The organism is Amycolatopsis sp. NPDC045836 (genome assembly GCF_056431745.1).
In genome coordinates, this window is record NZ_JBWKKF010000010.1 from 204,243 (window position 1) to 255,745 (window position 51,503).

The 51,503-nt window shown below is 73.2% G+C and carries 44 protein-coding genes and 1 pseudogene (1 of these 45 only partly in view); 24 read left to right on the plus strand and 21 right to left on the minus strand.

What is annotated here, in order from left to right:
- The 13 genes from AC07EG_RS21120 to AC07EG_RS21180 form a co-directional block, all read right to left on the minus strand.
- Positions 1-2,054: the 5' portion of a non-ribosomal peptide synthetase gene (locus AC07EG_RS21120; protein ID WP_478254835.1), read on the minus strand. It extends 1,768 nt beyond the left edge of the window; the window shows 2,054 of its 3,822 coding nt (coding positions 1-2,054); it begins with the start codon at positions 2,052-2,054; its stop codon lies beyond the left edge, outside the window.
- On the minus strand, positions 2,054-2,245 hold the full coding sequence (locus AC07EG_RS21125) for an MbtH family protein (RefSeq protein WP_478254836.1): 192 nt from the start codon (positions 2,243-2,245) through the stop codon (positions 2,054-2,056). The genes AC07EG_RS21120 and AC07EG_RS21125 overlap by 1 nt, the downstream gene beginning before the upstream one ends.
- Positions 2,246-2,266: 21 nt before the next feature.
- Positions 2,267-3,286 carry a MupA/Atu3671 family FMN-dependent luciferase-like monooxygenase gene (locus tag AC07EG_RS21130; protein ID WP_478254837.1) on the minus strand — a complete coding sequence of 340 codons (1,020 nt, stop codon included), beginning with the start codon at positions 3,284-3,286 and terminating at the stop codon, positions 2,267-2,269.
- Positions 3,287-3,299: 13 nt separating this feature from the next.
- The gene (locus AC07EG_RS21135; protein WP_478254838.1) at positions 3,300-8,099 is read right to left on the minus strand and encodes an amino acid adenylation domain-containing protein; all 4,800 of its coding nucleotides are present in this window, start codon (positions 8,097-8,099) and stop codon (positions 3,300-3,302) included.
- Positions 8,096-10,960 carry a type I polyketide synthase gene (locus AC07EG_RS21140; RefSeq protein ID WP_478254839.1) on the minus strand — a complete coding sequence of 955 codons (2,865 nt, stop codon included), beginning with the start codon at positions 10,958-10,960 and terminating at the stop codon, positions 8,096-8,098. The genes AC07EG_RS21135 and AC07EG_RS21140 overlap by 4 nt, the downstream gene beginning before the upstream one ends.
- Positions 10,957-12,192, minus strand: a complete 1,236-nt coding sequence (locus AC07EG_RS21145; RefSeq protein ID WP_478254840.1) for an MFS transporter — start codon at positions 12,190-12,192, stop codon at positions 10,957-10,959. Before AC07EG_RS21145 ends, AC07EG_RS21140 begins: the two co-directional genes overlap by 4 nt.
- 193 nt (positions 12,193-12,385) lie before the next feature.
- On the minus strand, positions 12,386-12,646 hold the full coding sequence (locus AC07EG_RS21150; protein ID WP_478254841.1) for a YciI family protein: 261 nt from the start codon (positions 12,644-12,646) through the stop codon (positions 12,386-12,388).
- Positions 12,647-12,655: 9 nt separating this feature from the next.
- Positions 12,656-13,975 carry an ATP-grasp domain-containing protein gene (locus AC07EG_RS21155; protein ID WP_478254842.1) on the minus strand — a complete coding sequence of 440 codons (1,320 nt, stop codon included), beginning with the start codon at positions 13,973-13,975 and terminating at the stop codon, positions 12,656-12,658.
- Positions 13,972-14,937, minus strand: a complete 966-nt coding sequence (locus AC07EG_RS21160) for a sulfotransferase family protein (RefSeq protein ID WP_478254843.1) — start codon at positions 14,935-14,937, stop codon at positions 13,972-13,974. The genes AC07EG_RS21155 and AC07EG_RS21160 overlap by 4 nt, the downstream gene beginning before the upstream one ends.
- Positions 14,938-14,961: 24 nt before the next feature.
- Positions 14,962-16,080, minus strand: a complete 1,119-nt coding sequence (locus tag AC07EG_RS21165) for a GNAT family N-acetyltransferase (protein ID WP_478254844.1) — start codon at positions 16,078-16,080, stop codon at positions 14,962-14,964.
- Positions 16,077-17,354: an MFS transporter gene (locus AC07EG_RS21170; RefSeq protein ID WP_478254845.1), complete on the minus strand. Its 1,278-nt coding sequence runs from the start codon at positions 17,352-17,354 to the stop codon at positions 16,077-16,079. The genes AC07EG_RS21165 and AC07EG_RS21170 overlap by 4 nt, the downstream gene beginning before the upstream one ends.
- Positions 17,355-17,433: 79 nt before the next feature.
- Positions 17,434-19,155, minus strand: a complete 1,722-nt coding sequence (locus AC07EG_RS21175; protein ID WP_478254846.1) for a carbamoyltransferase N-terminal domain-containing protein — start codon at positions 19,153-19,155, stop codon at positions 17,434-17,436.
- Positions 19,152-21,347 carry a CarB family protein gene (locus AC07EG_RS21180; RefSeq protein ID WP_478254847.1) on the minus strand — a complete coding sequence of 732 codons (2,196 nt, stop codon included), beginning with the start codon at positions 21,345-21,347 and terminating at the stop codon, positions 19,152-19,154. The genes AC07EG_RS21175 and AC07EG_RS21180 overlap by 4 nt, the downstream gene beginning before the upstream one ends.
- Positions 21,348-22,011: 664 nt before the next feature.
- Between AC07EG_RS21180 and AC07EG_RS21185 the strand changes: the two genes are divergently transcribed.
- From AC07EG_RS21185 to AC07EG_RS21205, 5 genes are read left to right on the plus strand one after another with little or no spacing between them, the layout of a single operon-like run.
- Positions 22,012-22,839 carry a 3'(2'),5'-bisphosphate nucleotidase CysQ gene (locus AC07EG_RS21185; protein ID WP_478254848.1) on the plus strand — a complete coding sequence of 276 codons (828 nt, stop codon included), beginning with the start codon at positions 22,012-22,014 and terminating at the stop codon, positions 22,837-22,839.
- Complete coding sequence (gene cysD / locus AC07EG_RS21190) at positions 22,836-23,735, plus strand: sulfate adenylyltransferase subunit CysD (protein ID WP_478254849.1); 900 nt, start codon at positions 22,836-22,838, stop codon at positions 23,733-23,735. The genes AC07EG_RS21185 and cysD overlap by 4 nt, the downstream gene beginning before the upstream one ends.
- Before the next feature lie 8 nt (positions 23,736-23,743).
- Positions 23,744-24,970 carry a sulfate adenylyltransferase subunit 1 gene (locus AC07EG_RS21195; protein WP_478254850.1) on the plus strand — a complete coding sequence of 409 codons (1,227 nt, stop codon included), beginning with the start codon at positions 23,744-23,746 and terminating at the stop codon, positions 24,968-24,970.
- On the plus strand, positions 24,960-26,324 hold the full coding sequence (locus tag AC07EG_RS21200) for an adenylyl-sulfate kinase (protein ID WP_478254851.1): 1,365 nt from the start codon (positions 24,960-24,962) through the stop codon (positions 26,322-26,324). Before AC07EG_RS21195 ends, AC07EG_RS21200 begins: the two co-directional genes overlap by 11 nt.
- 4 nt (positions 26,325-26,328) lie before the next feature.
- On the plus strand, positions 26,329-27,207 hold the full coding sequence (locus tag AC07EG_RS21205; RefSeq protein WP_478254852.1) for a sulfite exporter TauE/SafE family protein: 879 nt from the start codon (positions 26,329-26,331) through the stop codon (positions 27,205-27,207).
- A gap of 316 nt (positions 27,208-27,523) precedes the next feature.
- On the opposite strand, the gene AC07EG_RS21210 is transcribed toward AC07EG_RS21205, so the two are convergent.
- Positions 27,524-30,124 carry an ATP-binding protein gene (locus AC07EG_RS21210; RefSeq protein WP_478254853.1) on the minus strand — a complete coding sequence of 867 codons (2,601 nt, stop codon included), beginning with the start codon at positions 30,122-30,124 and terminating at the stop codon, positions 27,524-27,526.
- 115 nt (positions 30,125-30,239) lie between these two features.
- Here AC07EG_RS21210 and AC07EG_RS21215 point away from each other — a divergent pair, with 115 nt between their 5' ends.
- From AC07EG_RS21215 to AC07EG_RS21235, 5 genes and pseudogenes are all read left to right on the plus strand, one after another.
- On the plus strand, positions 30,240-30,464 hold the full coding sequence (locus AC07EG_RS21215) for a cupin domain-containing protein (RefSeq protein WP_478254854.1): 225 nt from the start codon (positions 30,240-30,242) through the stop codon (positions 30,462-30,464).
- A gap of 25 nt (positions 30,465-30,489) precedes the next feature.
- Positions 30,490-30,612 (plus strand): annotated as a pseudogene (locus AC07EG_RS21220) (cupin domain-containing protein); the annotation flags it as partial.
- Between the two features lie 27 nt (positions 30,613-30,639).
- Complete coding sequence (locus AC07EG_RS21225) at positions 30,640-31,182, plus strand: dihydrofolate reductase family protein (protein ID WP_478254855.1); 543 nt, start codon at positions 30,640-30,642, stop codon at positions 31,180-31,182.
- Between the two features lie 230 nt (positions 31,183-31,412).
- Positions 31,413-33,878, plus strand: coding sequence for a glycoside hydrolase family 2 protein (locus AC07EG_RS21230; RefSeq protein WP_478254856.1), 2,466 nt, complete (start codon positions 31,413-31,415; stop codon positions 33,876-33,878).
- Positions 33,875-34,246, plus strand: coding sequence for a LacI family DNA-binding transcriptional regulator (locus AC07EG_RS21235; protein WP_478254857.1), 372 nt, complete (start codon positions 33,875-33,877; stop codon positions 34,244-34,246). The genes AC07EG_RS21230 and AC07EG_RS21235 overlap by 4 nt, the downstream gene beginning before the upstream one ends.
- 161 nt (positions 34,247-34,407) lie before the next feature.
- Here AC07EG_RS21235 and AC07EG_RS21240 read toward each other — a convergent pair whose 3' ends face one another.
- The 3 genes from AC07EG_RS21240 to AC07EG_RS21250 all read right to left on the minus strand — a co-directional run bounded on the left by AC07EG_RS21240 (position 34,408) and on the right by AC07EG_RS21250 (position 36,204).
- Positions 34,408-35,070 (minus strand): hypothetical protein, encoded by a 663-nt coding sequence (locus tag AC07EG_RS21240; RefSeq protein WP_478254858.1) that lies wholly within the window; start codon positions 35,068-35,070, stop codon positions 34,408-34,410.
- 201 nt (positions 35,071-35,271) lie between these two features.
- The gene (locus AC07EG_RS21245; protein WP_478254859.1) at positions 35,272-35,868 is read right to left on the minus strand and encodes a class I SAM-dependent methyltransferase; all 597 of its coding nucleotides are present in this window, start codon (positions 35,866-35,868) and stop codon (positions 35,272-35,274) included.
- A 15-nt stretch (positions 35,869-35,883) separates the two neighbouring features.
- A complete protein-coding gene (locus tag AC07EG_RS21250; protein WP_478254860.1) occupies positions 35,884-36,204 on the minus strand; it encodes a hypothetical protein in 321 nt (106 codons plus the stop codon).
- 60 nt (positions 36,205-36,264) lie between these two features.
- On the opposite strand from AC07EG_RS21250, the gene AC07EG_RS21255 reads away from it, so the two are divergent.
- The 8 genes from AC07EG_RS21255 (at position 36,265) to fadD11 (ending at position 43,019) form a co-directional block, all read left to right on the plus strand.
- Positions 36,265-36,480, plus strand: coding sequence for a hypothetical protein (locus tag AC07EG_RS21255; RefSeq protein WP_478254861.1), 216 nt, complete (start codon positions 36,265-36,267; stop codon positions 36,478-36,480).
- A 58-nt stretch (positions 36,481-36,538) separates the two neighbouring features.
- Entirely contained in the window at positions 36,539-37,111 is a 573-nt protein-coding gene (locus tag AC07EG_RS21260) for a dihydrofolate reductase family protein (protein WP_478254862.1), read from the plus strand.
- Between the two features lie 12 nt (positions 37,112-37,123).
- Positions 37,124-37,780, plus strand: a complete 657-nt coding sequence (locus AC07EG_RS21265; RefSeq protein ID WP_478254863.1) for a TetR/AcrR family transcriptional regulator — start codon at positions 37,124-37,126, stop codon at positions 37,778-37,780.
- Positions 37,781-37,853: 73 nt separating this feature from the next.
- A complete protein-coding gene (locus AC07EG_RS21270; RefSeq protein WP_478254864.1) occupies positions 37,854-38,768 on the plus strand; it encodes a metal-dependent hydrolase in 915 nt (304 codons plus the stop codon).
- Positions 38,765-39,811, plus strand: coding sequence for a PDR/VanB family oxidoreductase (locus tag AC07EG_RS21275; RefSeq protein ID WP_478254865.1), 1,047 nt, complete (start codon positions 38,765-38,767; stop codon positions 39,809-39,811). The genes AC07EG_RS21270 and AC07EG_RS21275 overlap by 4 nt, the downstream gene beginning before the upstream one ends.
- Before the next feature lie 24 nt (positions 39,812-39,835).
- Positions 39,836-40,333 (plus strand): SRPBCC family protein, encoded by a 498-nt coding sequence (locus AC07EG_RS21280; protein WP_478254866.1) that lies wholly within the window; start codon positions 39,836-39,838, stop codon positions 40,331-40,333.
- Positions 40,330-41,229 (plus strand): short-chain dehydrogenase/reductase, encoded by a 900-nt coding sequence (locus AC07EG_RS21285; protein ID WP_478254867.1) that lies wholly within the window; start codon positions 40,330-40,332, stop codon positions 41,227-41,229. Before AC07EG_RS21280 ends, AC07EG_RS21285 begins: the two co-directional genes overlap by 4 nt.
- Complete coding sequence (gene fadD11 / locus AC07EG_RS21290; RefSeq protein WP_478254868.1) at positions 41,226-43,019, plus strand: fatty acid--CoA ligase FadD11; 1,794 nt, start codon at positions 41,226-41,228, stop codon at positions 43,017-43,019. Before AC07EG_RS21285 ends, fadD11 begins: the two co-directional genes overlap by 4 nt.
- 3 nt (positions 43,020-43,022) lie before the next feature.
- Here the strand turns inward: fadD11 and AC07EG_RS21295 are convergent, their stop codons facing one another.
- A complete protein-coding gene (locus AC07EG_RS21295) occupies positions 43,023-44,264 on the minus strand; it encodes a GDSL-type esterase/lipase family protein (protein WP_478254869.1) in 1,242 nt (413 codons plus the stop codon).
- 49 nt (positions 44,265-44,313) lie between these two features.
- Positions 44,314-45,171 (minus strand): LysR family transcriptional regulator, encoded by an 858-nt coding sequence (locus tag AC07EG_RS21300; RefSeq protein ID WP_478254870.1) that lies wholly within the window; start codon positions 45,169-45,171, stop codon positions 44,314-44,316.
- Between the two features lie 104 nt (positions 45,172-45,275).
- Between AC07EG_RS21300 and AC07EG_RS21305 the strand changes: the two genes are divergently transcribed.
- Positions 45,276-46,133 carry an aldo/keto reductase gene (locus AC07EG_RS21305; RefSeq protein WP_478254871.1) on the plus strand — a complete coding sequence of 286 codons (858 nt, stop codon included), beginning with the start codon at positions 45,276-45,278 and terminating at the stop codon, positions 46,131-46,133.
- Between the two features lie 5 nt (positions 46,134-46,138).
- Here AC07EG_RS21305 and AC07EG_RS21310 read toward each other — a convergent pair whose 3' ends face one another.
- The gene (locus AC07EG_RS21310) at positions 46,139-46,660 is read right to left on the minus strand and encodes an OsmC family protein (protein ID WP_478254872.1); all 522 of its coding nucleotides are present in this window, start codon (positions 46,658-46,660) and stop codon (positions 46,139-46,141) included.
- A gap of 165 nt (positions 46,661-46,825) precedes the next feature.
- Between AC07EG_RS21310 and AC07EG_RS21315 the strand changes: the two genes are divergently transcribed.
- The 4 genes from AC07EG_RS21315 to AC07EG_RS21330 are packed head-to-tail and all read left to right on the plus strand — an operon-like array spanning position 46,826 to position 49,229.
- Positions 46,826-47,395, plus strand: a complete 570-nt coding sequence (locus AC07EG_RS21315) for a TetR/AcrR family transcriptional regulator (RefSeq protein WP_478254873.1) — start codon at positions 46,826-46,828, stop codon at positions 47,393-47,395.
- 5 nt (positions 47,396-47,400) lie between these two features.
- On the plus strand, positions 47,401-47,820 hold the full coding sequence (locus AC07EG_RS21320; protein WP_478254874.1) for a DUF3237 domain-containing protein: 420 nt from the start codon (positions 47,401-47,403) through the stop codon (positions 47,818-47,820).
- Between the two features lie 9 nt (positions 47,821-47,829).
- Positions 47,830-48,720, plus strand: coding sequence for an alpha/beta hydrolase fold domain-containing protein (locus AC07EG_RS21325; RefSeq protein ID WP_478254875.1), 891 nt, complete (start codon positions 47,830-47,832; stop codon positions 48,718-48,720).
- Positions 48,720-49,229, plus strand: a complete 510-nt coding sequence (locus AC07EG_RS21330; RefSeq protein WP_478254876.1) for a hypothetical protein — start codon at positions 48,720-48,722, stop codon at positions 49,227-49,229. Before AC07EG_RS21325 ends, AC07EG_RS21330 begins: the two co-directional genes overlap by 1 nt.
- Here AC07EG_RS21330 and AC07EG_RS21335 read toward each other — a convergent pair.
- Positions 49,216-50,178, minus strand: a complete 963-nt coding sequence (locus tag AC07EG_RS21335; RefSeq protein WP_478254877.1) for a helix-turn-helix transcriptional regulator — start codon at positions 50,176-50,178, stop codon at positions 49,216-49,218. The genes AC07EG_RS21330 and AC07EG_RS21335 overlap by 14 nt on opposite strands.
- A 63-nt stretch (positions 50,179-50,241) precedes the next feature.
- On the opposite strand from AC07EG_RS21335, the gene AC07EG_RS21340 reads away from it, so the two are divergent.
- The gene (locus AC07EG_RS21340; protein ID WP_478254878.1) at positions 50,242-51,381 is read left to right on the plus strand and encodes an epoxide hydrolase family protein; all 1,140 of its coding nucleotides are present in this window, start codon (positions 50,242-50,244) and stop codon (positions 51,379-51,381) included.
- Positions 51,382-51,503 lie beyond the last annotated feature (122 nt).

A 51,503-nucleotide genomic window follows, 5' to 3' on the forward strand; every position in this document is an offset into this window, starting at 1 on the left:
AGCAGCACCGTCGCCCGTGTCGTTTCGAGCAGCCGGACGATCTGGGCCGGTTCCTTCCCCGGCGGCACGACCAGCCGGGCACCGGAGGTCAGCGCGCCGAAGATCTCCCGCACCGACGCGTCGAACCCCAGGCCCGCGAGCGCGACGGCGGTGTCGTCCGGGCCGAGCCGGTATTCCCGCCGCAGGAACCGGAGGTGGGTGGCGACCCCGCGATGGGTGGCCTGCACCCCCTTCGGCGTGCCCGAGGAACCGGAGGTGTAGGCGACGTAGGCGAGCCCGTCGGGGTGCACGGGCCGTGCCGGGCTGCTCGCCGGCAGGCCGGTGTGCGCCTCGGGGCCGACCACCCGGTCCGCCCAGGCTTCCGGCACCTCGGCGGGCCGGTCGGTGACCACCAGGACGGCGTCGGTGTCCCGCAGCAGGAATTCCCGGCGGGCCGCCGGGAGCGCCGGATCCAGCGCCACGTAGGCGGCTCCGGATTTCAGCACGGCGAGCACGGCCACGACCGCCCGGATCGACGGCGGCAGCTGGATGCCGATCACGGTTTCCGGTCCGGCTCCCCGGTCCAGCAGGTGCCGGGCGAGCTGGTTCGCCCGCTCGTCCAGCTCACCGTAGGTCAGGCTCGGCCCGTCCGCTTCGGCGACGGCGATCGCGCCGGGCCGTTCCGCGGCACGGGTTTCGACCAGTTCGTGCGCGGCTTCGGCCGGTGGTGCGGCCGAGGCGGTGTCGTTCCACTCCTCGACCAGTTGCTGGCGTTCGGCCACCCCGAGCAGCGGCAGGCGGGAGATCGGGACGTCGGCGTCCACCACCACCGCGGCCAGCAGGTGCTGCAGGTGCCCGGCCATCCGCTCGATCCGGTCCCGGTCGAACAACGCGGTGCTGTAGCGGATGAACCCGTCCAGCCGCTCCCCGCCCTCCCGGAAGGCCAGGGTCAGGTCGAACTTGGCGCGCCCGGCCAGCAGCGGGTACTCCTCGGCCCGGATGCCGGGCAGGTCCCACTCCAGCTCGCGGACGTTGTTGACCAGGAACATGGCCTGGAACAACGGGGTCCTGGCCAGGTCGCGCTCCGGCCGCAGGTCCTCCACCAGCTGCTCGAACGGCAGGTCCTCGTTGTCGTAGGCGGTGAGCGTGGTTTCACGGACCCGCTGCAGCAGTCCGGCGAAGGTCGGGTCGCCGGAGACGTCCCCGCGCAGCACCAGGGTGTTGAGGAAGAACCCGATCAGCGGCTCGGTTTCGGCGTGGTTGCGGTTCGCCAGCGGCGTGCCCACGGCCACGTCGTACTGCCCGGAGTGCCGTGCCAGCAGCACCTGGAAGGCGGCCAGCAGCACCATGAACAACGTCACCCGGCGCTCGCGGGCCAGCTCGAGCAGCCCTTCGGCGACCACCGGCGGCACGCTGAACGGGACCGCGGCCCCCGCCGTCGACCGGGTGCGCCCGCGTGGCCGGTCGGTAGGCAGGTCCAGCGGCGGCACCCCGGCCAGGGTTCTGCGCCAGAACTCCAGTTGCCCGGCCGCCCGCGGCCCGGTCAGCCGCTTCCGCTGCGCCACGGCGTAGTCGCGGTACTGGAAGTCCAGCGGTGGCAGGTCCGGCTCGACCCCGGCCGCGGCCGCGCGGTAGGCCGCGCTCATCTCCCGCAGCAGCACCCCGGCCGACCAGGCGTCGATCACCGCGTGGTGCCACACGGTGATGAACACGTGCTCCTCCGGTGCCAGCCGCAGCACGGCCGCCCGCCACAGCGGGGCCGTGGTCAGGTCGAACGGCTCGGCCAGCAGATCGGCGGCGTACTCGTCGATGCGCCACGCCGTGGTCTCGAACACCGGCAGTTCGACCTCGACCCGGTCGTCGACCAGCTGCACCGGCGTGCCGCCGTTGTCGGCGAACCGGGTGCGCAGGATCTCGTGCCTGGCCACCACCACGCGCAGCGCCTGGGCCAGCCGGGCGGGGTCCAGCGGCCCGGCCAGCCGCCAGGCCCACGGGACCAGGTACTGCAGGCCGCCGGGTTCGAGCCGGTCGAGGAACCACAGCCGCTGCTGGGCGTGCGACAGCGGGGCGCCCATCAGCGCTCACCGTCCAGCCACCGGCGCAGGCTCAGCGGGCGCAGGTCGGTCCACACCCGCTCGATGTGGTCCAGGCACACCTGTTCCGGGCCACGCACCCCCTCCGGCCGCCAGCCGTCGGGCAGCGGCACCGACTCGGGCCAGATCGAGTACTGCTCCTCGTCGTTGACAACCACCCGGTATTCGGCCATGACGCTCCTCCTTCGCGTGGGTCAGCGCTCGTGCCAGGCCAGCCGGAGCTGGTCGAGGTGGGGCAGGCCGGCCAGGGCGGCATCGGCGTCGGCGAGGAAGTCGATCAGGCAGGCCACCTCGTCGACCCCGGCCCCGGCCAGCTCGGCCACCACACGCAGGCCGTCGGTCACCGTGCCGAACAGCCCGGCGTCGTCGAAGTACCGCTCGAACGCGCGACCGGCCAGGAACGCCAGGTCCTCCTCGTCGAGCTGGTCCAGGTCGATGCCGCGCAGCACCAGCGATGCCGACTTGGCCAGGTAGCCGGTGAACGGCTCGCGCACGAGTTCACGCACCTCGTCCCGGTCGGCACCGAGGCAGGTGTGGGCCATCACCACCACGTGCCCCGGCCCGCCGTGCGCGGCGGCGTGGGCCTCGCGGTAGGCGGTGATCTTGCCGCCCAGTTCCGGGATGTCGTGCCCGATCAGCGTGGTCAGCACGCCGACGCCGAGCTTCCCGGCGAGCCGGAAGCTGTCCACGTTGCCCGCGGTGCTCAGCCACATCGGCAGTTCGGCCCGCACCGGCGGCGGGAAGATGCGCACCCGGACCGGTTTGCCGGTGCCGTCGGCCAGTTCGACGTGGTCGAGGCGCCAGAGCCGCCGCAGCGCCTCGATGGTTTCGGCCAGCGCCTGCCGCCGTCCGGCGTACGCCTCCGGCCGGATGGCGAAGTCCACCGCGTGCCAGCCCGACGCCAGCGCGATCCCGGCCCGCCCGCCGGAGAGGTTGTCCACCACGGCCCAGTCCTCGGCGATGCGCACCGCCGGGTGCAGCGGGGCGACCACGCTGCCCGCCCGGATGCCGACCCGCTTGGTCACCGCCGCCAGCGCGGCCCCGGTCACCGCCGGGTTCGGATAGGCACCGCCGAAGGTGTCGAAGTGCCGTTCGGGGGTCCACACGGCGGTGAAGTCGTGCTCGTCGGCGAACCGGGCGCCTTCGAGCAGCAGCCGGTACCGGTCGCCTCCGGCACCGGCGTCGTCGGCGAAGTAGAACAGGCTGAAGTCCACCGCGTTCCCTTCCTCAGTCCGCGATCCCGGCGGTGCGCCGGGCGCGCTGCCGTCTCATCCGCGCCCGCGCCCCGGCCGCCTCCGGGGTGGCCCGGGTTTCCGCCGTCCCGCGCAGGTACCGGGCCAGGGCGGCGATGGTCGGGTGGCGGAGCAGTTCGACCATCGGCACGTCCCGGCCGAAGCGGTCGCTCAGCTCGCTGCGCACCCTGGCCAGCAGCAGCGAATTGCCGCCGGCGTCGAAGAAGTTGTCCTCGGCACCGGCGGGCGCGTGGTCCAGCACCCCGGCCCACACCCGCGCCACGATCGACTCGACCTCGTCCAGGTGGGTGCTCCCCGGCCGCGGTGCTTCGGCCACGGCGGCCTCCCGTGCCGCGATCGCCCGCCGGTCCGGTTTGCCCGCGGCCGTGTGCGGCAGGTCCGGCACCACGGTGATCCGGGCCGGGACCATGTACGCGGGCAGCCGTTCGGCGAGTGGCGCCCGCAGGTCCCCGGTGACCTCCCCGGTGACCGAGGCGACCAGCCTGCGGCTGACCGGATCGTCGCCGAGCAGGGTGACCACCGCCTCCCGGACGTGGTCCAGTTCACGCAGCACCGCTTCGATCTCCTCCAGTTCCACCCGGAACCCGCGGAGCTTGACCTGGTGGTCGGCGCGGCCGAGGAACTCCAGCGCCCCGTCGGACCGGAAGCGGGCGCGGTCCCCGGTCCGGTACAGCCGCGAACCCGGCGCGCCGAACGGATCGGGCACGAACCTCGCCGCGGTGGCCGCCGGTGCGCCCAGGTAACCCCGGGCGAGGGCGGGCCCGCCGAGGTAGAGTTCGCCGGGCGCCCCCGGCGGGACCGGGGTGAACCGGTCGTCGAGCACGTACGCCGTGCTGCCGCCCACCGGGCCGCCGATCGGCACCGGCGCGGGCACCCCGGCCGGGTCGATCGGGTAGGCGGTGGACAGCGTGGTGCCCTCGGTCGGGCCGTAACCGTTGAACAGGCGGCAGCCGGGCAGTTCCGCCAGCGCCCGCCGGACCGCCTCGGCGGAGAGCACGTCCCCGCCGACCATCAACCGGCGCACCCCGCGCAGCCGATGGAGTCCACTGTGGACCACCTCGTGGAACAGCGGGGTCGCCAGCACCACGGTGGTGGCCCCGGCCCGCTCGATCTCCACGGCGGCGTCGGCGATCGGATCGGCACCCGGCGGCAGCACCGCGAGCCGGGCCCCGTTGGCCAGCGCACCCCAGATCTCCAGTGTGGCGATGTCGAACGACGGCGGGGACAGCTGGAACAGCACCTCACCGGGCCCGGGTTCGGCCCACGAGCGGTCGGCGGCCAGCCGCAGGACCCCGCGGTGCGTGATCGCCACGCCCTTCGGCCGCCCGGTCGAACCGGAGGTGTACATGACGTAGGCCAGCGCGTCCGGATGCCCGTCCCGCGGCAGGGAAACCGCCGGAGCCGCCTCGGCGCGCAGGTCCTCGGCGGCCACCGCGCCGGGCACCCGGTCCGCCGTCGGCCGGGTGCCCAGCACCACGACCGGACGGGCGTCGGCGACGATCCGGTGCAACCGCTCGGCGGGCAACGCCGGGTCCAGTGGCAGGTACGCGGCGCCGGACTTCAACACGGCCAGCAGCAACACCGGCAGGTCGAGCCCGCGTTCCGCGCAGACGCCGACCAGGCGTTCCGGACCGGCGCCCCGCCGCACCAGCAGGCGGGCCAGGTGCTCGGCCCGGTCGTTCACCTCGCGGTAGGTCAGCCGCTGGTTCCCGCACGAGAGCGCGACGGCCTCGGGTGCCTGCCGGGCCACGGCCGCCTGCACGCTCGAAGCGGGCAGGGTCACCGCCGGCCCCACCCGGCCGGATCCGGCCAGCGGCAACCGGGACAGCGTCACCCCCGGATCGGCCACCACCGCGGCGAGCACCGCCTGGTACCGCTCGACGAGCAGGCGGACGGTTCCCGGCGTGAACAGGTCGAGGCTGAATTCGGCGAGCAGGACCAGCCGGTCGCGTGCGGTGTCCTCAACGGACAGCGCCAGGTCGAACTTGCTCCCGGTCACCCCGGGCGACTCGCGCGAAACGCGGACCCCCGGCAACTCCAGTTCCCCGCCGGGTGTGTTCTGCCCGGCGAAGAAGACCTGCACCAGCGGGTGGCGGTCCAGGCCACGCGGCACCGCGAGCAGGTCCACCAGCCGCTCGAACGGCAACTCCTGGTGGGCGAACACGGCCGCCGCCGTCCGCTTCACCCGTGCCAGCACCTCGCCGAACGAGGGGTCGCCGTGCAGGCGCGCCCGGAACGCCAGCGTGTTGACGAAAAAGCCGACCACACCGTCGAGTTCGGCGCGGGCACGACCGGCCACCGGTACGCCGACGGCGAAGTCGCGCTGCCCGCTGTACCGCGCCAGCAGTGCCTGGAAGGCGGCCAGCGCGACCAGGAACACCGTGGTGCCGTGCGCGGCGGCGAACTGGCGCAGCGCCACGGCCAGCTCGGCCGGGAGTTCGGTCTCGAAGCTGTCACCACGCTGGCTGAGCACCGCGGGCCTGGCGTGCTCGGCGGGCAGTTCCCCGGCGGGCACACCGCCGAGTTCCGCCCGCCAGAACCCGGCCAGCGCGGGATCGGGGTCCGCCTGCTCCCATTCCGCGAAATCCCGGTACCGCAGGGGAAGGCGGGGCAGCCGGGGTTCCCGTTCCTCGACCCTCGCGCGGTACAGCTCGCCGAGTTCGCGCCGCAGGATGCCCATCGACCAGCCGTCGACCACGATGTGGTGCGCCACGCACACCAGCACGTGCTCCTCCGGCCCGACCGGCGTCAGCGACACGCGGAACAACGGTCCTCCGGCCAGGTCGAATGGTTCGTCCACAGTGGATTCACCGATTCGCAGCACGGTTTCCGGCGGAGCGAGCACCCGCTGCACCGGAATCCCGTTTTCGGCGGGAAAAACGGTGCGCAGTGATTCGTGCCGCCGCACCAGTTCGGTGCACGCCCAGCCGAGCGCGCCGACGTCGAGCGGGCCGTGCAGCCGGTGCACCATCGGCACCGAGTACGCGAGGCCCCCGTCGCCCAGCTGGTCGAGCACCCACAGCCGGGTCTGGGCCGAGGAGAGCCGGGCGGGCCCGGGTCCGGCCACCGGGATCGGCTCGGCACCGCCCCGCTCCGGCAGCCGTTCCGCCAGCGCGGCCCCCGTTCCGGCGGCGAGGACCTCCCGCAGCGGCACGCCCAGCCTGGCGGCCACGCGCATCAGCTGCACCGAGTCGATGCCGAGGTCGAAGAAGCCGTCGTCCAGGCTGACCGGGGCGATCCCGGCGAACGCCGCCGCCACCCGGTGCTCGGCCGGGGTTTCCGGGTCGCGGCCGGCGGCGGGCGCCGGTTCCGGCAGGGCGGCGCGGTCCACCTTGCCGTTGGCCGTCATCGGCAGCCGGTCCAAAACGGTGACACCGGCGGGGACCTCGAACTCCGGCAGCCGCCCGGCCAGCTGCCGCCGGATGTCCCGGCCGCTGACCCGGCTGCCGCGGCGGAGGGTGACGTAGCCGGCCAGCGCGCGCTCGCCCGAGGCGTCCACCACCGTGGTCACCACGGCTTCCTCCACGTCGTCCACCGCACGCAGGGCGGCGGCGACCGCCCCGGTTTCGATCCGGAAGCCGCGGATCTTGACCTGGTCGTCGATCCGGCCGAGGAACTCGAGCGTCCCGTCCGCCCGCCACCGCGCCCGATCGCCGGTGCGGTACATGCGGGTGCCGGGCGCACCGAAGGGATCGGGCCGGAAGCGCCGCGCGGTCAGCGCCGGTTCGCCGAGGTAACCGCGGGCCAGCCCGGCACCGGCCACGTACAGCTCACCGGCGACCCCGGCCGGGCACTTCGCCAGCGCTTCGTCCAGCACGTACCCCACCGCACCCCGGATCGGCGTGCCGATCGGCACCGGTCCCGGGGCGCCGTCCAGCCGGTGGCAGGTGGTGAACGTGGTCGCCTCGGTCGGCCCGTAGCCGTTGACCAGCGTGCCGTCCGGCATCGCCCGGATCGCCCGCCGGACCAGGGCGGGCGAGAGCACGTCACCCCCGGCCAGCAGCCGCCGCAGCGGGCGGAGCGCACCCGGCCGTTCACGCACCACCAGGTGGAACAGGCTGGCCGTCAGCCAGGCCGTGGTGACCCCTTCGGCTTCGATGACCGCCTCGATCTCGGCGGGCCCGGCCTGGCCGTCCGGCAGGACCGCCACGCGGGCACCGTGGGCCAATGCGCCCCAGATCTCGAAGGTGGAGGCGTCGAAGGCCAGGGGCGCGGCGTGCAGGAACACCTCGTCCGCGCCGAACCGGGTGCAGTCGCCGGTGACCAGGTTGACCACGGCGCGGTGCGGTACGGCGACCCCGTGCGGGCGTCCGGTGGAGCCCGAGGTGTACATGACGTAGGCGAGCGCGTCCCCGGGTACGGCAACGGGTTCGGCCGGATCGGCGTCGAGTTCGCCCAGCACCAGCACGGCGGTATCGGGCACGGCGTCGTCGAGCACGGCCCGGTCGGCGGCCGTGGTGAGCACCACCGCCGGGTGGGCGTCGGCGACCATCGCCCGCAGCCGGTCCGGTGGGTACGCCGGGTCCAGCGGCAGGTAGGCGGCTCCGGCGCGGAGGACACCGAGCAGGACCGCGGGCAGGCCGGCCGACCGGCGCAGGCACACACCGACGAGCTGGTCCGGGCCGATCCCGCGGTGGCGCAGCGCGCCGGTGATCCGGGCGGCGGCCCGGTCCAGTTCGCCGTAGCTGATCCGGCGCCCGCCGCCGGACACCGCGGTCCGCTCCGGTGCCCGCGCGGCCTGCGCGATCACCAGCGCGGCGACCGTGGTGCTCATCCGGCCGCCGCCACGAGCCCGGCGATGCCGGTCACGGTCGGGCGGTCGAACAGCGAGTGCAGGGAGAGCTTGACGCCGAAGCGGTCGCGGAGCCGGGTCAGCATCTGCACCGCGGTCAGCGAGTTGCCGCCGAGGTCGAGGAAGTTGTCCGTGAGCGAGAACCGGTCGTGGCCGATCAGCTCGACCCAGATCTGCCGCACCGCCGCGGTGATTTCGTCCGCGTCGGCCGCCTCACGCGGCTCGGCCACCACCACCGGCTGGGCCACCGGGACCGCACCGGCGTCGATCCAGTGGCGTTCCCGCTGGTAGGGGTAGGTCGCCATGGGTACCCGGCGGCCTTCGCCGGTGCGGAAGGCCGCCCAGTCGAGCCGCCCGCCCGCGGTCCAGTACCCGGCCACCACACCGAGCAGGTCGCGTTCCCGCACCACGCCCGCGCGGGTCTTGCGCCCGACCGGGAACACGGCGGGATCACCGGTGCCGCCCAGTTGCCGCACCACGTCGGTCAGCACCTGCCCCGGGCCGAGTTCGAGCAGCACCGGGTCGGGCAGGTCGAGCGCCCCGGCCACGGCGTCGGCCAGCCGGACCGGTGCCCCGGCCTGGTCCACCCAGTGCGCGGCGTCGAGCCGGGTGCCCGCGGGCAGCGGTTTCCCGGTGAGGTTGGTGAACAGCGGCAGGGTCAGCGGCTGCCAGGTGACCGCTTCGGCGGCGGCCCGCAGTCCGGCGAGCGCCGGTTCGATCAGCGGGGTGTGGAAGGCGTGCTCGACCTTGAGGTCCACGGTGGCGATGCCCTCGGCGGCCAGCCGCGGGCCCAGCGCCCGCACCGCCTCCGGTGTGCCGGCCACCACCACGGCCTCCGGCCCGTGCACCCCGCTGATCCACGCGGCACCGTCCAGCAGGGCACGCACCCGGCGTTCGGAGGCGGCCACGGCGAGCATGGCCCCGGCCGGGGTGGCCGCCATCGCCCTGGCCCGCCGTGCCACCAGCGTGAGCCCCTCGTCGAAGGACACACCGCCCGCCACGCAGGCGGCGGTGTACTCACCGAGGCTGTGGCCCAGCACGGCGGTCGGCTCGACCCCGCCTTCGGCCAGCCGCTTCGCCAGCGCGTAGCCGGTGACGAACAACGCCACCTGGGTCAGCCACGACGGCGCCTCGGCGGCCGGGTCGCGCAGGACCGCGGTGAGCGCCGGTTCACCGAGGACCGCGCTGCTGCGCTCCACGATGGACGAGACGGTCGCCGAGTGCTCGCCGAGTTCGGCGAGCATCCCGGGGCGGAAGGTGCCCTGCCCGGGGAACAGGAACACCACCTCGCGCACTTCGCGGGGTGGCCGCGCGGCGGTGATCAGGCGGGCGTGCAGCTCCGCCGCCGGGTCACCGGGAACGGCCACCACCGCGGCCCGGTGGCCGAATCCGGTGCGCCCGGTCTGCAGGGTGAACGCGGCGTCGGGCAACGGCGGCAGCGCCGCGGTGGTCGCCTTGGCGAGCGCGCCGAGCGCGCGTTCCGAGCGGGCCGAGAGCGGCAGGACCACCGGCCGCTCCCCCTCCGGCGTGGGCACCGCCACCGGGGCTTCCTCCAGCACCACGTGGGCGTTGGTGCCGCCGAGGCCGAACGAGCTGACCCCGCACCGGCGCGGCGCACCGGGCACCCGCGGCCACGACGCCAGCTTGGCGTTGACCACGAACGGGGAACCGGCGAGCGGGAGGTGCGGATTGGGGCGTTCGAACTCGATCGTCGGCGGGATCACCTCCTCCCGCAGCGACAGCACCGCCTTGAGCAGGCCGGCGATCCCGGCCGCGGCGTCGAGGTGGCCGATGTTCGGCTTCACCGAGCCCAGCGCGCAGTACCCGGTCCGGCCGGTGCCCCGCCGGAAGGCCGCGGTCAGCGCGGCCACCTCCACCGGGTCACCCAGTTCGGTGCCGGTGGCGTGGGCTTCGACGTAGGTGATCTCGTCGGGGCCGACCCCGGCGACCTGGTGCGCCAGCGCGATCACCTCGGCCTGGCCGTCGGCGGCCGGTGCGGTGAAGCCGAGCTTCGCCCCGCCGTCGTTGTTCACCGCCGAGCCGCGGATCAGCGCGTGGATCGGGTCACCGTCGGCCAGCGCCGCCTCGGCCCGTTTGAGCAGCACCACCGCTCCCCCGTTGCCGCCGACCGTGCCGTCGGCGTCGGCGTCGAAGCTGCGCAACCGGCCGCTCGCCGAGATGATGCCGTTCGGGGTGTGCCACTGCCCGGCGAGCTGCGGCAACGCGATCGACGCCCCACCGGCGAGCGCGAGGTCGGCCTCCCCGCACAGCAGCGCCTGCCCGGCCAGGTGCACCGCCACCAGCGAGGTGGAGCAGGCGGTCTGCACGGTCAGCGCCGGACCGCGCAGGCCGAGCAGGTAGGCCACGCGGGTGGCCAGGAAGGTGCTGTCGGTGCCCATGCGCACGGCCAGCTCGCCGACTTCGGCCTCGATGCCGGACGGGAGCACGTGGTGCGTGAGGTAGGTGCTCGCCGAGGAGCCGACGTAGACACCGACCCGGCCGGGGCACGATTCCGGCGGGTAGCCCGCCGATTCCAGGGCGGTGCGGGCGCATTCGAGCAGCAGCCGCTGCTGCGGGTCGGTCAGCTCCGCCTCACGCGGGGTCATGCCGAACAACTCCGCGTCGAACTCCTCGACCGCGCCGAGCACCCCGCGCACCGGGACGTAGTCCTGGTGGCCGACGTGCTCCGGCGGCACCCCGGCCGCCAGCAGTTCCTCCTCGCCGAACCGGGTCAGCGAACTGCGCCCGGCCTTCAGGTTCTCCCAGAACTCCGCCGCCGAATCCGCGCCGGGGAACCGGCAGGCGAAGCCGACGACGGCGATCGCGTCCTCGAGATCGGTCACGCCGGTTCCCCTTTCCGAGCGGCGTCTTCGGTCCGGTGCAGGGCGGCCGAGGCGAGGGCGGCCACCAGTGCCGCGGCCACCGCGACCAGCCAGCCCCCGCGTGGGCCGAGCGCGTCGATGGCCACGCCGGTGGCCGCGGCGGCGACCGCCGAACCCGCCTGCCGCGCGGAACTGAGCCAGCCGAAGGATTCGGTCAGCACCCCGCGCGGGACCACCGCGTCGAGCAGGCTGAACTGCGCGGTCATCGCCGGCGGGGCGACCACCCCGGCGGCGAACAGCAGCGCCGCCACCGCGGGCAGCGGCAGGTCGAGCGCGAGCACCGCCACCACCACCGCGAAGAAGGCGTGCATGGCCACCAGCTGCCAGGCCAGCCTGCCCGGCCACGACCGCCAGCCCCAGACCAGCCCGCCGCCGATGCCGCCGACGGCGAACCCGGCGATCAGCCAGCCCGCGGCCCACGCCGCCGAGCGCTCCACCGCCTGCCCGGCGGCGGCGATCTCCAGCGCGGTGATCGCGGCGAACAGGGCGAACCCGCCGGGCAGCGACAACCACACCGCCCGGGTGCGCAAGGCACCGGCCCAGTGCGCCCCGCCCGCCTCCGGCACCGGGCGCATCACCTCGGTCAGCCGCGGGGACAACGCCAGGGCCAGCGAGCTGAGCAGCGTCAGCGCGGAGCACACCAGCAGCCCCACGCCCGCGCCGACGGTCACCGTCGCCGCGGACACCAGCAGCGGCCCGGCCAGCAGCGTGCTCTGCACCGCCAGCGACTCCGCCGAGAAGGCGGCCCGGCGGCGGCGCTCGTCCGGCAGCAGCCTGCTCCACGCCGAGCGCATCACCACCCCGGTCGGCGGCATGGTCGCGCCGATCACCAGCCCGGTCAGCACCAGCAGCGGCACCGGGGCGCCCACTTCCGCCAGCGGCCACAGCACCGCCAGCGCCAGCGCGTGGGAGATCCCGCTGGAGACCAGCACCGGCCGGGCACCCCGGCGGTCGACCAGCCGGGCCCGGAACGGGGTGAGCACGCCGAGCCCGGCCGCGAGCGCGCCGCCGACCTGACCGGCCACCGTGTAACCACCGGTGCTCTCCTGCAGCACCAGCACGATCAGCAGCACGATCATGCCGCCGGGGGTCCGGCCGAGCACGCCGAGCGCGAAGAGCAGCCGCACCCCGGGCCCGGCGAACAGATCCCGGTACGCCGACCGGCTCCGCGAATCCGCTCCGATGCCTGTCAACCGCCGCACCTCGATGGTCTCGGGCCATTCCGGTGAATCCGGGAAAAAAGGGGCCCAGGCCAGAATTCTGGCACCGCCGGGGGTCCTGGTGAATCGGCTGTCCAGGTGACCGCCGTTCGCCGGATTGCCACTGACCGAAACAGAAAGGCGCCCTCCGTCCACAGAGGACGGAGGGCGCCGGTGGACCGGGTGCTCAGACGCCGGCGATGGGCTTCCACTCCCGCAGCGAGGCCACCCGCACACCGGGCACCGAATAGTAGGGATCCTCCGCCATGATGCGGCGGACACCCGCTTCGTCGGTGTCGAACACGAGCATCGCCCCGGAATCGTCGGCCCACGGGCCGGCCAGTTTCAGCAGGCCCTCGGCGTGCAGCCGGGTCAGCTGCTCGCGGTGCGCGGGCCGGGCGGCGAGCCGCCGTTCGTCGTCGTCGAATTCCAGCTCAAGAACGAACATCAGCCCAGGCTAGTGAGCCACCGGGTCCACCACAATCTCAACCCGCGCCCGCACCCTGGCCTCCAGTTCGTCCAGTTCGGTCACCGAAGGGGCGTCGATCAGGAAGGTGACCGCCCGGTCGTCGGACTCCCGGAGCGGGCCGAGCACGCTGCCCGGTTCCTTCAGCACGAGCACCGCCCGCAGCGCGGGCGGGTCCCCGGCCGCCCCCGGGGTCAGTTCGGGCCAGAACTCGCCCTTGCCGACCCAGACCGGATCCACCCCCGGCCAGTCCAGCGCGACCGAGCGCAGCACCCCCGGTTCGTGTTCCAGGTAGACCTGCCGGGCGAACCGCCGCGCGGGCGGGTAGTCCGCCGGTTCACCCAGCGCGATCCGCACGATCGCCGGTTCCATCGGCGCACCGGTGGCCAGGTGGTACAGCGGCAGGATGCCGTCACCGGGGGTGCGGGCGGCGACCTCCATCAGCACCACCTCGCCGGTGCCGGTGCGCCGGAACTCGCTGTGCACCACGCCGTCGGCGAAGCCGAGCCGGGAGACCACTTCCCGGTTGGCGGCCAGCAGGCCGGCGTTGCCCGGCCCCTCCGGCGCCGGCACGCTGTGCCCGAGTTCGACGAAGGACTCGGCACCGGATTCGTTGGTGTGCTTGAGGGTCAGCGATTCGAACACCACTTCCCCGTGCTGCACCAGCGCTTCCACCGAGTACTCCGGCCCGGTGACCAACTCCTCCACCAGCAGCGTCTCGGCGGGCAGGTAGTCACCGAGGCAGCTGGTGAGCTCGGTGGCGCCGGCGATCTGGCGCACCCCGGAACTGGACCGGCGGCCCGAGGGCTTGAGCACCAGCGGGTACTTCAGCGCGGCGGGGTCGAGCGAAGCGCGCTCGGCCGCCGGGACCACGGTCACCGCCGGGCTCAGCTCCCGGAGGTAGAACCGCTGCAGGTACTTGTTCCGGCAGATCCGGGCCGCGCGCAGGCCGGGCGAGGGCAGCCCGAGCGCGTCGGCCACGATCCCGGCCTGCTCGACCAGCATCTCCCCCGCCGCGAACACCCCCGCGATCCGGTAGCGCTCCTGCCACCGGTGGACCTGGGCGATCACCCCGGCGGTGAAGCTGCCGTCCAGTTCCACCCTGCCCTCGACGAAACCCGCGTCGTGGATCAGCGCGCCGGTGCCCTCGGTGGCGTCCAGGCAGGCGAGCGTCTCGGCCCGCCAGCCTTCCGAGGTGATCACCAGTGCCTTCAGCCCCCGGCGGTCCAGTTCGGTCAGGTACCGCCAGTTGCGCACGATCACCCGCAGTCCGCCGAGCAGCACGAACGCGGGCGTTCCCGGGCCGCTCATTCGTACCCGAACTGGGTCAGGGTGTCCCCGAAGACCTCGTTGAAGTGCGCGATGTTCCGCTCGGTGAACTTCTCCCGCCAGGCCCCGGTCTGGCCGCGGAAGAAGCTCCACGAGTCCGGGTTGTACACCTTGGCGGCGACCTCCTCGGTGTCCAGGTTCGAGTCGATGTGCCGCAGCAGCCGGTCCACCGCGTCGAGCTGCCGCTGCCGGGAGCCGCCGCCGTCCGGGCCGACCAGGTCCTCGTAGCTGACCTTGCACACGTCGGGGTGGTGCAGCAGCCACAGCGACTTGCGGTACTGGTCCCAGCCGAGGAACGACTCGTCGGCGATGGCGTACTCGATCTTCTCCTCCCAGGTCGGCTTGCTGGCCAGGATCCGGCTGAAGACGTCGAACTCGTAGAAGTTGCCGTACCCGGCCCGCGTGCGCCCCTCCAGGAAGTTGATCATCGAGACCAGGGTGTCACGGGGATCTCGGTAGTTGAAGACCATCCGCGGGCTGCCGGTGTCCACCCACTCCCGCAGGAAGTTCCCGTCCACCTTGTTCACGTCGAGTTCGTGGAAGATCCAGCACAGCCCCGGCGGGGTCTCGTCGAACCGGCTGTAGGCGATCTCCGGATTGGTGATCAGGCTCTCCGCGTGGTCCACCCTGGTCTGCCCGTAGCGGGTGACCACCCGCTGCCCGAGCCTGCCCTGCCAGCTCCAGCCCAGCGCCGTCCAGGCCGCCTGGGTGCGCTCGGCGAACTCCGGGGTGCCCTGCAGCTCCAGCAGTTCGTCGTAGTCCGTTTTGGACAGCGTGAGCTGGGCGATCCGCCGCCGCTGCTCGTCGTCGAACTCGGGCACGTTGCGCGGGTCGGGCCGCGGCACCCCGGCCATCTTGTAACCGAGTTCCACCATCAGCCCCTGCATCAGGTGCGTGCCCGCCTTCTGCAGCGAGATCACCATCGTGCGCGGTGCCTTTGCCATAGGATCACTCCGTTTCCTCGTGGTTCAAGCTCCGAAAGCACCGAGGTGGTCGTCGTTCACCCCGGTGAGGAAGTCGAGCAGGCCGGCCGCGGCGTCCAGTGCCCCGTCATCGGGCGACCACAGCCACATCTCCCGCCGCCGCACCCCGGCCCCGCGCTGCCGCTTGGGCACGAACGCCTCGAAACCGAGGCGGTAGGCGGGGATGCCGTGTGCCACGCAGTGCGCGACCGGCTCGTTGAACATCAGGTAGTGGTAGGCGAAACTGCCACCCGCCGCGGCGTAGTCGCAGCCGTAGGCCAGCAGGCAGCAGCCGCCGGGCCCGGCGATCTGCACCGAGCAGGCCAGGATCTCGCCGTCCCGCGACGCGGCGACCACGCGCAGTTCGCCCGGCATCAGCTCGGCCTGGCGTTCCCTGGCCGCCCGGACCGCCGGAACCTCCGCCGTGCCACCGTTCTTGACCGTGGTCGCCACCTCCAGCTCGGCGATCCGGCCGAGGTTCGGCAGCAGCGGCACCTCGGCCACGGTCACGTCACCGGCCAGTTCCCGTTCGGCCCGCCGGTAGTGGCGGCGCACCTGGCTGGGCAGCGCGGCCAGGAACTCCTCGTACCCGGCCACCCCGCTGGTGTCCACCGTGGAGGCAGCGGTCAGGCGGCCACCGCGGAAACCGCGGTCGGCCAGCGCCTCCCGCAGCACCTCGTCCTCCGGCCGCACGAACGGGAAAACCACCGTGTCACCGGTTCCCTGCAGCTCATCGAGCAGCGCCCGCGCCGTGTCTCCGGACGCGGCGTCGTCGAGCAGCAGGTCGCTGGTGTCGTAGGCCCGGACGACCACCGCGCCGTCCAGCGCGAGCCGCGCCGGTTCGGCCGCCGCGATGAGCCGTTCGTGCTCGGCACGCGCGTCCGCCCCGGCGTCACGGAGGAACTGTTCCCCGGTCAGCATCTTCCACGGGTGGCTGAACAGGCCGCTGGTCCCGGTGGCGCGGGTCCCGTGCACCGCACCACCCGGCACGGTGACCACCACGGGCGCGCCCGGTTCCCGCTGCTCGCGGAAGGCCAGGTAGGCGTGGCCGAGGTCCGGCAACCGCCCGGCGGCCAGCCGGTTCCAGTCGGCGGCGGCCAGTTCGGTGATGCTCGAGTGGATCATGCGCCCTCCGACCGGACCGGAGCCAGTGCCCTGGCGTGCTCGAGGTCGCGGGCACGCCGGAGCGGGGAGAAGAACAACAGCAGTGAGGTCAGCGTCAGCGAGCAGGACACGATCCACAGCGCGGCCCCCGGACCGGCGTGGTCGGCCAGCAGCCCGCCGGCCAGCGCTCCCAGCGGCATCGTGCCGAACGCGGCGATGCGGTAGCTGGCGGTCACCGAACCGAGCAGTTCCGGCGGCGGGATCTCCTGGCGCAGCGTGATGGCCAGGACGTTGTAGCTCGCCAGCGCCAGCCCGTTCACCACGAACCCGATGCCGAGCAGCAGGGCCGTGCCGCCGGTGACCGCGGCGAACACCGGCACCAGCAGCAGCCCGGCGGCCGCGACGGAGATCGAGGCGGTCAGGGTCAGCCCGAGGTGCAGCCGCCGCCCCACCCGCCCGGCCAGCAGCGAACCGGCGATGGCGCCGATGCTGCCCAGCCCGATCAGCGTGCCGACCAGCCCGCCGGACAGGCCGAGCGTGCGCACCCCGAAGACCAGGAACACGGTGAGAAACGCCTGCTCGTGGAGGTTGAACAGGGCCGACTGCGTGCACAGGTCGCGGATCGGGCGGCAGCCCCAGGTGAACTTCAGCCCGGTGCGGATGGTGGTGCCGATGCGCGACCCCGGCCGGGGCCCGAGCTCGTCCGGGCGCAGGCAGGCGAACAACGCCGCGGCGACGCAGAGCAGCCCGCCGGTGAGCACCGCGGCGAGGGAGATCCCGGCCTGCTGGGCGAGGAAACCCGCCACCGCCGGACCCGCCATCTGGCTCACCGACGTGCTCGCCTGCAGGAACCCGTTCACCGACACCAGCCGCGGCCCGCTGAAGAACCGGGGCACGGCCACCTGCAACCCGATGTCGTAGCACACGGTGACCGCGCCGATCACCACCGCGACCACCAGCAGTTGCCAGAACACCAGCCCGCCCGCGGCGTGCAGCGCGCCGAGGCAGAGGAAGGCCAGCCCCCGCACCAGGTTGCTCAGCGCCAGCAGCCGCCGCAGCGGCAGCCGGTGCGTCCACGCCCCGACCGCCAGCGACAGCAGCAGGATCGGCACGAACTGCGAGGCCGACACCAGCCCGACGGCGGTCGCGCTGCCGTCGAGCACGGTGACCACGATCAGCGGCAGGAGGAAAACGCTGATCTGGTAACCGAGCCGCGCGCCGAGGTCACCGGCGAAGAGCAGGCCGAAGGCGGGTGAGCGCCGGAGCGGCGCGCGCTCGATGGTCCGTTCTGTCAACGCTTTCCCTTCCGCGATCCGGGCGGCTTGGACACGCCCGGCCGGCGGGCGCGCTCACCGCCGGCCGGGCGAAACCGGGCTACCGCTCGCCGCCGTGCCGGGTGCGGCGGTAGAGCACGCCGTCGCTCCAGACCAGGTCGACCTGCCCCCACTCCATCGCCGACGCGGCGTCCGGGAAGAAGCTGCGGCCGTTGTAGTTGGCGCTGGTGTTGCACAGCACCGGCACCCCGCTCCACTTGTGGTACTCCCGCAGGATCGCCGCCAGGTTCGGGTCGTCCTCGTTGCTGACGGTCTGCAGGCGGGCGGTGCCGTCGAGGTGCAGCACCGCCGGGATGCGGTCCACCCACTCCGGGCGCACCCGGTGCTCGAAGAGCATGTGCGGGTCCGGCGTGCCGGGGTCGAAGATCTCCGGGGCGTGCTCGGTCAGGCAGATCGGCGCCACCGGCCGGTAGTGCTCGCGCTTCTTGGCGTCGTTGAGGATCGCCTTCATCTTCGGGTCGGTGGCCGGGGCGATGATGCTGCGCCCGCCGAGCGCCCGCGGGCCGAGTTCGGCGCGGCCCCGCAGCAGCACCGCCGGCTTGCCGGTGCGGTGCAGCAGCCTGGCCAGTTCCTCGGGGCGGCACGGCTCCACCGTCCACCCGGCCGGGGTGTGCGGGGTGCGCAGCAGGTCCGGGCCCATCCGGGTGTCCCATTCGATCGCCTGCAGCCCACCGGCCAGGTTCCCGAAGTGCAGGGCCGCGGTGCCGATGGCCGAGCCGGAGTCGTCGGGGAACGGCGGCACCCACATCGACCGGATCGCCGGGTGCGCGCGCAGGGCGCTGTTCCACTTGATGTTCAGCGCGCAGCCACCGGCGAAGCACAGGTTCCACGGGCCGTCGCCCTTCCACGCCTTGATCTTCGCGATGACGTGCTCGAGCAGCAGTTCCTCGATGAACTCGTGGAAGCTGGCCAGCACGTCGTCGTCGGAGGCGCCCAGCTTGTCCATGCGCTCGCGCACTTCGTAGAGGTAGGCGTGCACGTAGCCGTGCGACGGCTCACCGGTGCTGCCGCAGCCGATGATCTTCTCGCGGTAGGCGCGCACGCTCGGGCTGTCCGCGGTGAAGTGCTTGCGGAACAGCTCGTGCAGCACCTCCTTGATGTCCGGCTTGACCGCGCCGAGCGCGATGTAGGCCATCATCTTCCCGGCCACCGCCAGGTCGTCGACGTTCGACGACTTGCTGGCGCGCTTGAACGGACCGAAGTGCTGCGACGCCATCGAGTAGGTGTGGCCGATCAGCGGGAACGCCTCCCCGCCCGGTTCGATCCGGCCCCGCTCGTCGACGAAGTACAGGCGGGGGAAGCAGCCGCCGTCCCAGACCATCACGAACGAGGGCTCACCGCGGCGGGCGAACGGGCTGGTGCAGTAGGCGGCGGCGAGGTGGCTGCCCACGTGCACGTAGCTGTGGTAGGACTTCGTCGCCTCACCGATGCGCAGCTCGCCGAGGTGGCCGGGCTGCAGCGGGTCGGGCACCCGGTCGGTCTCGCGGTAGGGCGCGACGGTGACCTCCATCGGCACCCCGTGGTTCAGCGTGGCGACGTGGCCGTTGACCGCGCCGTCCCAGCCGTCCAGCACCCACTGCTCCACGTCACCGAGCTCGTAACCGTGGCTTTCCAGTATCTGGACCAGGATTTCGACATCGTCGACGTTGCTGTAGCGTGCGTTGTTGTTGAGTTTCTGGATCTCGATGTTGAACTCGAGCTTGTTGTCGTTGAGCAGAGCGAGACCGCCGCTCTGCGTGAGCTTGAGCCCACCAGTGATCATCGACTACCTCCTTGTAGCGTCAGCAAGGACGCGCTGGGGCCGCCGGTGACGCCGTCGGCACACGGCGTCCTCCCGTCGGCGGGGAACTCAGGGATCGGGCGGGCCACCCCGCGTGCGTTCTGGGCCTCGATGGCCCGCACGGCGGCGGTGAGTTCGCAGGTGGTGGCCAGTACGGGGATTCCGTGCCTGCCCGCGGTGACGCGGTGCCCGGCACGGGTGTCGACGAGGAGGTGCACGGAACCGCCGGTGAGCAGTCCGGCGACGGCGTGGTCGGGGACCTGCCGCACGGCCAGGCCGTGCCGGCGCAGGATGGCCGCGGGCGCTTCGGTGGCGAACAGGGTGAAGCCGCGTTCGGCGAGCACGTGCAGCGGCAGCGCCAGCTCCCGCCGATCACCGTCCACTTCGGACACCAGCAGGCCGCCGCCGGTGGGCAGCCTGCTGTGCGCGGCGGCCATGGCCGCGCCGAACGCGCCCGCGAAGTGCGCCGAGGCGCCCAGCACGGGCACGCCCGAGCGCACGTGGGGTCTCAGCACGGCGGAGAACGCGGCGGCCTCGTCGTCACGAGCGGGCAGCAGTCCGCCGGAGCGCAACCGCTCGATGCTCGCCCCCAGTGCGACCCGGGCGGCCAGGTCGGCCAGCGGCAGTTCACCGCAGACCGCGGTGAAAGCGAACGAAGGCAGGTCACCCGGCACGGCGGCGAGCGTGTGCACCCGGTCGCCCGCGATCGCGTAGCGCGCGCTCACCAGTCCGCGTGCGCCCAGCCGCCCGGCCACCGCGCTGGTGGCCGCCCGCAGCCGGGTCAGGTCACCGCCCAGCGTGCGCACCGGCCAGCCGAGCGACCGCGGTCCCGGCCTGGCCGAGGTCCTTTCGACGTATTCGCTGATCCCGGCGAGGAAGGTCTCGGTCCCGTCGTGCAGCGCGGTCACCTCGACCTCCACCGCGCCCACGGGCGGCACCACCACCTCCGGCACCTCCCCGGACGGCGCGCCCACCAGCGGCACGCCCGCCTCCCGCAGCGGTGCCACCAGTGCCCGCGCGGTCTCGCCGCCGAGCTGGAGCAGCACCCCGGCCACCGGGCCGGCCAGCGTTTCGGCCCGGACGATCTCCAGCACCTCTTCGGCGGTGCAGGCAGTCAGGTAGGCGCGGTCGGCGGCCCCGGCCAACCCCGGGGAATCGCCGAGCACCACGGTTTCCCCGCCCGGCAGCCGCGGGATCGTGGCCGGTCGCGCCCCCACCACCAGCACGGCGGGTGCCGAACGCGGTGGTGGCGCGGAATCGTCGTGATAGCTGGGAAAACGCGTGGTCGAACCACCGAGCGCCGGAAAACCGGGGACCACGCCGAGCGCGTGCCGCAGCTCGCGCACCGTGTCGGGGCGCAGGCCGCGCAGGCGCCCGATCTCCTCGTCGGACAGCCCGGCGGCCTTGGCGTGGCGGAGTCGCCCGGCGGTCAGCTCCCCCGCGTCCAGGCGGATCCCGGCGGGCCGGGTGCCCGGCGAAACCCGGTGGCGGGCGGCGTCGGGATCGGGTCCGGCGGCCACCGCCCCGCCCAGCCGGACCAGGGTGCACGACGCGGCTTCCCGGGGCAGCGGCAGCAGTTCCCGCAGCTCACCGAGCCGGCGGCCGAGCACGAGCTTGACCACCACTTCGGCCAGCGGGAAGCCCGTGACCGCCGCGGCCAGCGACGCCGAGCGCGGGTTCAGCCCGCCGACACCGCGGAAGACCGGGTTTCCGTCGCCGTCGCGGTCGAAGCCGATGGTGTACCCACCCGGCGGTGCACCGGCTTCACGCAGTGCGGTGACCCCGAGCAGTTCCAGCTTCTTCAGCTCCCGTTCGGCCATCGACGGCGCCGGCGCGGCGAGCAGCCGCTCGGCCCCCAGCGCCTCCGCCGTACCCGCGACCAGCACCTCGGTGCCGTCGAAGCACACCACCAGCGCACCATCGGCCCCGGCTTCGGCCGGCACCCCCGGCGGACCGGGCCACCGGTACAGACCATTCGCGATCAGCACCAGCTCCGGCCGCGCTTCGGCGACGACGGCTTCGGCCGCACCCGAGCACCAGGTGTCGGCGAAGCCGCGGCACCGGAGCACGGTTTCCGGATCGGCTTCGGCGAGCAGCACCCGCCACCCCTCGTCGCGCAGTGAACGACAGGCGCCGGCCACCCAGTCCGGGCAGCCGGGTTCGACACCACTCAAACCGATTATCAGCGCGGACCGGCGGTCAGCGCGCTGGGTCACAACAGCACTTCCGGGCACCCGGATAAAAAAGGCCAGTCACCGGCTTCTCCCGAATTCGGCGAAAAGGACAATGGCAGACGCTCACGCTTTACCCCCAGGCAGGCGTGCGATCCGATTTGGCCGCGGACCACTCGCGACCGCTGCCCACTATCTCCACCTGTTCGTGATATGTCAACGCCCCCTCCGGCGGGGTGACGGGGCGTCGACCACCCGGGTAGCCCGCCTGTTCACCCCGGTAGCCCAGCGGGATGCTTCCGGGCAGCGGAAGGATTCCACCTGGCGATCAGTCCGAACTTCGGGAATCAGGCAGGTGGTTTGCACTCGGTGCAGCCCTACCGCAGGGTCGGCAGCCGGGCGGGTGAACCGGTATGGAGCAACGCCGGAGCCATAACTGCCCTTGCTCCGGCAAACGGGGTAATTTCCGGCCAAAACCCGCACAAATTGCACAGATTCGCCACGCGGCGGTGATTCTCCGCCGGGATGCGGGTACGGTGAGGCCATCGACGGCCGTGGCCGTCCGCGCGCACTGGGGAATGGTGAGCAGTACTCGCGCGGGCCCGCATCGGCGGTCTCCTCTCCGTTTCGCAATTCGCGCGAACGGCATATCCGCTATTGGGGAATGATGACCAGAACCTCGGCCGGACGGTGGCCGGGCCCGGCGGTGACACCAGCGGCGCCCCCGGCGCCGGGGTACCGGGCCGCACCGGACGCGAACGACCACTGGCTGGCCCACGACCTCGCGCACGGAGCCGGCGAACTGCTCCTGGAGCTGCGCCGCTCCGGCGGCCCCGGCCTCAGGGCCGAAGGCGACCGGCTCGCCAACGAATTCCTCCAGCACCGCCTCGCCGACCAGCGTCCCTCCGACGCCGTGCTGTCCGAGGAGTCGGCCGACGACCCCTCCCGGCTCGACGCCGACCGGGTGTGGATCGTCGACCCGCTCGACGGCACCCGCGAGTTCGGCCAGGCCGGCCGCACCGACTGGGCGGTGCACGTCGCGTTGTGGGCCGACGGTTCCCTGGTGGCGGGCGCGGTCGCGCTGCCTGCTCAGGACCGGGTGTGCTCCACCTGGCGGCCGGTCGAGCTGCCACCGGACCCGGCCACGCGGGTGGTGCTGGTCAGCCGGAGCCGCCCGCCGCACCTGACCGTGCCGCTGGCCGAGCGCTGGGGCGCCGAGGTGGCGTCGATGGGTTCGGCGGGCGCGAAGGCCGCCGCGGTGCTCGCCGGGCACGGCACGGCCTACGTGCACACCGGCGGTCAGTACGAATGGGACTCCGCCGCCCCGGTCGCCGTGGCGCTGGCGCACGGCCTGCGGGTGCGGCGGCTCGACGGCTCCGTCCCGCGGTACAACCAGCCCGACCCGGCGATGCCGGACATCGTCATCTGCCGCCCGTCCGCCGCAGGCGAGCTGTGGGCCGCATTGGACGCCCTGCGTGCCGAGGACCGCCGGTGATCCCCGGGTCCCGCACGCGGCAGCTCGAATCCGAAGCCATCTCGATCATCCGGGAGACCGCCGAGTTCAGCAGGCCGGCGCTGTTGTTCTCCGGTGGCAAGGATTCCGCGGTGCTGCTCGAACTGGCCTGCCGGGCGTTCGCCCCCGCGCCGCTGCCGTTTCCGCTGCTGCACATCGACACCGGGCACAACTTCCCCGAAGTGCTCGCCTACCGCGACGAAACCGCCGCGCGCCGCGGTGCCCGGCTGGTGGTGGCCTCGGTGGCGGAAGCGGTCCGTGACGGCCTGCTGCCCGAAGCCGCGCTCAGCGGCGAGAGCCGGAACAAGTTCCAGTCGCCGGTGCTGCTGCGGGCCATCCGCGAGCACGGTTTCGACGCCCTGCTCGGCGGTGCCCGCCGGGACGAGGAGAAGGCGCGGGCCAAGGAACGGGTCTTCTCGCTGCGGGACGCGTTCGGCCGCTGGGATCCGCGGGCCCAGCGACCGGAGCTGTGGGAGGTGCCCAACACCCGGCTCGCGCCGGGGCAGAACATGCGGGTGTTCCCGCTGTCGAACTGGACCGAGGTCGACGTCTGGACCTACATCGCGGTCCGGGACGTGCCCCTGCCCTCGCTGTACTTCGCGCACGAACGCGAGGTGTTCGCCCGCGACGGCATCCTGCTCGACGCCGCCACCCCGGCCCGCCGCGAGCACGACCCCGCCCCCGCGCGGCGCACGGTCCGCTACCGCACGGTGGGCGACATGACCTGCACCGGGGCCGTGCCCTCCACCGCGGGCACGGTGGCCGAGGTGCTCGAGGAGGTGCTCACCGCCCGCGTCACCGAACGCGGGGCCACCCGGGCCGACGACCGGGTCAGCGAAGCGGCCATGGAGGACCGGAAGAAGGAAGGCTACTTCTAGTGCGGGAAATGTTGCGGGTCGTCACCGCCGGTTCGGTCGACGACGGGAAGAGCACGCTGGTGGGCCGCCTGCTGCTGGACACCGGCTCGGTCGCCGACGACCACCTCGACGAACTCCGCGGCGCGGCGGGCGGCCGCGAGCCCGACCTCGCCCTGCTCACCGACGGCCTGCGCGCGGAACGCGAGCAGGGCATCACCATCGACGTGGCCCACCGCTACTTCCACACCGAGCGGCGGGGGTTCGTGCTGGCCGACGCGCCGGGGCACGAGCAGTACACCCGCAACATGGTGACCGCGGCCTCCGCCGCCGACGTCGCCCTGCTGCTGACCGACCTCTCCGCCGGGCTCACCACGCAGACCGCCAGGCACCTGGCGGTGCTGGCCACCATGCGCGTACCCGCGCTGGTCGTCTGCGTGAACAAGATCGACCTCACCGGCTACGCCCGGGAACCCTTCGACCGCATGCGTGAAGCGCTCGAGCACAGCGCCAAGCAGCTCGGCCTGCCGGAACCGGTGGTGGTGCCGGTGTCCGCGCGCCACGGCGACAACGTGGTCGAGCGCTCGGCCAGGACCCCGTGGTATGAGGGCCCGCCGCTGCTCGCCTTCCTCGAAGAGGTGCGACCGGCCGCGCCGCACCGCACCGGTGTCCGGCTGCCGGTGCAGACGGTGTTGCAGCACAAGGAAAACGGCCGGATCGAGCGGTGGTACGCCGGTCGGCTGGCCGCCGGTGAACTCCGGCCGGGCACGAACGTGCGGGTGCTGCCGGGCAACGTGGTCACCGCGGTCACCGGGGTGCGTGACGGCGGTGGCGAAGTGCCGTCCGCCGACGCCGGGACCTCGGTGGCGGTGACGCTGGCCGACGACGTGGACCTCTCGCGCGGCGGCATGCTCGCCGCGGTGGACGGGGTGCCCGCGGTGGCCGGTGGACTGCGGGCCTCGGTGTGCTGGCTGGACGACCAGCCGCTGAAACCGGGCGCGGTCTACGGCCTGCGGCACACCACCAGGTGGGTGCGCGCGGTGGTGGAGCGGATCGAGCACCGGCTGGAGCTGCCGGGGCTGGCCGAGGTGCCGTCGGACCGGCTCGCCCTCAACGACATCGGCTCGGTGGTGCTGAAGCTGTCCGAGCCGGTGTTCGCCGACCGCTACGCCGACAACCGGATCACCGGCAGCTTCGTGCTCGTCGACGAGACCACGGCCGCCACGGCCGGCGCGGGAATGGTGGACGATGCTCGCTGAGCAGGGCACGGTGCTGTCCGTCCGGCTGTCCACACAGGACTGCGACATCCACGAGCTGTTCGCCTGGGGCGCGCTGGACCCGGTCGCCGGTTACCTCTCCCGTGCGGACCTGGCCACGGTGCGCGCCCGCGGTGAACTGGCCGACGGGACGCCGTGGCGCTGGCCGTGGCGGATGCGCACGGAAACCCCGGTGCCCCCGGGCACCGTGTTGTCCCTGCTGGAACCGGAGGGGCAACGGCTCGGCACGGTCGAGGTCGCCGAATCCTGGACCGCGGGCGATGAGCACCTGGTCTCCGGCCGGGTGCGGCTGGACGCGGTGCCGCGCACCGGAGCGTTCCGCGCCCTGCGCCGTCCGCCCGGCGCCCCCGGCCCGCACGCCGACCGCGTCGCGCTGGCCGTGGACGGCCCGCTGAGCCCGGGCACCGTCCGCGGTGCGCTGCGGGAGGCGGCCGCGAGCGGGCACCCGCTGCTGCTGATGCCGTTGCTGGGCCACGACGGGACCGCCGCGGTCGCCGCCGTGCGCGGGGTCCGCGCGGTGGCCTGCCTGCTGGGTGGCGAGGTGGAGGTCGCCGGGCTGCCGCTGCCGCCTGCCTGGTGGCAGACCCCGGAACAGCACTGGCTCACCGCCAAGGCCGCCCGCCGGTTCGGCGCGGGCACGCTGCTGGCGGGCGCGCACGCGGGTGAGCGGGCCGCGGACGCGGTCACCGCCGCCGTGCGCACCTGCCCCGAGGGGCCGGACACGGATCCGGCCCTGCGCGAGGCACTCGGCGCGGTGGCTGCCGCGTCGTCGCCGCCGGACCACCGCGCGGGCCTGGTGGTGCTGCTCACCGGCCTGCCCGCGTCGGGCAAGTCGACCCTCGCCCGCGGCCTGCGTGACTGGCTGACCGCCTCGACCCCCCGCTCGGTCACCCTGCTCGACGGCGACATCGTGCGCACCACCCTGTCGCCGGACCTGTCGTTCTCCCGCGCGGACCGGCTGCGCAACCTGTCCCGCCTGGCCACGGTCGCCGCCGAATGCGCCCGGCACGGCGGGGTGGTGGTGTGCGCGCCGGTGGCCCCGCACGAACAGGGCCGCGAACTGTTCCGGCGCACGGTCACCCCGGTGGCGAACTTCCTGCTGGTGCACGTGGCCACCCCGGTGGCCGAATGCCGCCGGCGTGATCCGAAGGGGCTCTACGCCGCCGCGGCCGCCGGCCGGTTGCGGGGCTTGACCGGGGTCGACGACCCCTACGAGGTCCCGTTCGCCCCGGACGTGGTGGTCGGCACGCACGGCGTCGACGGGGAAGCCGCGGTCCGGGAGGTCCTCGTCCGGCGGGGCTGGGTGCGGCCGGGTCCCTGGGAAGCGGCCGGGTGAGCCCATGTGGTCGCTGGTTTGCGCGGGCGCGCTGGTCGGCCTGCTGGTCGGGATGACCGGTATCGGCGGCGGGGCGCTGCTGACCCCGCTGCTGGTGCTGGTGTTCGGCCTGCCGCCGACCACCGCGGTGTCCAGTGATCTCCTGGTCGCGCTGGGCCTGAAGCTCACCGGTGGTTTTGTGCACCAGGCCCGCGGGGACGTGCACTGGCCGATCGTGCTGTGGTTGTCCGCGGGCAGCGTGCCGGCGGCGCTGGTCGGCCCGGTGGTCACCAAGCTGGCCGGTCCGGCGCCGGTGTTCCACGAACTGCTGCGGGCCACCATCGGCGTGGTGCTGCTGGCCGTCGCGCTGATGACCGTGCTGGCGGTGCACCGCTGGCGGCCGGGCGGGCCGGAGCGGCCCCGGCTGGTGCCCGTCCGGCGGCTCCGGACCGCTTCGCTCGGCGCGGTCACCGGCCTGCTGGTCGGCTTCACCTCGGTCGGCTCGGGCTCGATCGTCGCGGCGAGCCTGCTGCTGCTCTACCCGGCGCTGCGGATGTCCTCCCTGGTCGCCACCGACATCGTGCAGGCGCTGCCGATGGTGTTCACCGCCGCCCTCGGCCACGCCCTGCTGGGCGATTTCCACTTTTCGGTGGCCTGGCCGCTGCTGCTCGGCGGCATCCCGGCGGTGATCGCGGGCAGCCTGCTCGCCCCCCGGCTCCCGGCGCGGCTGCTGCGCAGTGCGCTGGCGGTGCTGCTCGCCTCCACCGGCACGTCCCTGCTGACCGCTCACCTGCCGATCATCGTCACGGCGGGTGCGGTGATCGCCGTGCTGGCGGCCTACCGGACCCGGCGCACCCGGCGCTCCACCCCGGCCGAGGCCGTCCCGGCGGACCGATCACCCTGACCGCACGAGCCGCGGCTGCCGGGCACCGGAACTTCGGCCCCTGCCGCCAGTGCTGCCAACGCAGCGCCGCCACGCGCACCCGAATCGCCCCAGCGGCGCCCGAAGCACAGCACCGCCCAACGCGGCACCGAACGCGCACCCCACCAACGCCGCCAGCCTTGACGCGGCAACGCCACCACCCACACCCGAGTGCCCCGGCAGCACCGTTCCCGAGCACAACGACACCAAGCGCACCCCTCGGCCATCGCCACCGGCCCCGGCAACACAGCGGCACAACCCACTCCCCCGAAACCCGCCGCCGCCGAACCCGGCGCGGCTACGCGGGCCCCGGCGGCACGGTCGCCCAGGACACGGTGCTCTCGAACTCCGCGCCGAGCGCACGCCACGCGGCGACCGCCTCCGCCATCAGCGCGGCATCGCCGGTTCTCGTGGCGCGGGCGCGCAGCACGCCGGCCGCCGCCCAGCGGTTGTGCCGGGCGTGCCGGGTGGCGCGCCGCAGGTACCCGTCGGTGTCCGGGTCGTCCAGTGCGACGGCCAGTTCCGCGGCGACCGCCGCCGCGTACCCGTCGAACCGGCCCGCCACGAAATCCCCACCGGCCTCCCGCAGCAACCGCCGTCCCGCCTGGCCGGTGTGCAACGCGATCCTGCCCCGGACGAACGCGTCCCACGGTGCCAGATTCGGCGAAGAAGCCACGTCGGCGACGCCGGCGATCCGCAGCGCGCGGTCACGCCAGCTGTCCGCCTTCTCCGCGTCACCACGCAGACCGGCGGCGAGCGCGGCAGCCAGCAGGGGCACCGCGATGGTGGCGTTGCGTGGATGACCCGCGTCGGCGACCCCCGACCACAGCCGTCCGGCCGCCTCCTCCGCCTCGTCCAGCGCACCGGCCAGCGCCAGCGCGGTGACCAGTCCGCTGTGGCCCCAGTACGGGTCCGCGGCCAGCGCCGGGTGGGCCTGCGCCCGCCTGCTCGCGGCCAGCGCCTCGGTCACCGCACCGGTGGCGACGGCGTAGGTGGACACCGCGCGGAAGGCGTCGGCCACCTCGACCACCACCGCCGGCTCCGGCACCAGGTCACCGACCAGGTCCAGCCGCCGCAGGCTCAACCGCAGGGAGGTCTCCGGGTCACCGGCGAGCGCGGCTGCCCCGCACCGGGCGTCCAGGGCGGCGCTGAGCAGCACCGGGTCACCGGCAGCGGCTTCCGCGGCGGCGGCCAGTCCGGGATCGAGTGACTGGGCCCCGGAAAGCCACGCCCGCGCCACGGCGAACTCCGGCCGTTCCGGATCGTCCACGAGCGACAGTGCGGTCTCGAACAGGGACGCGGCCTCCGCCGGGTCGAAGCCGGGCGGGAAACCGGCACCGCGGAACCGTTCGGCCACCACCGCCGCCGCGGCGAGGCAGTCCGCGCGGGCCACCGGGTCCGCCACCCGCTCACGGGCCGAGGCCAGCAGCAGGTACTGGTCGTAGGCCCCGGAAAGCAGGTGGGCGCAGCACGCCGCCGCCTGGAGCGCGTCCCCCGCCGGAGCCAGCGCGGCCGCGGTCTCGAAGTGACGCCGCGCCTCGGCGAGGAACCCCCTGGCGAAGCTCAGCGACGCCACGTCGGAGGCCAGTTCGCCGGTCGGTGCGGCGGCCACGCAGGCACGCAGGTCGTCGGCGAGGGAATCGAACTCGTCCTGCCAGCCTTCGCCACGAGCACGCAGCGCACGAGCCCGCCCGGCAGCCCACTCCCGGTACCGGCCGGTCGCTTCACCCTCCTCCGCCGACTCCCGCAGCCGCTCGGCGGCGAACTGGCGCACCCCGGTCAACAGCGACCACCGGGCCGAGCCGGGCAGCAGCGAGACCAGGCTCTTGTCGGCGAGCCTGCCCACCAGATCGGCGAGGGCACCCGGCCCGTGCTCCGGGTGCAGCGCGGCGACCGCCGTCAGGTCGAACGCCCCGGCGAACAGCGCGATCCGGCGCAGCACGCGCTGCTCCTCCTCGCTCAGCAGCCGGTAGCTCCAGTCGATCACCGCGCGCAGCGAGTTGTGCCTGCGGTTGCCACCACGGCCGGTGGACAGCAGGCGCAGCAGGTCGCCGGTCCCGGCCCGCAGGCCGTCGAGGCCGAGGGAGGCGCTGCGGGCGGCCGCCAGCTCGATGGCCAGCGGCGCGGAACCGAGGTCCTCGCAGAGCGCGACCAGTTCGGCCGGATCGGCGGTGAACTCCGGCGCGATCGCGCGGGCCCGGTCGGTGAACAGCGCGACCGCTTCCCCCGGGGTGCGCAGCGGACCGAGGTGCAGCACCGTCTCCCCCGCGATGCCCAGCCGTTCCCGGCTGGTCGCCAGCACCCGGACCGACGGCGCCAGGGCGAGCAGCCGGTCGAGCACGTCGGCGACCTCGTCCACCAGGTGCTCGCAGTTGTCCAGCACCAGCAGCGACCGGCCGCGCAGCCGGGCCGCGACGGCCTCCAGCAGCGACCGCCCCGGCTGGGGCGTGACGCGCAGCGTGGCCGCCACCGCCTCGGTGACGTATCCCGGCTGGACCGGCACCAGGTCCACGAAGCCCCCACCGGCCGGGAACCCCGGCGCCAGCCGCTCCACCGCGGCGACGGCGAGCCGGGTCTTGCCCGCCCCACCGGGACCGGCGATCGTGGTCACCGGCGAGGCCGCCACCAGCCGCAGCACCCCGTCCACCTCGTCCCGGCGGCCGACGAAGCTGGTGCGGGGCACCGGCAGCCCGGCCCAGGCGGCGGGGCCGGCGGGCTCACCCGCCAGCTCGGCCAGCGCCCGGCGATCGGCGGCCCCGAGCTTGCGCAGCAGGGCCGACACGTGGCTTTCCACCGTCCGGACCGACACCCCGAGCCGGCGGGCGATCTGCGCGTTCGTGGCGTGCCCGGCGACGGCGGCCAGCACCTCGCGTTCCCTCGGGGAGATCGGCTCCTGCACGCGTCCAGTATCCGTGGTGGGTCCGTGGTGGCTCCGTGGTCTCCACGGAGGCGCCCGGCGCCCGCGCCGAGCAGGCTGAACGCGGCACACCGGCCACCCGGAAAGGACCAGCGGAATGTTGATCATCGCCAAAGAGGACGACCTGCGCATCGGCAGCGGCCGGACCGCCCGGTTCGAAGGCGGGCAGTACGGCTCCGGCATCTCCTTCTTCCACGTCGAGAACCAGCCGGGGCAGGGCCCGGGGGCGCACGTGCACCCGTACTCGGAGACCTGGGTGGTGCTGTCCGGGACCGCGCACGTCCGCAGCGCCGGCGGGGAGACGCAGGGCGAGCGCCGGTGACGTCGTCGTCGTCGGGCCGGGCACCGCGCACGCCTTCCGGGCCACCGGCACCGAACCGCTCAGGATGATGTGCATCCACGCCTCACCCCGCATCGAGCAGACCTTCCTCGACGAGGACGAAGCCCGCAAGCAGTCCGTTTCCTTCTGAACCCGGAACCCGGCAAGGAGCAAGACCATGACCGCACGCAAGATCGTCGCCGGCCTGTTCATCTCGCTGGACGGCGTGGTGGAAGCACCCCAGAACTGGCACTTCCCGTACCTCAGCGACGAAATGGGCGCCGTGCTCGGGCAGATGTACGCCGAGGCGGGCACCCTGCTGCTCGGCAGGCGCACCTACGAGGAGTTCGCCGCGGTCTGGCCGCACCAGACCGGCCCGATGGCCGACCAGCTCAACGGCATCGGCAAGCTGGTGGCCTCCAGCACCCTGACCGCCCCGGAGTGGCAGAACACCACCGTGCTCGGCACCGATCCGCTGGGCGAACTCGCCGGGCTCAAGGCGCGGGCGGGCGGGAACCTGACCATCACCGGCAGCGCCACGCTGATCCGCGCCCTGCTGCGGGCCGGCCTGCTGGACGAGCTGCGGCTGCTGGTGCACCCGCTGGTGGTGGGCAAGGGCAGGCGGTTGTTCGACCACACCCAGCCGGCCACCCCGCTCACCCCGGCGGGTTCGGCGGAACTGCCCCACGGGGTGCTGGATCTGCGCTACCGCCCGGCGTGACCGCTTGAAAGTTCAGTGAACTTGAGCGGTTAAGCAATATTCGGGCACGTCATCGGCCAACCTGTCCCATACGGCAAAACTCCTGCACAAAGCCATTGATTAGGGCGCTGAACGAATAGGGTCACGTGACGGCCGTCGCGGCCACCCGGGTGCACAGCTTGACCGCTTAACTTCGCCGCGCGTAGCGTTTTCGCCACTCGGCACGAGGTCCCCGCCTGAGGAGCGAAGCGATGAAGCTGAACAGCCGAACCCTGGTGCCGATGCCCACCGTCACCCCGCTCACCGGCTGGCAGCTGCACCACGGCGACCGCCTGCTCCCCGCCGAGGTCCCCGGCACGGTGCACACCGACCTGCTGGCCGCCGGGCTGATCCCGGATCCGCTGACCGGGGACCGGGAGGCGGAACTGGCCTGGATCGGCGCGTCGGACTGGCGGTACACCTGCGAATTCACCGCCGTCGGCGACTCCGGCCGGCTGGACCTGGTGTGCGAGGGGCTCGACACCGTGGCCGAAGTGGCGCTGAACGGCGAACCCGTCGGGACGGCGGTGAACATGCACCGCACGCACCGGTTCGACCTGCGTGGCGCGGTGCGCGGGGGCCGCAACGAGCTGTCGGTGACCTTCCGCTCGGCGCTGGCCTACGCCGAGCGCCTGCGTGCGGAACTCGGCGACCGGCCGGGCGCGTACCCGATGCCGTACCAGTTCGTCCGCAAGGCCGCCTGCAACTTCGGCTGGGACTGGGGACCGTCGTTCACCACCTGCGGCATCTGGCGGCCGATCGGCCTGCACCGGTGGCACACCGCCCGGCTGGCCGAGGTCCGCCCGGAGGTGACCGTCGGCGCCGACGGCACCGGCCGGGTGAAGCTGCACGTCGGCGTGGAGCGGATCGCCGAGGGCGAACTGGTGGCCGTCGCCCGGATCGGTGACCACGAACAGCAAGTGTCCATTCCGGACGGACAGTCGGCGGTGGTGGTCGAACTGACCGTGGAGCAACCGGAACTGTGGTGGCCACGGGGGCACGGCGCCCAGCCGCGCTACGGCGTGCGGCTCGAACTCCGCGCCGGTGCCGAACTGCTGGACGGGTGGGACCGGCGGATCGGTTTCCGCACCGTCGAACTGGACACCACCCCGGACGCCCACGGCACCCCGTTCACCTTCCGCGTCAACGGCGAACCGATCCTGATCCGGGGGGTGAACTGGATCCCGGACGACGTGTTCTTCCCCCGGATCACACCCGAGCGCTACGCCGAACGGCTCGGCCAGGCGTGTGACGCCGGGGTCAACCTCGTCCGGGTGTGGGGCGGTGGCATCTACGAAAGCGAAAGCTTCTACGACCTCGCCGACGAACGCGGACTGCTGGTGTGGCAGGACTTCCTGTTCGCCTGCGCGGCCTACCCCGAGGAGGAGCCGCTGGCCGGGGAGGTGCGCGCCGAAGCCGAGGAGGCCGTGCGGCGGCTGGCCTGGCACCCGAGCCTGGTGCTGTGGAACGGGAACAACGAGAACATCTGGGGGCACTGGGACTGGGACTGGCGGGACCAGCTCGGCGACCGCACCTGGGGTGGCGGCTACTACTTCGGCACGCTCGCCGAGGTGGTCGCCCGGCTCGACCCGACCCGCCCGTACTGGCCGGGCAGCCCCTACTCGGGTGATCCCGCGGTCCACCCGAACCACCCCGACCACGGGCCCATCCACATCTGGGACGTCTGGAACGAACGCGACTACGACCACTACCGCACCTACCGGCCCCGGTTCGTCGCCGAATTCGGGTACCAGGGGCCGCCCGCCCACTCCACCGCGGTCGACGGGTTCGGTGCGCTCGGCCCCGACTCCCCCGGTGTGCTGGCGCACCAGAAGGCGATCGACGGCGCCGGGAAGCTGGCCCGCGGCCTGGCCGGGCACTTCGGCCCGATCACCGGTGACGACGACTGGCACTTCCTCACCCAGCTCAACCAGGCCCGCGCGATCCGCCTCGGGGTGGAACACTTCCGGTCGCTCTGGCCGCGCTGCACCGGCACCGTGGTCTGGCAGCTCAACGACTGCTGGCCGTCGATGAGCTGGGCGGCCGTCGACAGCGCCGGGCGCCGCAAGCTGCTCTGGTACGCGCTGCGGGACGCCCACCGGGACCGCCGGTTGACCGTCCAGCCGCAGGAGGACGGGCTCGCCGTCGCGGTCCTGAACGACACCGGCTCGGCGTGGAACGGGCGGCTTCGCTTGCAGCGCCTGGCGTTCACCGGCGAAGTCCGGGCGGAGGAGAGCGTGGCGTTCGATGCCGCCCCACGCTCGGCCGAGCACGTGGCGCTCCCGGCCGCGGTCGCTCGTGCCGCCGACCCGGCTCGGGAACTGGTCGTGGTGACCACCGGGGACACGCGGGCGCTGTGGTTCTTCGACCGCGACCACTCCCTGGCCTACCCCGAGCCCGGGTTCGAAGCGACGGCCCAGCCGGCCGGCGAAGGGACCGTGGTCACCGTGCGCGCCCGCGCCCTGCTGCGGGACCTGTGCTTGTTCGCCGATCGCGTGGACCCCGGCGCGGTCGTGGACCAGGCCATGCTGACCGTGCTCCCCGGCGAGTCGGTGGTCTTCCGGGTCCGCCACCGCACCGGGGACCCGGCGGCGTTCACCGCCCATCCCGTGCTGCGCTGCGTCAACGACGTGCTGGCGAGCCGGGACGAGCCCGCCGGGATGGCGGCCCCGGGATGAGGCGGCCGACGATGGCGGACATCGCCAGGGAAGCCGGGGTGTCGAAGGGGGCGGTGTCCTACGCGCTCAACGGCCGCGCCGGGGTGTCCGAATCGACCCGCCGCCGGATCGTGCGCATCGCCGGCGAACTGGGCTGGCGGCCCTACGGCGTGACCCGCTCCTGGCGGCCCGCCCGCGCCGGCGCGGTGGGCTTTGTTGCCGACTACCTCACCACGCTGGGGCACCGGGAAGTCGCCCGGGTCGCCGGTCCGGCCGAGTTCGTCCACACGCGACGGTGTTCCGCCGCCTTCGTGGCCGCCACGGACGGCCTGCCGGGAGCCCGGGTGGTCACCATGGGGCCGCCGCCCGCCTCACCCGGCGCCTGCTGACGGCGCGGATTCCGCCGACGGCCCTGGTGTCCTCGTCCGACGGGGCACCATCCCGGGTTTTCCTGGTGACTACGGCGAAGACCGGGGGTGGGCGGGTTGTCTTGATGAGTGCTCCGGCCGGCGCTTGCGCGAGCAGAAACCGGACTCCAGGCGCGTGGTCGTCACCGGCTGGGTTCTTCCAGTGCAGCTTGATCGCTGGGCTCCTCGCCCGGCGAAAGCGCGCTTTCCGGCTCGGTCATTCTCCTGGTCCGCCGCTGTCGGCGTCGCCTGATCCCCTTGTCCAAACGCCAAGCCAGTTCCAGCGTGCCCTGCTGGTTCCCGGGAACCAGCAGGGTGAGCGGAGGCTCTTCCGCTCCCTCGAACAGGAAGGAGATGGTCGCGGGCTGGCCGGTCCACCAACCGGAGTCGCCACCGGGGGACACCGTTACACGGCGTAGCTGCTCGGTCCTTATCGAGGTGTCGCGGACCGGCGAACTTCGACGCCAGCGCCACAGCTCGAGGTCTTTCGGCGAGTACGTCGCCTGATCGGGATAGACCAGGTACCGGAAGCCGCTCGCGGATGCCCCGAACGCTCGATCGCCGTGTCCGATGCCGTCATCCGCTACCACCCGCACAGCCAGCACACACCGGGTACTCCGATGAAGCCTCTTCAGGTGCCTGCGCAAGCGGCGAACTCGCCATCGCGGCACCAGCCCCGCCGGCAGGATGGCCAGCGAGCCGATCAGCGCGAGCATCAAAGTGGTACTCACCAGTCCGGCCAGCCAGGACGTGAGCCAGATGACGAGCTCGACCACCACCAGGACGAACACGATGACGAACGGCATCGTCGACCACCTCGCGTCCTCACCTCGTCCTGGCATACGGGCCGGAGTCGTCCGCCCCCGGGCGGCAACGGAAATCCTGCACCCGAGGAAGTCCGCCCGGACAACGGGCCGAGCCAGAAGTCGCGTGAAGCGGGGCGGGCCGGTTGCCTCGATGGGTGCCGGTATTGGCTGGTCACCGCTTCGCTCGAGGAAAGGAAAGGGTCAGGACTGCGCGGGAAGAGCGGGCTTGGTCCAGACCAGGGAATAGCGGCGCAGGTAGTGCCACCGGTAGCGCACCCCGGGCAGGATCCGTTCAGCCGTGGTCCGGACCTGGGTGTAGGTCATGTTCGCCCGGGAGACCGGCATTCCGGCGGGGCCGTGGGCCCGGCGCACCAGTTTGATCAGCCAGACCGCCGGATAGGTCACCAGGCGCGCCGCCCAGTCGGCTGGGCTCGACTCGCGGGCCAGGCCGACCACGAACAGCACACCGCCCGGGTTGAGCAGGTCGCGCATCCGGGTCAGCGCCGCCTCGAAGTCCATGTGGTGGATGGCGGTGACCGAGCTGATGAAGTCGCAGCGAGGCAGGTCGGCGGTGAGGAAATCGCCCTCGACGTAGGTTGGGCCGCCGCCGGCCGCCTTCGCGAGGGCGATCATCTCCGGTGAGCTGTCGACGCCGGTGACCCGGGCCGTGTGCGCGGTCAGCTTGCGGGCCAGCAGGCCGTCCCCGCAGCCCACGTCCAGTGCGTCAGCACAACCGCCGGGCACCGCCCGCAGGATGTCCGGGTGCCTTGCCACGTTGGTGTTCCAGTACGGCTCCACCGCACCAGAGTAGCGTCACCCGGGGCGGCTGGTTTCCGGGATCTCGATGCTGATCGGCTCGGCTTCGGACAGGAACAGCAGCGCCGCCTTGCGCAGGAACTCGGCGAACAGCCAGTACGCCTTCGGGGCCGGCGGCAGCGGCAGCAACCCTTCGCGCACGGCGATGAACGGCTCCCAGTCCACGTCGAGCAGGAACCGGGTGAACGCGCCGAGGATGGGCCTGCCGAGGATCCCACCGTCCACAGAGGACCCGCCGTCCTCCTCGGCCACCGGCGGCCAGTGCGGGGGCTGCGGCAGCAGGTGCCGCACCGCGGCGTGCACCAGCCGGGTCTTCACGCAGGTGACGATCATTTCGCCGCCGGGCCGGCGTTGCGCGAACCGATGTCGCAACCGAGCTTGGCGGTCTTGCTGGTCCCGTCGATGAGCACCGACGGCGGGCGGACGCTGGCCACCGTGCGGCAGTTCGTGGCGGGCCAGCTGCGCCGCGAGCAACGCGCCGGCCACGTTTCCGCTGACGTCGACGTCAACGACGCCGCCGCCGACGACGACGAGCAACTGGCCGCGGTGGCGCGGCGGTTCCTGGTGCCCATGCCGGAGCCGGGCGACCGATGAGTTTCGCGGCCCGCCCGGGTCACCACCGGCGGAACCGCTGATGCACCCGGAGGACCCCATGGCCAAGCTCATCTACTCGATGTTCACCTCGCTCGACGGCTATGCCGAAGCGGCGGAGGGCGACCTCGGCACCGGCGCCGAGAACGAGGAGGTGCACACCTTCGTCAACGACCTGTTCCGCCCCGTCGGCACCTACCTCTACGGCAGGCGCATGTACGAGACGATGGTCTACTGGGAGACCGCGCACACCGAGCCCGGCCAGCCGCCGCACATCGTGCAGTACGCCCGCGACTGGCAGGCCGCGGAGAAGGTCGTGTACTCCTCGACGCTCGAATCGGTGTCCAGCGCGAAGACCAGGATCGAGCGGACCTTCGACCCGGAGGCGGTGCGCAGGCTCAAGGCCGAAGCCGAGGCCGACCTCACCGTCGACGGCCCGAACCTCGCGGCCCAGGCGATCGCGGCGGGCCTGGTGGACGAGTACCACCTGTTCATCACCACCAGCGTGGTCGGCGGCGGCAAGCGGTTCTTCCCCGACGGCGTCCGCCTGGACCTGGAACTGGTCGAGCAGCGCGCGTTCGACAGCGGGCTGATCTACGCGCGTTACCGGGCCGGGCACCGCCGGGCGGCGTGACAGGATGAGCCGGTGACCGAAGCTCCCGGTGGTACCGACGCCGCCCAGCGGCCGTGGCGGGGCGTGGCCGCCGACGAGCGGCAGGCGCGGCGGCGGCAGCAGCTGGTCGACGCCGGGTTCGCGATGATGGGCACCGGCGGCGCCGCCTCGGTGACCATGCGCGGGGTGTGCCGCGAGGCCAAGCTGACCGAGCGCTACTTCTACGAGAGCTTCCCCAACCGCGAGGCGCTGCTGGTGGCCGTGCTGGAGGCGGTGACCGAGCAGGCGCGGGCCGAGCTCCTGCGGGCGCTCGCGGAAGCACCGGCCGACACCCGCGCCCTGGTCCGGCAGGTGGTCGCGGCGTTCACCGGGTTCGTCACCGCCGATCCGCGGCGGGGCCGGGTGCTGTTCGTGGAGTCGCTGGCCGCGCCGGAGCTGGCGAACCGCGGTGCCGAACTGGTCGGCGAGTTCACCAAGCCGATCGCGCTGGCGCTGCGCAACCCCGGCCTCGGCGCCGACACCGCCGACGAGCACGACGTGGCGCTCAACGCCGAAGCCGTGTTCGGCGCGCTGGCCTACCTCTACCAGGCCTGGCTGTCCGGTCGGACCTCGATCAGCCGCGAACGGTTCGTCGAGCACGTGTCCCAGGTCGTCGAACGGCTGGCCGAGGTGAACTCCGCCGCGATCTGACATCAGCTGATGTTGACATCACCTGCTGTCAGAAAATATCGTGGCCGCCCCCAGCGAGCGTTAGGACGGCACGATGTTCGGACTGTTCCGCGGCAAACCGGTGGTCGACGTGCGCGGGGCACGCCGGTACGACGACCAGGCCCACGCCATCGCCCCGCGTGAGGTGGAGTTCTCCTGGGACGGGGTGCCCGTGCACTACATCCCCGGCGAGCCGATGGCCACGCACATCATCAACGTCATGCACCTGGTGCTGCCCGAGGGCGAACGCGCCATGTCGGGCGCGCTGGCCGAGGCGCTCCCGCTGATCGAGGACGAGCGGCTGCGCGAGGAGGTCGTCGGCTTCATCGGGCAGGAGGCCACCCACGCTTCGTCGCACGAGGGCGCGCGTGAGCACCTGGCCACGCTCGGCCTGGACGTCGAGCCGGTGGCCCAGAAGATGGCGTGGCTGGTGGACAGGGTCCTCGGCGACTGGGGCCTGACCGGCCGGGCGAAGCACGCGTGGCTCTGCGAGCGGCTGGGCCTGTTCGCCGCGATGGAGCACTACACCGCGGTGGTCGGCGAATGGCTGCTCAACGCCGACCAGCTGGAAGCGGCGGGCATGCACCCGACCATGCTGGACCTCGTGCGCTGGCACGGCGCCGAAGAGGTCGAGCACCGCAACGTCGCCTTCGACGCATTCATGCACGTCGACGGCAGCTACGGCCGCCGGGCCCGCACGGCGCTGCTGGCCGGCTTCACCCTCGCCGTGTTGTTCCTGACCACCGCCGGCTCGCTGTTCGGCAAGGACCCGTCCCCGGACAAGGGCCGGTTCTGGCCGGTGCAGCTGCTCGGTGCCACCCGCCGCCGGCTCATCCCGCCTGCCACCCTCTTCCTCACCGAGATCCCGAAGTACCTGCACCCGAAGTTCCACCCCTCGCAGCTCGGCAGCATGGACGAGGCGCTGCGGTACCTGGCGCGGTCCCCGGCGGCCACCGGTGCCGCCCGGTGAAGGCGGCCTACCAGCCGTCCGGGGCGATGCGCCTCGCGGCGCTGGCCAGCGCCGCCTACCGGCTCGTGTTCGCCGCCGGTCCGGTGGCCCCGCTGCTGTCGCGGCCGAATCCGGTGCGGCGCACGGGGTTCGACCTGGACCTGCGGGTCGACGAGGTCCGCGAGGAAGCCGAGGACGTGGTCAGCCTGACCCTGACGGCCGACGGGGAACAGCTGCCGCGCTGGGTGCCCGGCGCGCACCTCGACGTGTTCCTGCCTTCAGGCAGGCAGCGCCAGTACTCGCTGTGCGGGGACCCCGCCGACCGGTCCGCCTACCGCGTCGCCGTGCGGCGGATCGGCGCCGGACTGGGCGGTTCACGGGAGGTCCACGAACTCCGCGCGGGCACCCGGATCACCGCCCGCGGGCCGCGCAACGCCTTCCCGCTGGTCGACGCCCCGTCGTACCTGTTCGTCGCCGGTGGCATCGGCATCACGCCGATCCTGCCGATGGTGCGGTCCTGCCACGAGCGCGGGGTGCCGTGGCACCTGGTCTACCTCGGCCGGTCGCGGGCGGGCATGCCGTTCCTCGCCGAACTCGGCCGGTACGGCACCGGGGCCGTGGACCTCCGCCCGGACGACGAGGCCGGGCTGCCGGACATCACCTCGATCCTGCCGCTCGCGGCCCCCGGCGCGGCGATCTACCTCTGCGGCCCTCCCCCGCTGATGACCACCGCCCGCGGGCTGGTGCGCGAGATCAACCCCACCGCTTCCCTGCACACCGAACGGTTCTCGCCGCTGCCGGTGGTCAACGGTTCGGCGTTCGAAATCCGGCTCCACCGCAGCGGGACCACCGTTCCGGTCGCGGCGGACGAAACCGCGCTGACCGCGATCCGCCGCGTGGTGCCGGGGGTCGCGTACTCCTGCCGCCAGGGCTTCTGCGGCACCTGCCGGACCCGGGTGCTCGCCGGTGACGTCGAGCACCGGGACCGGGCCCGGCCCCGGCCGGATTCGATGCTGGTCTGCGTTTCCCGCTCGGCGGGCGGTCCCCTGCTCCTCGACCTCTGACGACCTTCGCTGTGGAGGCACCCCATGACACGCTGGTATCCCCTCGCCGAAGCCGGCGACGACTTCCTGGCCTCGGCTCCCTCCCGGTTCGTGCAGGTGGTCGACGTGCCGGTGGACGCGGCCGCGGTGTGGCGGGTGCTCGCCGCCGACGACGCCCTGGTCTCGTGGTCGAAGCTGATCACCGGCGTCGAGTGGACCTCACCGCGGCCGTTCGGCGTCGGCACCACCCGGACCGTCGTCGTCGGCCGCGGGGCCGCCGCGCTGCGGGAACGGTTCTACCGGTGGGACGAGCACCGGCGCCTGACCTTCAGCGCCGAAGCCGCCTCCCGGCCGGGATTCCGCCGGTTCGCCGAGGACGTCACGCTCAGCCCGTCCGGCGGGGGCACCCGGATCACCTGGACCTTCGCCTTCGACGCCCGGCCGGTGCTGCGCCTGGCGCACCCGGTGTTCCGGCGGGTCACCGCGGGCTGGGCGAACGGGCTGGCGAGCGTGCTGCGCGCCGGAACGGCGGCGGCGCGATGAGCCTGCTGCCGACCGCTGCCGGGATCGTCCGCGATCTCGGCGTCCCGCTGCCCGGGGGCAACCGCTACCACGTCCGCGGCAAGGTCGTGCTGATCACCGGCGGCGGCGACGGCATCGGCTTCGCCCTGGCCCGCGAGCTGCACACCCGTGGTGCCGTGGTCGCGCTGACCGACATCGACGCGGCGGCACTCGACCGTGCCGGGAGGGCACTGGGCAGCGTGCACACCTACGTCGTCGACGTGCGGGATCGCACCGGCATGGCCGAGGTGGTGCGGAAGCTCGTCGAAGCAGCCGGTGGCCTCGACGTGGTGGTGGCCAACGCCGGGGTGACCCCGCCACCGGCCACCCTGCGCCAGATCGATCCGGAGGGCTTCGACCGGGTCGTCGACACCAACCTCACCGGGGTGTTCAACACCGTCCGGCCCGCCATCGACGAGGTGATCGCACGGCGCGGGCACATCGTGGTGGTCTCCTCGGCGGCCGCGTTCGCGCCCGGCCTCGGCGGGGCCTCCTACATGATCAGCAAGGCGGGCGTCGAGCAGCTGGGCCGGGCGCTGCGCCTCGAACTCGCCGGTTCCGGGGCCAGCGCGGGCGTCGCGTACTTCGGCGTGGTCGACACCCGGCTCGCCAGGGCCACCCTGGACGAGGACCCGCTCGGCGCCGCGCTGGAAACCCGGCTCCCCCGGCCGCTGCGCCGCCGGATCACCGCCGAGGAGGCGGCGGCCGCGCTCGCCGGTGCCATCGCCCGGCGGGCCGGGCGCACCCTCGCCCCGGCTTCGTGGCAGGGCTGGGCGCTGCTGCGCGGGTTCGTCAACGTGGTCGCCGACGGTTACCTCGCCGCCGACGCCCGGTGCCACGCCTTCATCCGCGAACTCGAAGCCAGGAGCCGGCCATGACCACGCTCTGCGCGGCGTTCCAGCGGGTCGCGGCCATCGACCCCGACGCGGTCGCGGTGCGCACCGCCGGGGACGCGCAAACCCTGACGTGGCGCGAATACGGCGAGCAGGTGCGGGAGGTCGCGGGTGGTTTCGCCGCGCTGGGCATCCGGCACGGGGACACCGTCGCGCTGATGATGGCGAACCGGCCGGAGTTCTACCCGGTGGACGTCGGCGCGCTGCACGCCGGTGCGACCTCGTTCTCGGTGTACAACACCCTGGCCCCCGAAGCGATCCGGTACGTGCTGGGCAACGCCGAGGCCGAGGCCGTGGCGTGTGAAGCCCAGTACGTGGCGCGGATCCTGGACACCGGGGTGGTCCCGGTCGAGCGGATCGTGGTCGTCGACGCGGAACCCGGCGAAGCCCCCGAGGGCACGATCACCCTGGCGGAACTGAAGAAGCTCGCCACCGCCGGATTCGACTTCGACGCCTCGTGGCGGGCGGTGCGGCCGGACGACGTGGCCACGCTCATCCACACCTCGGGCACCACCGGCGGCCCCAAGGGCGTGGAGGCCACCCACGCGGCCCTGCTGTTCGAAGCGACGGCGGTCAGCGGCGTGCTGCCGATCGAGTACGGTGACCGGATCACCTCGTTCCTGCCGTCCGCGCACATCGCCGACCGGGTGACTTCGCTGTACTTCCAGCTCGTCTTCGGCACGCAGGTCACCGTGGTCGCGGACGCGAGCCAGATCGCCGCGGCCGTGCGGGACTGCCGCCCGACGATCTGGGGTGCGGTGCCGCGGGTGTGGGAGAAGCTGAAGGTCGCCATCGAGCTGGCCGTGGAGCACGAGCCGGACGAAGCGCGCCGCCGCGACCTGCGGTGGGCGGTGGACGTCGGCACGCGCCGGCTGCGTTTCCTGCGTGCGGGTTCACCCGTGCCGCCGGAGCTGGAGGACGAGTACGCCGAAGCGGACGCGACCGTGCTGTCCGGCTTGCGGGCCATGCTGGGCTTCGGCGAGGTGAAGTGGGTGATCTCCGGTGCCGCCCCGATCCCGGTCGGCACGCTGGCCTTCTTCGCCGCGCTCGGCCTGCCGATCTCCGAGATCTGGGGCATGTCCGAGCTGACCTGCATCGCCAGCGCCGCGCCCGCCGACCCGGCCAAGCTCGGCACGGTCGGCCGCCTCCTGCCCGGCATGGAGATGCGGGTGGCCGAGGACGGTGAACTCCTGGTGCGCGGCCCGCTGGTGATGAAGGGGTACCGCGGTGAACCGGCCAAGACCGCCGAGGCGATCAGCGCCGGCGGCTGGCTGTCCACCGGCGACCTGGTGACCGTCGACGACGACGGTGCGCTCACCATCGTCGACCGCAAGAAGGACCTGATCATCAACGCTTCGGGCAAGAACCTGTCCCCGGCGAACGTCGAGAACGCGCTGAAGACCGCGTGCGCCCTGATCGGCGAGGTCGCCGTCATCGGCGACGGCCGCCCGTACACCACGGCGCTGATCACCCTGGACCCCGGGGCCGCGGCCGCCGTCGCCCCGGACAGCGCCGGCCGCGAGCCCGCCGGCCTGGCTCGGCACCCCGGCATCGTCTCGCTCGTCGGCCTCGGGGTCACCAACGGCAACAACCGCCTGTCGCGGGTGGAGCAGGTGAAGCGCTTCCGCCTGCTGCCGGTGACCTGGGAGCCCGGTGGTGAGGAACTGACGCTGACCAGGAAACTGCGCCGCAAGGCCATTTCCGCCAAGTACGCCGCGGAAATCGAGCAGCTCTACGGCGACCCCCGCCCTGAAGGCGTCCACGAACCGACGTAACGATCAGCCTCGCCCACTGAGCATCGGCAGCGAGACGAAGTCGGCCAGCGCCTGCTGCCCGGCGGCATTGGCGTGCACGCCGTCCCCGTTGTCGTAAGCCGGGAGGATCCCGTTGGGCGACAGGGGGTCCTTGAGCACCTGGTCGAAATCCACCACACCGTCGCAGGTTTTCGAGCAGTTGTTCCAGCGCTTGGTGAAGGTCCCCACCTCGTGCCGGTCGAGGTTCTGCTGCGGGGGGTAGCCGGGCCGCGAGGTGATCGGGGTGACGTACACCGCGATCCCCGCGTCGTGCAGGCGCTGGAAGACCTGCCGGTAGCTGTCGAGGATGGGCGCGGCGGTGCAGCCGAAGGCCAGGTCGTTGGTGCCGTAGTAGTAGATCACTCCGGTGACGCCGTGCAGCGCGAGCACGTCGCGGTCCAGGCGCGCCAGTGCGTCGAGTTCCCGGACGCGGTCCGGCGTGCCCGGGCAGCCCGCCGCGCTGGTGGTGCCGCTGATCCCGGCGTTCGCCACCGCGAGCCTGCCGCCCTCGTGCTGGAGGCGGCGGGCCAGGCCGTCGGTCCAGCGGCGGTTGGTGCCCGGTTCGGTGCAGCCGGGGCCGCAGTTGGTGCTGCCGACGCCGTCGACCACCGAACTGCCGTAGGCGGCGACGGTGCCGCGCAGCCCCCGGTTGCGCACGTCCACCGCGCTGACCAGGTACGTCGACTGGACGGTCTCGGTGTGGGCGGCCCCGGAGGCGTCGGCGGTGTGGTCACCCGCGCCGGGCCGGGTCAGGTAGTTCTCGCGGAACGCCGATTCGTGCTGCCCCGGCACCACCGTGCCCGCCACGTACATGCTGATGCCGACGTCGGTGTCCGGCTGCGTCACCAGGCCGGTGTCGTCGCTCCAGACCTCGCCGCCGGGCGGGATGGTGACCGCGGGCAGGCCGCGGAAGGTCAGGGGCCGCACGCCGGTGACCGAGGCACCCGGGCCGCTGAGCCCCGCGGTGGCGCGGTCGACGGTCAGCGGAGTGGTGCCGAAGGTGTGCTGCACGCGGACCCGCACGGCGTCGCCGCCCTGGCTCAGGTGCGTGACCATGCGCACCGACTGGCCGGTCAGCGTCCTGGCCGCGAGCCCCTGCTGGGACTGCGCCCACGAGGTGAACCACGGTGATCGCCGCGGCTCGGTGGCGGGTGCGGAACCCATCAGCAGCCCGGCGAGCAGCACCACCGCGGCGGCCGGCGCCGCCACCCTTCCCGAACGCACCATCGTTGCCCCTCCGTCGGCGGATTCCGGCGCGAGGGCCATTCTGCACCGATCAGCCGATCCGGCGGCACAACGCGACCGTCGCCGCGCTCGGCTGGTCCGTGGTGACCGAAACGGTCTCCCAGGCCGGAACCCGGCGCAGCGGCACGAACCGGGCTTCGCGGGTCTTCTGCGAGAAGGTCTCCGGCACCAGCGCCACACCGAGGCCGGTGGCGACCAGTTCCAGCAGCGAGTGCACGTCGGTGACCTCCAGCGCCACCTTGCGGTGCACCCCGGCCTCTTCGAGCACGGCGTCGGCCAGCTCGCGGGTGCCCCAGCCGGGGTGGAAGTCGACGAAGCGGTCGTCGGCCAGCTCGGCCAGGCGCACGGAGGCCCGCCCCGCCAGCGGGTGGCCCGGGGCGCAGGCCAGCACCAGCGGCTCGGAGCCGAGCGGCGTGACCCGGAGGTCCTCGGGCACGCGTGCGGGTTTCGCCACGAACGCGATGTCGAGGCCGCCGGTCCGGACCCGCTCGATCAGTTCGGCCGAGCCGCCGTGCCGCAGCCGCACGTCCACGCCGGGATGGGCGGCGACGAAGTCGCGGAGCAGCGCGGGCAGGGGCAGCGGGTGCAGGCACTGCAGCGCGCCGATCGCCAGGCTGCCGCGCAGCAGGCCCTGGACCGCGGCCACGGCGTCCCGGCCGGCCCCGGCGGCGGCCAGCGTGCGCCGCGCCTCGGTCAGCAGCGCCTCCCCCGCGCCGGTCAGCCGCACCCGGCGGGTGCTGCGGTGGAACAGCGGGGCGCCGAGTTCCTTCTCCAGCGCCCGGATGGTGGCCGAGAGCCCCGACTGGGCCACGCGCATCCGCTGGGCCGCCCTGGTGAAGTGCGACTCCTCGGCCACGGCGATGAAGTACTCGAGCTGCCGGAGTTCCACGATTGATCACCCAGCCTGCTCACTCGAATCGGTTCCTTCTGTTGGACAGCTTAATCGGAACCGGGTTGGCTGGGTGGGGCCCGAAGCGAACCAGGAGGAGTTCCATGCAGAAGCGCCGCATCGGTGATGCCGGGGTCAGCGCCATCGGACTCGGCGGCATGCCGATGTCGGTCCGGGGGCGGCCGGACGAAGCCCGGTCCGTGGCCACCGTCCACGCCGCGCTCGACGCCGGGGTGACGCTGATCGACACCGCCGACGCCTACCACCTCGACGCGAGCGACCCCGGGCACAACGAGTCGCTGATCGCCCGCGCGCTGGCGAGCTACCCCGGCGACACCTCCGCCGTGCTGGTCGCCACCAAGGGCGGTCACACCCGGCCCGGCGGCAGCTGGGCGCTCGACGGTTCACCGGCCCACCTCAAGCGGGCGGCGGAGGCGTCGCTCAGGCGGCTCGGCACCGAGGCGCTGGGCCTGTACCAGTTCCACCGGCCGGATCCGGAGGTCCCCTACGCCGAATCCGTCGGCGCGCTCCGCGACCTGCTCGACGAAGGCAAGATCCGCTTCGCCGGGATTTCGAACGCCGACCCGGCGCAGATCCGGCAGGCGAACGAAATCCTCGGCGGCGGGCTCGCCGCGGTGCAGAACGAGTTCTCCCCCGCGTTCCGCTCCAGCGAGCCGGAACTCGAGCTGTGCACCGAACTCGGCATCGCGTTCCTGCCGTGGAGCCCGCTCGGCGGCATCGGCCGGGCGACCGGGCTGGGCTCGCGGTTCGCCCCGTTCGCCGAGGTGGCCGAACGGCACGGCGCGAGCCCGCAGCAGGTGACGCTGGCCTGGATGCTGGCGAAGTCACCCGCGGTCATCCCGATCCCCGGCTCGTCGCGCCCGGAGACGATCCGGGCTTCGGCCGCCGCGGTGCACCTGGAACTGCCCGCGGACGACCTGGCGGCGCTCGACGCCGCCTGAGGCGCTCAGGCGAGTTCCACGGCCAGCGGCACCTCGTGGTTCAGCGTGTGCCCCACCGGCGAGCTGCGGATCACCTTCTCGTGCAGGGCTTCCAGCTCCTCCCGGGACGCGGGCGAGTCGATGCGGACGGTGGCGGTGATCGAGTCGAAGCCCGCGTGCCCTTCGGCGAGGCCGAGGAACACGTGCAGGTCGATGTCGCCCTTGACGTCCACGGTGAGGTCGTCGATCCGGATGCCCGCGACGGTGGCGTTCGCGGCGTACCCGACGGCGAGGCAGTTGCCCAGCGCACCCAGCAACTGCTCCACCGGGTTGGCCGCGCTGTCCCCGCCGCCGAGCGCGGGCGGCTCGTCCGACGGCGTGGGCGCGAACCCGCGAACCCTGGCCTCGGAACGGAATCCACCCTGCCAGCGCACGTGCGCGGCCCAGGTGGTCTGCGCCTTCTCCGCGTCGGCCTGCACCGCGGCGACGAGCCCGCCGACGGCTTCGAGGTTGACGGAGTTGAGCGGCTGCTGCACTTCCACGGTCATGAGTTCGCTCCGGTGTCCGGGGGTCGCGGTCCACGGTGAGCGTGGCTCCGAACGGTGCAGTCACGCAACGCCACCCGCACTGTGGGAACACCGCGGGCACACCGTCCACACCAGACGCTTTTGTTGACACTTGTCCATTTCTTGACAGCTGTGTATAAACGATCCATGGTCACCGCCGAGCGCCCACCCGACCCCCGGGTGACGCGGTCGCGCGCGGCGTTGTTCGAGGCGGCCGTGCGGCTGGTGTCCGCCCGCGGCACCACCGCCGTGCCGCTCACCGAACTGGCCGAGGCGGCCGGTCTCAGCAGGCAGGCGGTCTACCTGCACTTCGCCAACCGGGACGCGCTGCTGGTCGAGGCGGCGGCCGACCTGGCCCGCCGCGAACTGGTGGAAGCCGGCGGAACGCGCTCGGCGTTGCTCGCCGCGGTGGAGCACTTCGCCGGGCACCGGGACTTCTACCGCGCGATGCTGTCCGGCCCGTGTGCCTTCGCCCTCACCCGCGCGCTGGGTGACCTGCTCGCCCCGGTCAACCGGCAGCTGATCGGCACGCTGGTGGACGTGGCCCCGGAAACCCTGGACGACCTCGCCGTTTTCACCACCGGCGGAATGGGCGCGGTGATCAACGCCTGGCTGCTGGACGGGACCCGGCCCGAGCCGCGGGAGTTCGCCGACCGGCTGGTGCGCCTGTGGCGCGGCCTCGGCCTGCACGCTCCCGCCGGCCTGCTGACGAGGTGACCCCCGTGCCCCCTGAGCTCACCCCCATCGCCCGCCTGACCGTGCTCATCGGCACCCCGGTCGACGCGGGTCCGGTACCCGGCGGGCACCGGCGGATCATCCCGATCACCGGCGGCACCGCGGACGGCCCGCGCATCGAGGGCGAGGTCCTGCCGATCGGCGCCGACTGGAACCTGGTGCGGCCGGACGGGACCGCCGAGGTGTCGGCCCGCTACCTGGTCCGCACCACGGACGGCGCTGTGCTGACGGTGCACAACGAAGGGCTGCTGCGGCTGGACGGCGTGCCGCACGGGATCACCACCCCGCGCATCGAAGCCCCGGCGGGCGGGCCCCACGCCTGGCTCAACGACGCGGTCCTGGTCGGCACGCTGACCCCGGCGCACGGTGTGCCGGGTGTCTCGCTCGAATTCCACCACGCGGCCTGAAGGACCCCCATGTCGATCCTGTCCCTCCCGCCGGTGGCCGACTTCGCCGCCCGCGCCTTCTCGAAGCTGATGAACCGCCGTGCCGCGCCCCGGCCCGGATCGTTCGTGCACACCGAGGAAATCACCGTTCCCACCCGGCACGGCGAGGTCGCCGCGACGCTGTACCACCCGCCCGCCACCGACGGCGTGCCCGCGGTCCACGTCAACGCGCACGGTGGCGGTTACGTCGCCGGGCTGCCCGTGTTCGACGACGCGCTGTGCCGTCACCTGACCACCCGCGCCCGCGTCGTGGTGGTCAACACCAGCTACGCGCTCGCCCCGCGACGCCGCTTCCCGGTGCCGGTGGAGCAGATCCACGACGTGCTGAAGTGGGCGGCCTCCGCCGAACGGCCCTGGGACGGGACCAGGCTCACCGTCGGCGGGCAGAGCGCGGGTGGCGCGCTGGCCACGGGCGCGGCACGCCTGGCGTGGGAGACCGGCGGGCCCGGGCTGAAGTTGCAGGTGCTGCACTACCCGCCGCTGGACCTGGTCACCCGGGCCAGGGACAAGCCGTCCCCGCTGGGCCGCAAGGCGGTGATCGCCCCGTGGATGAGCGAGGTGTTCGACACCGCCTACCTCCCCGATGCCCGGGAGCGCGGGCACCGGCTCGCGTCCCCGGCGTGGGGCACCAACGCCGACGGCCTCGAGGGCATCGCGCCCGCCGTGGTGATCACCGCCGAACTCGACCGGCTGCGCGCGGAGGGCATCGCCTACGCCCGCAAGCTCGACGTGGCCGGTGCCCTGGTGCACCACCACGACGTCGTCGGCGCGGACCACGGTTACGACCTGCTCGGCAGCGCACCGGGCCGGACCCGGCAGACCTACGACCTCATCGCCGAGCACCTCCGGCGCGCCGGCTGATGCGCGTGATCATCCAGCCGTCGTACGGCACGAAGCACGCCCGGCGGCACTGGGGTGACACCCTGGACCGCCCGGTGCCGTTCCTGCGGTACGCGGACGTGCTGAGCCAGGCGGAACGCCGTGCGCTGCTCGCCGAGCACCCGGACGGCGAAGCCCGCTTCTGGGGCGCGACGCCGCAGCACGACCGGAAGATGGACACCCTCGACGCGGGGGACGTCGTGCTGCTCACCGGGCAGAAGCACGTGCGCGCGATCGGCACGGTCGGCTGCCGCCTGCGCAACGACGAACTGGCCCGGCGGCTGTGGAACCCCGACCCGTCGCGCTGCCTGTGGCGCAACGTCTACACCTTCCGCGCCTACCGTTCCGTCGCGATCCCGTATGAACGGGTGTGGGCCCTGCCCGGCTTCAACGAAGGCGACAACTTCATGGGCCTGCGCTTCCTGAACCCGGAGAAGAGCGCGACGATCGTTTCGGGGCTGGGCATCGCCGGACTGTTCACTGTGGACTGACCGCGTCGCGGCAGCGTTCGGCCTGCCGCAGCAACGCCGCCGCCAGTCCGGGCGGACCGCTGACCAGGGTGAAATCGGCCTGGACCGAGGTGATCATCCAGACCAGGTCCGCCGGGGTCTCACCGCCGAGGTGCAGCAGGCAGCTGTGCTCGTCGACGGCTTCGACGGCACCCATGCCCGGCCACACCCGGCCGGCCACGGCTTCGGCGGATTCGTGCAGGGTGACCGTCGCCTGGCAGGGCCAGCTGAGGGCGGACAACCGGTGCGCCAGGTAGGTGGCCACGTCGTCGTGGGGCAGGGCGCGCGGGGTGAACCGGGGACCGGCGGGCGGGCGCGGGCGGAGCCGGTCCACCCGGAAGGTGCGCCAGTCGCCGCGGTCGGTGTCGAAGGCGACGAGGTACCAGTGCCTGCCGAAGTGGACCAGGCGGTACGGCTCGGCGATCCGCCGGGACGCCTCACCGCGCGAGCTGGTGTAGTCGAACCGCAGGCGCTCGTGCCGACGGCAGGCGTCGGCGATGGTCACCAGCGTGTCCGCCGAAACCCGCGGGCCGGGTGCCACCCCGGCCCGCACGGTGGCCGACTGCAGCGTGTGCACCCGTTGCCGCAACCGCGACGGCAGCACCTGCTCCAGTTTGGCCAGCGCCCGCAACGCGGTCTCTTCGATGCCGGTGACCGAACTGCTGGTCGCGGTCCGCAGCCCGACGGCCACCGCGACCGCTTCGTCGTCGTCGAGCAGCAGCGGTGGCAGGGACGCCCCGGCGCCCAGCCGGTAGCCGGGGGTGCCTCGCAGCGCGTGCACGGGGTAGCCGAGTTCGCGCAACCGCTCGACGTCGCGGCGGACCGTGCGGGTGGAGACCCCGAGCCGCTCGGCCAGGTCGGCGCCCGCCCAGTCGCGGTGCGCCTGCAGCAGCGACAGGAGTTTCAGCAGCCGCGCGGAGGTCTCCAGCATGACTTCCAGTGTGCCCGATCGTTAGGACCGGAATTGTCCTAACCGGTTACTAGCGTCTTGCCCATGACACCGGACATCCAGCCGTTCACCATCGACATCCCGCAAGCCCAGCTCGACGACCTCGGCCACCGGCTGGCCGCCACGCGGTGGCCCAGCGAACTCCCCGGCGTCGGCTGGAGCCGGGGCGTGCCCGTCGGTTACCTGGCCGATCTCGCCGAGTACTGGCGCACCGGCTTCGACTGGCGGGCGCAGGAGGCCGCGCTCAACGCGCTGCCCCAGTTCGTCACCACCATCGACGGCCAGCGGCTGCACTTCCTGCACGTGCGCTCCCCCGAACCCGGCGCCACCCCCCTGCTCCTGCTGCACGGCTGGCCGGGCGGGGTGACCGACTTCCTCGAGGTGCTCGGCCCGCTGTCCGATCCGCGGGCCCACGGCGGCGACCCCGCCGACGCCTTCCACCTGGTGGTGCCGGCGCTGCCCGGTTTCGGCTTCTCCACGCCGCTGCGGGGGCCGGGCATGGACGCCGCGAAGATGGCGGGCCTGCTGGTCCGGCTGATGGGGGCGCTCGGGTACGACCGCTACGGCGTGCAGGGCTACGACACCGGCTCGTGGGTCGGACCGGAGCTCGGGAAGCAGGCCCCGGACCGGGTGCTCGGCGTGCACCTGAACGGGGTGATCTCGTTCCCGGCGGGCGAAGAAGGCGAATTCGACGACCTCCCGGAGGCCGACCGGCGCCGCTGGGAGTCGATGCAGAACTTCAACGACGGTTACCTGCAGTGCAATTCGAAGCGCCCGCAGACGGTGACCTACGGCCTGCACGACTCACCGGCCGGGCAGCTGGCGTGGATCGTGGAGAAGTACAAGGAACTGACCCTGCCGGCGGAGGGGCTGCCGGAGGACAGCCTGGACCGGGACTGGATGCTCACCAGCATTTCGCTCTACTGGTTCACCGGCTGCGCCGGTTCGGCCGCCCAGATCTACTACGAGGAGATTTCGGCGAAGCAGTGGGGTTGTGCGCCCCCGTCCAAGGTCCCGGTCGGGGTCCTGCTCTCCGCGCACGACGTCACCATCCGGCGCTGGGCCGAACGCGATCACCACATCGTGCACTGGACCGAACTGGACCACGGTGGGCACTTCCTCGCCGTGGAGGCGCCGACCGCACTGGTGGAGGACGTGCGCGTGTTCTTCCGCAAGATCCGCTGAGTTCCCGTGGGTGGGGGGGGGGGGGGGGGGGGGGGGGGGGGAGAAAGGGGAAGGGGGGGGGGGGGGGATGGGGTAGCAGAAAAGAGATGCCGCCGCAAACCGACATACCGCTCTCAACGATC

What these genes read in the sequence shown, in the direction of transcription:
- AC07EG_RS21125 (WP_478254836.1), bottom strand. Translation starts at nt 2,245, where the DNA reads ATGGCCGAATACCGGGTGGTTGTCAACGACGAGGAGCAGTACTCGATC.
- AC07EG_RS21135 (WP_478254838.1), bottom strand. Translation starts at nt 8,099, where the DNA reads ATGAGCACCACGGTCGCCGCGCTGGTGATCGCGCAGGCCGCGCGGGCA.
- AC07EG_RS21150 (WP_478254841.1), bottom strand. Translation starts at nt 12,646, where the DNA reads ATGTTCGTTCTTGAGCTGGAATTCGACGACGACGAACGGCGGCTCGCC.
- AC07EG_RS21155 (WP_478254842.1), bottom strand. Translation starts at nt 13,975, where the DNA reads ATGAGCGGCCCGGGAACGCCCGCGTTCGTGCTGCTCGGCGGACTGCGG.
- AC07EG_RS21160 (WP_478254843.1), bottom strand. Translation starts at nt 14,937, where the DNA reads ATGGCAAAGGCACCGCGCACGATGGTGATCTCGCTGCAGAAGGCGGGC.
- AC07EG_RS21165 (WP_478254844.1), bottom strand. Translation starts at nt 16,080, where the DNA reads ATGATCCACTCGAGCATCACCGAACTGGCCGCCGCCGACTGGAACCGG.
- AC07EG_RS21175 (WP_478254846.1), bottom strand. Translation starts at nt 19,155, where the DNA reads ATGATCACTGGTGGGCTCAAGCTCACGCAGAGCGGCGGTCTCGCTCTG.
- AC07EG_RS21185 (WP_478254848.1), top strand. Translation starts at nt 22,012, where the DNA reads ATGACCAGAACCTCGGCCGGACGGTGGCCGGGCCCGGCGGTGACACCA.
- AC07EG_RS21195 (WP_478254850.1), top strand. Translation starts at nt 23,744, where the DNA reads ATGTTGCGGGTCGTCACCGCCGGTTCGGTCGACGACGGGAAGAGCACG.
- AC07EG_RS21200 (WP_478254851.1), top strand. Translation starts at nt 24,960, where the DNA reads ATGCTCGCTGAGCAGGGCACGGTGCTGTCCGTCCGGCTGTCCACACAG.
- AC07EG_RS21205 (WP_478254852.1), top strand. Translation starts at nt 26,329, where the DNA reads ATGTGGTCGCTGGTTTGCGCGGGCGCGCTGGTCGGCCTGCTGGTCGGG.
- AC07EG_RS21215 (WP_478254854.1), top strand. Translation starts at nt 30,240, where the DNA reads ATGTTGATCATCGCCAAAGAGGACGACCTGCGCATCGGCAGCGGCCGG.
- AC07EG_RS21225 (WP_478254855.1), top strand. Translation starts at nt 30,640, where the DNA reads ATGACCGCACGCAAGATCGTCGCCGGCCTGTTCATCTCGCTGGACGGC.
- AC07EG_RS21230 (WP_478254856.1), top strand. Translation starts at nt 31,413, where the DNA reads ATGAAGCTGAACAGCCGAACCCTGGTGCCGATGCCCACCGTCACCCCG.
- AC07EG_RS21235 (WP_478254857.1), top strand. Translation starts at nt 33,875, where the DNA reads ATGAGGCGGCCGACGATGGCGGACATCGCCAGGGAAGCCGGGGTGTCG.
- AC07EG_RS21240 (WP_478254858.1), bottom strand. Translation starts at nt 35,070, where the DNA reads ATGCCGTTCGTCATCGTGTTCGTCCTGGTGGTGGTCGAGCTCGTCATC.
- AC07EG_RS21260 (WP_478254862.1), top strand. Translation starts at nt 36,539, where the DNA reads ATGGCCAAGCTCATCTACTCGATGTTCACCTCGCTCGACGGCTATGCC.
- AC07EG_RS21270 (WP_478254864.1), top strand. Translation starts at nt 37,854, where the DNA reads ATGTTCGGACTGTTCCGCGGCAAACCGGTGGTCGACGTGCGCGGGGCA.
- AC07EG_RS21280 (WP_478254866.1), top strand. Translation starts at nt 39,836, where the DNA reads ATGACACGCTGGTATCCCCTCGCCGAAGCCGGCGACGACTTCCTGGCC.
- AC07EG_RS21285 (WP_478254867.1), top strand. Translation starts at nt 40,330, where the DNA reads ATGAGCCTGCTGCCGACCGCTGCCGGGATCGTCCGCGATCTCGGCGTC.
- fadD11 (WP_478254868.1), top strand. Translation starts at nt 41,226, where the DNA reads ATGACCACGCTCTGCGCGGCGTTCCAGCGGGTCGCGGCCATCGACCCC.
- AC07EG_RS21295 (WP_478254869.1), bottom strand. Translation starts at nt 44,264, where the DNA reads ATGGTGCGTTCGGGAAGGGTGGCGGCGCCGGCCGCCGCGGTGGTGCTG.
- AC07EG_RS21305 (WP_478254871.1), top strand. Translation starts at nt 45,276, where the DNA reads ATGCAGAAGCGCCGCATCGGTGATGCCGGGGTCAGCGCCATCGGACTC.
- AC07EG_RS21310 (WP_478254872.1), bottom strand. Translation starts at nt 46,660, where the DNA reads ATGACCGTGGAAGTGCAGCAGCCGCTCAACTCCGTCAACCTCGAAGCC.
- AC07EG_RS21315 (WP_478254873.1), top strand. Translation starts at nt 46,826, where the DNA reads ATGGTCACCGCCGAGCGCCCACCCGACCCCCGGGTGACGCGGTCGCGC.
- AC07EG_RS21325 (WP_478254875.1), top strand. Translation starts at nt 47,830, where the DNA reads ATGTCGATCCTGTCCCTCCCGCCGGTGGCCGACTTCGCCGCCCGCGCC.
- AC07EG_RS21330 (WP_478254876.1), top strand. Translation starts at nt 48,720, where the DNA reads ATGCGCGTGATCATCCAGCCGTCGTACGGCACGAAGCACGCCCGGCGG.
- AC07EG_RS21335 (WP_478254877.1), bottom strand. Translation starts at nt 50,178, where the DNA reads ATGCTGGAGACCTCCGCGCGGCTGCTGAAACTCCTGTCGCTGCTGCAG.
- AC07EG_RS21340 (WP_478254878.1), top strand. Translation starts at nt 50,242, where the DNA reads ATGACACCGGACATCCAGCCGTTCACCATCGACATCCCGCAAGCCCAG.